General features: G+C 59.4%; 41 protein-coding genes and 1 pseudogene (1 of these 42 running past the window's edge). 34 read left to right on the forward strand and 8 right to left on the reverse strand.

Features of this window, described 5'->3' with window-relative positions; translation table 11 throughout:
- Positions 1-2,475: type IV pilus twitching motility protein PilT (locus CQR48_RS09300; RefSeq protein WP_244898918.1), on the reverse strand; the 2,475-nt coding region annotated here is incomplete at its 3' end.
- Positions 2,476-2,564: 89 nt separating this feature from the next.
- Complete coding sequence (locus CQR48_RS02800; protein WP_240932176.1) at positions 2,565-4,232, reverse strand: GspE/PulE family protein; 1,668 nt, start codon at positions 4,230-4,232, stop codon at positions 2,565-2,567.
- A 495-nt stretch (positions 4,233-4,727) separates the two neighbouring features.
- On the opposite strand from CQR48_RS02800, the gene CQR48_RS02805 reads away from it, so the two are divergent.
- From CQR48_RS02805 to glnA, 25 genes and pseudogenes are all read left to right on the forward strand, one after another.
- Positions 4,728-5,198 (forward strand): type II secretion system protein, encoded by a 471-nt coding sequence (locus CQR48_RS02805; RefSeq protein ID WP_101451947.1) that lies wholly within the window; start codon positions 4,728-4,730, stop codon positions 5,196-5,198.
- A gap of 150 nt (positions 5,199-5,348) precedes the next feature.
- A complete protein-coding gene (locus tag CQR48_RS02810) occupies positions 5,349-6,110 on the forward strand; it encodes a prepilin-type N-terminal cleavage/methylation domain-containing protein (RefSeq protein WP_101451948.1) in 762 nt (253 codons plus the stop codon).
- Positions 6,111-6,135: 25 nt separating this feature from the next.
- Positions 6,136-6,921, forward strand: a complete 786-nt coding sequence (locus CQR48_RS02815; RefSeq protein WP_180334522.1) for a PilW family protein — start codon at positions 6,136-6,138, stop codon at positions 6,919-6,921.
- Positions 6,922-7,579: 658 nt separating this feature from the next.
- On the forward strand, positions 7,580-8,830 hold the full coding sequence (locus CQR48_RS02820; protein WP_101451950.1) for a type II secretion system F family protein: 1,251 nt from the start codon (positions 7,580-7,582) through the stop codon (positions 8,828-8,830).
- 63 nt (positions 8,831-8,893) lie between these two features.
- Entirely contained in the window at positions 8,894-11,422 is a 2,529-nt protein-coding gene (locus tag CQR48_RS02825; protein ID WP_101451951.1) for a hypothetical protein, read from the forward strand.
- A gap of 6 nt (positions 11,423-11,428) precedes the next feature.
- The gene (locus CQR48_RS02830; RefSeq protein WP_101451952.1) at positions 11,429-12,319 is read left to right on the forward strand and encodes a prepilin peptidase; all 891 of its coding nucleotides are present in this window, start codon (positions 11,429-11,431) and stop codon (positions 12,317-12,319) included.
- A gap of 33 nt (positions 12,320-12,352) precedes the next feature.
- The gene (gene pilM / locus CQR48_RS02835; protein WP_101451953.1) at positions 12,353-13,396 is read left to right on the forward strand and encodes a type IV pilus assembly protein PilM; all 1,044 of its coding nucleotides are present in this window, start codon (positions 12,353-12,355) and stop codon (positions 13,394-13,396) included.
- Positions 13,393-14,325 (forward strand): hypothetical protein, encoded by a 933-nt coding sequence (locus tag CQR48_RS02840; protein WP_101451954.1) that lies wholly within the window; start codon positions 13,393-13,395, stop codon positions 14,323-14,325. Before pilM ends, CQR48_RS02840 begins: the two co-directional genes overlap by 4 nt.
- A gap of 21 nt (positions 14,326-14,346) precedes the next feature.
- Positions 14,347-14,982 (forward strand): type 4a pilus biogenesis protein PilO, encoded by a 636-nt coding sequence (gene pilO / locus CQR48_RS02845; RefSeq protein WP_101451955.1) that lies wholly within the window; start codon positions 14,347-14,349, stop codon positions 14,980-14,982.
- Positions 14,983-16,691: 1,709 nt separating this feature from the next.
- Positions 16,692-18,212, forward strand: a complete 1,521-nt coding sequence (locus CQR48_RS02850) for a glycine--tRNA ligase (RefSeq protein WP_015450103.1) — start codon at positions 16,692-16,694, stop codon at positions 18,210-18,212.
- 163 nt (positions 18,213-18,375) lie between these two features.
- Positions 18,376-19,611 (forward strand): tRNA dihydrouridine synthase DusB, encoded by a 1,236-nt coding sequence (dusB, locus tag CQR48_RS02855; RefSeq protein WP_101451956.1) that lies wholly within the window; start codon positions 18,376-18,378, stop codon positions 19,609-19,611.
- Positions 19,612-19,729: 118 nt separating this feature from the next.
- Positions 19,730-21,019, forward strand: coding sequence for a cell division protein FtsZ (gene ftsZ, locus CQR48_RS02860; protein ID WP_101452182.1), 1,290 nt, complete (start codon positions 19,730-19,732; stop codon positions 21,017-21,019).
- 35 nt (positions 21,020-21,054) lie between these two features.
- Entirely contained in the window at positions 21,055-21,537 is a 483-nt protein-coding gene (locus tag CQR48_RS02865; RefSeq protein ID WP_015450107.1) for a cell division protein SepF, read from the forward strand.
- A gap of 168 nt (positions 21,538-21,705) precedes the next feature.
- Positions 21,706-21,987: a YggT family protein gene (locus CQR48_RS02870; protein WP_015450108.1), complete on the forward strand. Its 282-nt coding sequence runs from the start codon at positions 21,706-21,708 to the stop codon at positions 21,985-21,987.
- A gap of 213 nt (positions 21,988-22,200) precedes the next feature.
- The gene (locus CQR48_RS02875; RefSeq protein ID WP_033492152.1) at positions 22,201-23,631 is read left to right on the forward strand and encodes a DivIVA domain-containing protein; all 1,431 of its coding nucleotides are present in this window, start codon (positions 22,201-22,203) and stop codon (positions 23,629-23,631) included.
- Between the two features lie 40 nt (positions 23,632-23,671).
- A pseudogene (locus tag CQR48_RS02880) lies at positions 23,672-24,160 on the forward strand (signal peptidase II); the annotation flags it as partial.
- Between the two features lie 206 nt (positions 24,161-24,366).
- Positions 24,367-25,308, forward strand: a complete 942-nt coding sequence (locus CQR48_RS02885) for an RluA family pseudouridine synthase (protein ID WP_015450111.1) — start codon at positions 24,367-24,369, stop codon at positions 25,306-25,308.
- 10 nt (positions 25,309-25,318) lie between these two features.
- The gene (gene dnaE, locus CQR48_RS02890; protein ID WP_033492249.1) at positions 25,319-28,891 is read left to right on the forward strand and encodes a DNA polymerase III subunit alpha; all 3,573 of its coding nucleotides are present in this window, start codon (positions 25,319-25,321) and stop codon (positions 28,889-28,891) included.
- Between the two features lie 217 nt (positions 28,892-29,108).
- Positions 29,109-30,506: a histidinol dehydrogenase gene (gene hisD, locus CQR48_RS02895; protein WP_044092311.1), complete on the forward strand. Its 1,398-nt coding sequence runs from the start codon at positions 29,109-29,111 to the stop codon at positions 30,504-30,506.
- Positions 30,503-31,669, forward strand: a complete 1,167-nt coding sequence (locus CQR48_RS02900) for a histidinol-phosphate transaminase (protein ID WP_101451958.1) — start codon at positions 30,503-30,505, stop codon at positions 31,667-31,669. Before hisD ends, CQR48_RS02900 begins: the two co-directional genes overlap by 4 nt.
- A 156-nt stretch (positions 31,670-31,825) precedes the next feature.
- Positions 31,826-32,425, forward strand: coding sequence for an imidazoleglycerol-phosphate dehydratase HisB (gene hisB, locus CQR48_RS02905; protein WP_015450115.1), 600 nt, complete (start codon positions 31,826-31,828; stop codon positions 32,423-32,425).
- A complete protein-coding gene (locus tag CQR48_RS02910; protein ID WP_015450116.1) occupies positions 32,425-33,225 on the forward strand; it encodes a hypothetical protein in 801 nt (266 codons plus the stop codon). The genes hisB and CQR48_RS02910 overlap by 1 nt, the downstream gene beginning before the upstream one ends.
- A gap of 125 nt (positions 33,226-33,350) precedes the next feature.
- Positions 33,351-33,998 (forward strand): imidazole glycerol phosphate synthase subunit HisH, encoded by a 648-nt coding sequence (gene hisH / locus CQR48_RS02915; protein ID WP_015450117.1) that lies wholly within the window; start codon positions 33,351-33,353, stop codon positions 33,996-33,998.
- Between the two features lie 228 nt (positions 33,999-34,226).
- Entirely contained in the window at positions 34,227-34,952 is a 726-nt protein-coding gene (gene priA, locus CQR48_RS02920; protein ID WP_015450118.1) for a bifunctional 1-(5-phosphoribosyl)-5-((5-phosphoribosylamino)methylideneamino)imidazole-4-carboxamide isomerase/phosphoribosylanthranilate isomerase PriA, read from the forward strand.
- 209 nt (positions 34,953-35,161) lie between these two features.
- Complete coding sequence (gene glnA, locus CQR48_RS02925; RefSeq protein ID WP_015450119.1) at positions 35,162-36,499, forward strand: type I glutamate--ammonia ligase; 1,338 nt, start codon at positions 35,162-35,164, stop codon at positions 36,497-36,499.
- Between the two features lie 595 nt (positions 36,500-37,094).
- Here the strand turns inward: glnA and CQR48_RS09105 are convergent.
- On the reverse strand, positions 37,095-37,268 hold the full coding sequence (locus CQR48_RS09105; RefSeq protein ID WP_180335105.1) for a hypothetical protein: 174 nt from the start codon (positions 37,266-37,268) through the stop codon (positions 37,095-37,097).
- 241 nt (positions 37,269-37,509) lie between these two features.
- Between CQR48_RS09105 and CQR48_RS02935 the strand changes: the two genes are divergently transcribed.
- The gene (locus tag CQR48_RS02935) at positions 37,510-38,376 is read left to right on the forward strand and encodes a hemagglutinin (protein WP_240932225.1); all 867 of its coding nucleotides are present in this window, start codon (positions 37,510-37,512) and stop codon (positions 38,374-38,376) included.
- Positions 38,377-39,428: 1,052 nt separating this feature from the next.
- On the opposite strand, the gene CQR48_RS02940 is transcribed toward CQR48_RS02935, so the two are convergent.
- Both CQR48_RS02940 and CQR48_RS02945 read right to left on the reverse strand, forming a co-directional pair.
- On the reverse strand, positions 39,429-43,577 hold the full coding sequence (locus CQR48_RS02940) for a DUF3418 domain-containing protein (RefSeq protein WP_101451961.1): 4,149 nt from the start codon (positions 43,575-43,577) through the stop codon (positions 39,429-39,431).
- Positions 43,574-44,269, reverse strand: coding sequence for a class I SAM-dependent methyltransferase (locus CQR48_RS02945; RefSeq protein WP_101452184.1), 696 nt, complete (start codon positions 44,267-44,269; stop codon positions 43,574-43,576). The genes CQR48_RS02940 and CQR48_RS02945 overlap by 4 nt, the downstream gene beginning before the upstream one ends.
- A gap of 267 nt (positions 44,270-44,536) precedes the next feature.
- On the opposite strand from CQR48_RS02945, the gene hflX reads away from it, so the two are divergent.
- The 3 genes from hflX to CQR48_RS02960 all read left to right on the forward strand — a co-directional run bounded on the left by hflX (position 44,537) and on the right by CQR48_RS02960 (position 48,476).
- Positions 44,537-46,084: a GTPase HflX gene (hflX, locus tag CQR48_RS02950; RefSeq protein WP_015450124.1), complete on the forward strand. Its 1,548-nt coding sequence runs from the start codon at positions 44,537-44,539 to the stop codon at positions 46,082-46,084.
- A 177-nt stretch (positions 46,085-46,261) separates the two neighbouring features.
- Complete coding sequence (locus CQR48_RS02955; protein WP_015450125.1) at positions 46,262-47,224, forward strand: L-lactate dehydrogenase; 963 nt, start codon at positions 46,262-46,264, stop codon at positions 47,222-47,224.
- Positions 47,225-47,483: 259 nt separating this feature from the next.
- Positions 47,484-48,476 carry a cation diffusion facilitator family transporter gene (locus CQR48_RS02960; RefSeq protein ID WP_101451962.1) on the forward strand — a complete coding sequence of 331 codons (993 nt, stop codon included), beginning with the start codon at positions 47,484-47,486 and terminating at the stop codon, positions 48,474-48,476.
- A gap of 241 nt (positions 48,477-48,717) precedes the next feature.
- Here the strand turns inward: CQR48_RS02960 and lexA are convergent, their stop codons facing one another.
- Positions 48,718-49,467 (reverse strand): transcriptional repressor LexA, encoded by a 750-nt coding sequence (gene lexA, locus CQR48_RS02965; RefSeq protein WP_101451963.1) that lies wholly within the window; start codon positions 49,465-49,467, stop codon positions 48,718-48,720.
- Between the two features lie 460 nt (positions 49,468-49,927).
- On the opposite strand from lexA, the gene CQR48_RS09305 reads away from it, so the two are divergent.
- Together CQR48_RS09305 and nrdR are read left to right on the forward strand one after the other, a co-directional pair.
- Positions 49,928-50,137: a LysM peptidoglycan-binding domain-containing protein gene (locus CQR48_RS09305; RefSeq protein ID WP_239646854.1), complete on the forward strand. Its 210-nt coding sequence runs from the start codon at positions 49,928-49,930 to the stop codon at positions 50,135-50,137.
- An 85-nt stretch (positions 50,138-50,222) separates the two neighbouring features.
- Entirely contained in the window at positions 50,223-50,693 is a 471-nt protein-coding gene (gene nrdR, locus CQR48_RS02980) for a transcriptional regulator NrdR (protein ID WP_015450129.1), read from the forward strand.
- A 212-nt stretch (positions 50,694-50,905) separates the two neighbouring features.
- On the opposite strand, the gene serA is transcribed toward nrdR, so the two are convergent.
- Both serA and CQR48_RS02990 read right to left on the reverse strand, forming a co-directional pair.
- Complete coding sequence (gene serA / locus CQR48_RS02985; protein WP_101451965.1) at positions 50,906-52,135, reverse strand: phosphoglycerate dehydrogenase; 1,230 nt, start codon at positions 52,133-52,135, stop codon at positions 50,906-50,908.
- 9 nt (positions 52,136-52,144) lie between these two features.
- Positions 52,145-54,424 (reverse strand): HelD family protein, encoded by a 2,280-nt coding sequence (locus tag CQR48_RS02990; RefSeq protein ID WP_101451966.1) that lies wholly within the window; start codon positions 54,422-54,424, stop codon positions 52,145-52,147.
- Positions 54,425-56,037: 1,613 nt separating this feature from the next.
- Here CQR48_RS02990 and mraZ point away from each other — a divergent pair.
- The 3 genes in view from mraZ to ftsL are tightly spaced (at most 7 nt apart) and all read left to right on the forward strand, a layout consistent with a single transcriptional unit that may run on beyond the window.
- Positions 56,038-56,496 (forward strand): division/cell wall cluster transcriptional repressor MraZ, encoded by a 459-nt coding sequence (gene mraZ / locus CQR48_RS02995; RefSeq protein ID WP_044085896.1) that lies wholly within the window; start codon positions 56,038-56,040, stop codon positions 56,494-56,496.
- 7 nt (positions 56,497-56,503) lie between these two features.
- Positions 56,504-57,643, forward strand: a complete 1,140-nt coding sequence (gene rsmH, locus CQR48_RS03000) for a 16S rRNA (cytosine(1402)-N(4))-methyltransferase RsmH (RefSeq protein ID WP_101451967.1) — start codon at positions 56,504-56,506, stop codon at positions 57,641-57,643.
- Positions 57,643-57,671, forward strand: the 5' end (the start) of a protein-coding gene (ftsL, locus tag CQR48_RS03005) for a cell division protein FtsL (protein WP_015450134.1). It continues 433 nt past the right edge of the window; only the first 29 of its 462 coding nucleotides appear in the window; its start codon is at positions 57,643-57,645; its stop codon lies off the right edge, out of view. The genes rsmH and ftsL overlap by 1 nt, the downstream gene beginning before the upstream one ends.

Below are 57,671 nucleotides of genomic sequence, written 5' to 3' on the forward strand. Positions count from 1 at the left end.
CGGGTACACGTCGATCAGACGGTCCACCGTCGAGCCCGCGTCCTGCGTGTGCAGGGTCGCGAACACCAAGTGGCCGGTCTCCACGGCCGTCAACGCCGTGCTGATCGTCTCCAGATCACGCAACTCGCCCACCATGATGATGTCCGGGTCCTCACGCAACGCGTGCTTGAGCGCCTCCGCGAAACTCAACGTGTCCGTGCCGACCTCACGCTGGCTGACCACGCAGTTCTTGTGCCGGTGCACGAACTCGATCGGGTCCTCGATCGTGATGATATGGTCGTGCCGCTCCGCGTTCGCCTTGTCCACGATCGCGGCCAGCGTGGTCGACTTGCCCGAACCCGTCGGGCCGCACACCAGCACCAGGCCGCGCGGCAGGAGCGCCAGGTCCGCGATCCTCTGGTCCAGGCCCAACTGGGTGACCGTCTTGATCTCCAACGGGATCGTACGCAACGCCGCGCACACGCCGTTACGATCCTGGTACACGTTCACACGGAACCTGACCAGATCCCCGATCGCGAACGACACATCCAACTCGAGCTCCTGCTCGAACCGCTGCAACTCCTCATCCGTCGTCATCACCTGCACCGCAGCCAACGTCCGCTCCTTATCCCAGACTTGGCTTTCCGGCACTGGCATGAGTCGCCCATCGACTCGCAGCATGGGGTTGTCACCGACCACCAGATGAAGATCGGACGCGTTGAGTTCTACGAGACGGTACACTGCGTTGATGAATTCGGTGTCGGCATCAGGATGCTCGCGGAACATGGTTTGCACGACCAGCTGTGCCTTTTCACGGCGCTTCTTGAGAACCGCGTTGTCTTTTCCGCTGTCACCGCTCGGCGGCACGACGAAGGTCGGCGCCTGCAGATTGACCTGCTGGTAAGAGACATTACCCTGTACAGCCTGCTGGGCTCCCGTTTGCGCGGCTTGTGCTGATTGTGCCTGACGCATCTGCTGCGCTTGGATCGCTTGCGCTTGCATGCGCTGCTGGTAGGCCTGCATTTGTGCGGAGCTGATGGTGGTTGTCGCTGCGGCTTGCTGGTTTTGCGCTTGCGCTTGTGAAGCCTGTTGCTGTGCTTGCATCTGCTGGAGCATGGCTTGCTGGTACGCGGCGTACTGCTGCTGACGGGCTTGTGCTGCTTGCTGTTGGGCGAGGTATTGCGCTTGCAGGGCTTGCATCTGTTCGGCTGCCGGCGTTTGAGTAGGTGTTTGGGTTTGAGTTGCTGATTGCTGTTCGTTCATGGTGTGCGATTCGTTGGAAGTGGTGGTGGTTGGTGTGTTGACTTGTTGTTGTGCGGCTTGCGTTGATGGTGCGGTTGACTGAGCTTGTGCAGCATGCTCGCGCGTGCTCGTTTGCCCAGATTCGGCGGCGGGCTGATTGGCTTGTTGCCCGACTTGCGCGGCTGGCTCGGGTGCCTTGCCCGCGGCAGCCGCAGCCTTGTCGGCATCGCTGGCATCATCTGCTGCGACGCCGGTGTCAGCGGCAACGGGTTCAGACGTACCCTCAGCTGCACTGGCCGCAGTAGCCGTACCAGCCGCACCAGCTGCGTCGGTAGTACCGGTAGCAGTTGCATTATCGGCAGGATTGCCAACGTTTGCATTACTGTCCGCTTTTGCATTACCGTCCGCGTTGACATTGCCGGTTTCGCCTGCATCACTGCTGTTCTCGCCGGCTTCCGCGACTATCGCGTCCTGCCCTTCGCTGAGGATCGGAGCGCTGATGGGCGCAAGCGTACCGGTGAGTGTCGCATACGTTTTCTTGCGTTCGTCGTCGAAGTCGTCGAAGTCGTCGAAGTTTTCCAGATCACCTGGTTTCAGGCCGAGCGATGCTTCGATTTGCACGTCGTCCCGGCTATTGATTCGAGCTGATTGCTGCGCCAGTTCTGCCAGTGAACTGTCGGAGGGCAGGGTTTCCTCCGGCTTCGCTTCGTAGGATGATTCGGGGAACAGTTTGGGCTTCTGGGCGTCCTGCTTTTCGTAGTATGCTGAAGCGTTTTCGTCAAGCATGGCGAAAATCTTCTTCATACCGTCATCGAGGTTGGGATCATCTGCACGAATGGCGGTCTTGTCGGAGAAGTGACGCCCGCGCTGCACTTTGTCCGAGTAGAACGGCGTGGTGTTGGGGATGGTGACACCTTTGAGCCCGCTGAGGTAGGAGTTGCTGCGTGATGCGCCTTCCTCCAGGATTTCTTCAGCGGCGTCATCGACGGAATCCGAATCCGTGGGTTCAGATTCCGTGTTCGCTTTCGATTCGTCAGCTTCAGCCTCTGCTGATCCGCCGTGCGTATTGGCGCTATCCGTAGTATTCCCTGATTCGCTAGCCGACTCGTCTGACATTGCCGTCTGCGTCTGTTCTTGCAAGGCCAGAGCGGCGGATCCGTCCGCGCCGGTGCTGGCAGGGGAGTCGACGGCACCGCCTGTCTGACCGGTGGATCCGCCTGATCCGACCTCCTGCTGCTGTATATCGTCTGTCATACTGTGTCCTCGTGTCTCTTCTCTTCTGGTGTGCTTGTAGCCCGTGCGCACCGGACGGTGTTGTGCGAAAGCTTAGGGGTATTCGTCAATCAGACGGTGACTCGCAGGACCTCTTCGACTGAGGTGACTCCGGCAAGTGCTTTCTGCCATCCGTCTTCACGCAGGCTGGTCATGCCGGCTTCGGTCGCGGCTTTTTCGATTTCGAGGCTGGTCGCGCCTTTGGCGATCAGGCTTTCCATCTTTTCGTCCACGCCCATGACTTGCTGGATGGCGACTCGGCCCTTGTACCCGGTATTGGAGCATTCCTGGCAGCCGACAGGGCGCCACACATCGGGCAGCTCGTCGCCCTCCTGATACGGTACGCCAAGCATTTTGAGCTCGGCGACGGTGGCCTTGTCTTTCCGTGCGCAACGTTTGCACAGTCGGCGTGCCAGTCGCTGTGCCATCACGGCTGCGAGCGAGGAGCTGATGAGGAAGGGCTCGACGCCCATCTCGGTGAGTCGGGTGACCGCGCTCGGTGCGTCGTTGGTGTGCAGGGTGGAAAGCACCAAGTGGCCGGTCAGCGACGCTTCGATGGCGATGGTCGCTGTCTCTTGGTCTCGAATCTCGCCGATGAGCACGACGTCAGGGTCGGCTCGCAGGATGGAACGCAGCGCCGCCGCGAAGGTCAGGCCGGCTTTGACGTTGACTTGTACCTGATTGATGCCTTTCATACGGAATTCGACCGGGTCTTCAACGGTGATGATGTTGATTTCCGGCCGTGCCACGTCACCCAGCGTCGCGTACAGGGTGGTGGACTTACCAGATCCAGTAGGTCCGGTGACAAGCACCATACCGTATGGGCGTTGGTAGGCCTTCTGAAAGACCTTGAGGTTGCGTTCTGAGAAGTTGAGGTCTTCGACTTTGAGGTTGCCTGCCGGAGTTGACAGAATACGCATGACAACGGTTTCACCCCACACGGTCGGCAGGGTGGCGACACGAAGATCAACGCTCTTGCCGCCGTGCCGGACGGTAATACGGCCGTCTTGCGGGCGACGGCGTTCGCCGATGTCGAGGTCGGCCATAACCTTGATACGGCTGATGACGCCTTGGATCATGGCTTTTGGTGCGCGTTGGAATACGTGCAGCACGCCGTCGATACGGTACCGTACTTCGAGCCCGTCTTCCTGTGGTTCGATGTGGATATCGGAGACGTTATCGTCGATGGCCTGGTTGATCAGCAGGTTGACGAATCGGGCGACGGGGGAGGAGTCTTCTTCATCGTCGGATTCGAGGTTGATTTCTTTCTTCGCGGTCGCGGCGATTTCGTGGGAGATTTCGTTGAGCTCGTCGTTGGCGCGCAGGTAACGGTTGAGCGCGGTTTCCATTTGCGAAGGCATGGCGACCATGGGCAGCACGGTCATGCCGGTGGTCGCGGATACGCCGTCGACTGCGGACAGGTCGCGCGGGTTGGCCATGGCGAGGGCGAGGCGGCCGTTGATGATGGAGATCGGCAGCAGCTTTTCGGCGCGGCACATCTCGGCGGGCACTTTGTCAATGACGCTGCGGTCGACTTGGTATTCGTTGAGGTCGACGAACGGCAGGCTCATGCTTTGCGCGAGTTCCATGGCGAAAGCGCGTTCTGCCTTTTCGTCCGCCATGAAGTCGCCTGTCATGGATGGCGCTGTGGTCGGATCGAAGCCGCTGTTGGTAGCCGCATGCTTGGGGGCATTCGGCTTGAATACCATCGAGGTGTCATACGTTGTGGTCGGATCCATGTGGGGAGTCTGCGGTGCGCTCTGTTGCTCATCTTCCTTTGGCCTCTTGCGGAAGAATAGCCCTCTCGAGTTGGTATCCTCGCCCATAATGTAAACCCTCCGTCCTTGGTCCGTGGCGCTCGGCGCGTTTTTCCGGCTTCGGTTGTGCGCGCCCATATAACGCTAACTATACCTTGAAATGAGAACGTTTGCTTACCGTGTTGTATATCTGCCGTATTGTCACGCCAAGTCAGGCTGTCGCCGTATGTGGAATGCGGTCCAATCGTGCTAGCATGCCGTGAGCGACATGCTATGAAACGTTTAATCCATTCTCATTGCACATATTTTCATGGCTACATGATATATGTCACACAAAGTGATAAAATGTCGATATCCGACAGGCACGTATATGTCAAGTCCCATTGTTGGAACATGACTTACGCCCGGCATTCATGGTGGCAGGTGTACGCGCGCCCTCGGTGAGTAAGCGACTGTGGTGTTGCGGAGGTAGTAACCATGAGAGAGGCAATGCGTAAGGCCCGCAGTGAGCAGGGGTTCAGCTTGGTTGAGCTCTTGGTTGTTGTCATCATTATCGGCATTCTTGCTGGTGTGGCGGTTCCTATTTATCTGAATCAGCGTAAGTCGGCGTGGCGTTCATCGGTGCAGAGCGATGTGCATAACGCTCAGGTGACCATCGCTACCGCTATGACCAAGACCAAAGACAGTGAAAAAATCACAATGAAAAGCAACGATTCCTCGCAAAAGTGCGATGAATCGGAATGCACGTTCACCCAAGCTGGTGGCACCATCGGAGGCAATGCCATCACGGTGTCCAAAGGCAACACCATCAAAGTAGACATTACGTATTCCTCATCCAACGGCGGTACCTCATACACCATCAACGGTGGTAACGAGAACCTGGGTGGGTTCGAATACACCTACCAGAGCACTACCGGATCGCTGGACTGGCATCCGCATAAGCCGTGAACCTGTCGCCGCCCGCAGTCGTTGAGATTGCGGGCGACATCTGGTGGAGTGCCTGTTGTGAGCGCCGCCAAAGGTCATATTCAAAAAGCAAACGGCCACGTCAGCCAAGGCTCATATCTGGCGTAAGAGAGGAGAGACACCGTGGGTCATATGAAGGGTGGGAGGCAGTCGCTGCGTAAACGTATGCAGCGGGGCTTCACCATGGTCGAAGTCATTGTGGCAATCGGCATGCTGACGCTCGTCGGACTTGCGGCGGCACAATTCGCCATTACCGCCGTCCATTCCTCGTATGCGCATCAGCAGCGTTCCATCGCAGTCGGGCTGGCTGAATCCGGCATGGAGCAAGTGCAGGAAAGCGTGAAGGGAAAGGATGGCAATACGATTTTCTCCACGCTGACTTCGGGCATGGCAAAATCTCAGGCTCAAGAGGCGCTCAAAACGGCTTCCGATTTGAATGTCATTGAAAACGCTGCCGACACGATTGATTTGGGATGGTCTGATACTCCTAGCGCTACTGCCATTCAAGCCAAGGTCGAGACGACCGATCAGCAGGGCAAAGGCACCAAGTATACGGTGTATACGGTTGTCGGCAAGTGCTACCGCCTGTCTACGCAGGCTTCCTGCTTGTCTGCGTCAAAGCAAGGCTTGGTAACGACAGCTGGCGCAGTTGGATCGTTCAAGTATGTTGGCAAAGGCAATACCGCCGTTGAAGCCGCTTCGATCACCGATCCCACGAAGTTTCCGACCGGCCCGTTCAACACCGGCACGGCTGCAAGCCAGACATACTCGCCGATGGTTCGTGTGGTGGTGTTGGTCACTTGGCCTGACAGCCAGCATCAAGGCAAGACCTGCTGGTACAGCACGGCTACCATTTTCGACGGCAGCAACGACGACACCTTGAAGACCAAGTGAGGCGGTGAACCAGATGGATAACGGTATGAACGGCATTGAACAGTCGGGTCAGGTATCATACGCACGCCGCAATCGTCAGAGTCAAGGTGCGGTGTCCGGGGGATTTGCCGGAGCGATTTCCTCTTGGTGGCACAAACGGAGGAGTGCAGAAGGCCAGCGCGGCGTTTCTTTGACTGAACTGATGGTGGCGCTTGGCATCTTCCTGCTGTTCTCCTCGGTATTCACTGCCAGTGTGATGCAGTATCTGAGGTCCACCAGTTCGACTGCGGTGCGTGCACAATCTGCGTCCAATGTCATGATGGCCACTCAGCGAATGGAACGGTTTATCTCGTATTCCAATTCGATTGGGTACGCGACAACCGGTGGCTCGAGCGGAACCACCGATAAGAACACGGTGCTGATTTATTCGGCGCCGTCTTCGGGCAATGACTCCGGCGTGGCCAGTGCCAGTGTCGGCCAGTGCATCATGCTGTATTACAAGCCGGCGACTTGGTCGAGCGGCAATTTGCAAGATACGGGCACGTTGTACTATCAGACGGCTGATGTGGACAGTACTGGTGCGCACGGTACGTATTCGGCGAAACATGCGTTGTTGAATTCGATTACCAATGCGCCGACTGCAAGCGGACTGAGCAAAGCTGATTTGCTGACGGTCAAGTCTACGGATACCTTGCAGTTCTCGCCGGTGGTCGGCCAGTACTCAGGTAGCAAACTGGTCACCTCGAACACTCAGGTGACATTCAGCTCGAGGAACTCTTCTGCTGCTGATCCTTCAGGTGGCGCTGCGATTACGTACGAAGCATGCCGGTGATGCATATTCAATACTGAGTATGAGTCTCAACGCATCAGGATTTTCTGACAGCGTTTGCAAGGATTGTCTGAATGTCTCATTGAATTGGTGATGATGCCTCAATCGTTTAACGTGGAATGATGAGGGCAGCGCCGCATGATGGGGCGACATGTTGGAACGAACATGCCGCCCCATCACGTAAGTAATGACGGACATCACGTGTCGTCGGCATGAATGTATAGCGTGGTGATTGCGATTTGTGAAGATTTCCCGTTCCGCAGACGGTTAACGGGCGCTTGTTGTCGTCATTGTCATTGCAATCGTTTACAATAGGGGGTATTCGATCCCCCGAAGACGGGGGCGCGGAAAACCGAAGGACCTGAGTTCGAAGGAGAGATTATGAAGAGTGTTCAGAACGCGCTGAACCGTTGTAAGAATCGGCGCATTACCGGTTGAATGAATCACTCAACCCGGCAGTGCATTCCGCGCATGAGGGGGTGCACTGCTTGTCCGTGGTGTCTACGGGCGCCACGGAAACAACCGTAACCAAGCATCGTGCTCCTCTGTGGTGCTTCGGCTACTTTCATGCATAATCCGGGTGCAATCCGGCGGGTAGAGAGAGTACGGAGGAGACGCCCATCAGGGCGTGAACACGAGAAACACAACAGACAGGGTAAACATGCCACAGGGTCAAGCAAGTAAGACCGCAGTCTGGCGGTACAAGGGCGTAACGACGGATGGCACGCGCAGGCAACAGGGCACGGTCGAGGCGGCGACGCAAGATCAAGCGATAGCCCGCATCACGAAGCTCGGCATCATCCCCACAGAAGTGGTGAACACTGCGGAGGCCAAGGGTCTGAACATGGAAATCGGCCTTGGCTTTACCAAGTACCCGTCCAAGAAAGATTTCGCGGTCATGTCGCGTCAGCTGGCGACGATGGTCACCGCTGGTGTGTCGTTGACTCGTGCATTGGGCATCGTGGTCGACCAGACACCGAACCAGAAGCTTCGTGATTCGCTCCGCCATTGCCTGACGGATATCGAAGGCGGAAAGTCGTTCTCTGATTCCATGCAGGAACAGAGTGACGTGTTCCCGGCTATCATGATTTACATGGTTCGTGCTGGTGAAACGGGCGGCTTCCTTGATGGCGCATTGAACACCATCGCCTCGAGCTTCGAAGCGGATGTGCGTCTGCAGCAGCAGATCAAGTCTGCTATGGCATACCCGATTGTGGTGTTGTGCATCGCCTTGCTGCTTGTGGGCGTCATGCTCCTGACCATTGTGCCGACCTTCAAGAACATGTACGATTCCATGGGAGCTGAACTGCCTGCCGTCACTAAGGTGCTGGTGGCTATGGGCCAGGCGGCGCCTATCGCGATTCCGGTTCTGGTCATCGCAATCGTCGTGTTCGCGGTCTGGTGGCGTCGCAACCGCAAGGAAGTGTTCATCCGCCGTTGGTGGGAGCCGTTCCAGCTGAAGGCACCGGTGTTCGGCAAGTTGAACACGAACGTGGCGTTGGCGCGGTTCTGCCGCAACTTCTCGTCCATGCTGCATGCAGGCGTTCCGATTACGGATGCACTGGACATTGTCGGTTCGACATCAGGCAATTACACGATTGAGAACGCAACCCGTACTGTGAGCACGGAGATTCAGAAAGGTCGCCGTCTGGCTGATTCGATGGCGATGGAACCGGTGTTCCCGAACATGATGGTGCAAATGGTTGCCATTGGTGAGGATTCCGGTGCTGTCGACCAGATGCTTGACAATGCGGGTCGCGCGTACGACGAGGAAGCTCAGTCAATCGCCAAGCAGCTGACTTCGCTGCTCGAACCAATCATGATTCTTGTTCTCGGTATCATCGTAGGCTTCATGGTCATCGCACTGTACATGCCAATGTTCGACATGTTCAACGCGATTGACAAGATGTGATCACGGTCGCGAAAGCGCTCCTTAGGTGGAAATCACGGCATAGGAAACAGCGAAGAGGTTGTCATGAAAGAGTCAGTGTTGTGGCGTCGTCTTGATCGCGCGGTGGGTACGCGGCTGCGTGCACGCTACAAGAACAGGGAATCGGGCGTCGCTATGGTCATGGCGCTCATGTTCATACTCGTCGTATTGCTCACGTCGACATTGCTGCTCGGCATTTTGCTGTCACAAGCGTTGCCGTATCGCAACAATGCGCGCAACGCCCAGGGCAAGGTCGCCGCCGAAGCAGGTTTGCAAGCAGGTCTGAGCTTCCTGCGCACGGCTGAAAGCTACTATGAGACCGGCAACTACAGCAAACTGATGCCTGCTACGGCTGCCGATCCGAGCAAGCCGAGTCTTGATGAAACCTATGCCATGGAGACAGCCACGACCAGTGGTTCAACCACTGGAACGGTGAATGTAGTGGCACTGAACTACGTCCCTGTTGATGACACCTCGTCTGGCACCACTGCGGTGTCAACGTCATCTGCCACTCATAACCAGAAGCTGTCGTACCGTATCCAGATTGGCTATTATGCCGATGATCCTGATGCCGGCGGCAAGATGGTTATTGATGCGACCAAGCTTTCGAGCGTAAAGTATGCCGTGGTGGTGTCGTACGGCTATGTCAACCGTTACCCGGATGGCCGTACTTCCGGTACCGAGACTGACCCGGTGCGGACCGCCGCCGCGAAGTACCAGTTCGGGCAGTCTCAGGAGGCTGGCGGCGGTGGCGGCGGTGGCGACGGCTCGCCTATGCGCAATATGCCTATGGAGGACGGCAGCGCACCTTGGATTTTGGTTGAGAGTACAACGACCGATTCCAATGGAGATTTGGATACTCTTACAGCCATTGACAGTATTGACGAGAGCCATGGAAACACAAATTGGTGGAAGGGATATGAAAAATTGGTCCCTGATCCTCGTAACTCGCTTTGTTTCGTAGCCACGACTGATTCTGAGGGTAATATCGATCCAACTAAAAGCGCTGTAGTCAACTCGGCGGTACGGCTCTTCCGAAAGGCGGTGCAAACCGGGGATAAAACACTTCAGTATTCAGACTATTGCAAGAAACATGGTAAATATAGCCATTTGAACCAGTGGATATATGGTAAGGACGATAGTATTGGTCTTAAGGGTACGAATCTCTGCATGACTGGTCTTGATGTTTCGCATCGGACGTTGCATGGAGGCAAGGCCCAAGATGGAGCAATTCGGCTTACAACTTGCGGTAATTCCTATTCGCCCGCAGTATCCGATGGCAAGGTGGATCCTGGCACGGGAGCCACTTGGCAACCAGGTGGGCAAGGCTATGATACTGAGGCAGAACTTAATGATCCTAATAGTTTGTTGAATAAATATCAAAAATGGGGATTCTTCCTTGGGTTTGTGAACGCCGGGTATGTGAATTTTGGCAAAAAGGGCACAGCTGATGAAAACACCCTCTATTACTCGAGGGGTGACATGCATAGCAACGGCGGTGAATATGACCATACCATGTTCCAAACCATGTATGCCCAGCGTATTGCGAATGCAAATAGTAGCGCAAGTGCAAAATGGGGACAATGTGATGCGAATGTGAGCAGTAAGCAATACGGGTCTGATGCAACAGGCGGGGATTCGTGTTTCCTGATTTCCACACAATGGACTGATCAGTTCGCAGATAATGGGCATACCAGTGCTGCCAATATCAAAACATATGCTGAAAGTCTGGGTGCAGGTGGCGAAGCCGGTTGGAACACAAACCAGATTGTCTCTGATTCAGGTGCATGCATGTTTGCCGGCAATAACGGTGGTGATACGGCTGTTACGAAACAGTGCTTTGTCAATGCTGCCCCAAGCTATTCGTACTGCTATTCTACGTTGATGTATGGGCAAGATATGAGCACAGGTGCTTCTTGGCAGTATCCCTGCCCAGTCACGAGTAACGGTGTGCAATCGAAAATCGATAACATCATCTACGATAGAGGAACTAATGGAATCAACGGGAAGAAACTTACCACGCTTCGCATGACATGGGGACAGTCGGGAGATCGAAATTACGGTGCAGCAACAGCTACTATCAGTTATCGTTGCTTCTACGCTGCTGGTAATACAGCTGGTAGCTTGCTGCAAAAAAAGAATGGAGATTGTCCGACTGCGAGTGCCAGTAACAACAGTTCGTTCTATCGGTTTGAGTATGTGGGGCCGAATTCAGTGTACAATTACAAATTCGTTCTCGCATCAAGCTACGATGGCAAGGACAATGATACGACAAATTCGCTGTGCCTGACAGAGATGACGAACGGCTTGACTGGTGCTGATTATGCCAGCAATGCGAATTTTTATTTCTATAATGCTCAGTTGTATTCGCCGAAAGTCGTATTGCAGAAATGTACCAATCACACTACCAATGTGCTTGGTGAAGTCTCGTATCCACAACAGTGGAATGGTGTGAGGCCAGACGGTGGTGGCGGTACAGGCGGTAGTGGTGCAGCCACATACAAGAAATTGATTAAATCCTCCATCAGCTACGCATCAAGCAAGTACGTGGACGCTGCGAACTGGAAGTGGTGATAGGCTGTGTTGACTTCCTCCATCCTTGCCGCTAGTGATGTTCTGGTCGGCTATGGTGTCCCGCATCTGGATACGAGCGCGTACGGCGACGGTATCACAACCGTGGTGCTTGCCGCCGTCGCGTTCGTCATCGGGTGCTTTATCGGTTCGTTCCTCAACGTGGTCATCTGGCGTGTGCCGAACGGCATCAGTTTGGTCAACCCGAAACGGAGTTTCTGCCCAAACTGCAAGTCCCCAATACGCTGGCATGACAACATTCCCGTCATCTCGTACCTGGTGTTGCGAGGCAAATGCCGCGACTGTCATCAGCCGATCTCCGGACGGTACCCGCTCGTCGAACTCCTCGGCGGGCTTATGACCATGCTTGCAGTGATTGGTCCGGCATTGCACCTGTACCCAGTATGGCTGCTGCCGGTCACCATATACTTCGCATGGCTGAGCATCGTCATCGCCTTCATAGATATCGACGAACAACTGATCCTCGATATCATGACCTACCCGTCCATGCTGCTGATCCTTGCCCTGCTTGCACTCGCGTCGTGGGGGACCGGCTCATGGACGCCGCTCCTGCGTGCCGTCATCTGCGGGGTAGCTCTTGCAACATTCTATGTGCTGCTCGGCTTCATCTGGCCGAACGGCATGGGACTTGGCGATGCCAAACTCGCCGTCATCATCGGGCTCATCCTCGGATGGCTCGGCTTACGGCAGCTCATCGTCGGAGCGTTCGCTGCGTTCATAGTCGGAGGGGTCTGTGCCCTCATCCAAGTGGCGCTCAAACGCATCAAGATGAAAGGCGGAGTTCCATTCGGGCCATACATGCTCATCGGAGCATGGCTCGGCATCTACTTCGGAGCACCCATCGCCAACTGGTACCTAACGATTTGCGGGCTTAACTAGTCCACAGAAAAGAGAAAGGAAAAGGAGGAAGCTATGAAGCCAATCACGACACTGTCGCTGTCGAACGACGCGATTCGCGCGGCCGTCATTGCCAATCCCTACACGGAACGGCCGCAGATACTGCAATACCGCACAATCGGGCTGCCAACCGGCGCGGTCGTCGACGGTGAAGTCGTCGACCCCCAGACCGTCACCGGCCTGCTCAGGGGACTGATCAAAACCGCCAAATTCCCCAAAGACCTCGCGCTCGTGTACACCAGCCGACGCGTCGTCTACAGGGAAATGACCTTCCCGGAAATGCCGCTCGCCGAACTACGCGACACGCTTCCTTTCCAGGTGAAGAACTACATCGCGTTGCCCGTGGACGACTCCATCATCGACTTCGTGCCGCTCACCCGTGAAGAACAGGCGCAAGGCGCAGTACTCCACGGCATGGTTGTAGCAACCCTGCGAACCGGCGTAGAGAAGACCACGACAGCCATTCAGAACGCCGGTTTTGCAGTACGATCCGTAGACGTCAGCGCGTTCTCACTGGCGCGAGTCTTCCGCGATCAGTCACGAGAGAAAGCCATCGCCGTCGTCAACGTCGGTTCCAACAGCACCGACGTGATCGTGCTCTCGCAAGGCCACCCGGTCGCACTGCGAGCCGTACCGTCAGGCGCAGACGACATCACCCAAGCGGTCGCCAAAGCGCTGGACATCCCGTTCGAAGGCGCGCTCGAAATCAAGAACCGCATCGGCCTGCAGAACGTCGTCGGTGATGAGCGACTTGAAAAAGCCGAGGAAATCATCCGCGACACCACGGCGCAGCTGATTGTCGGTATCCGAAACACACTCAACGTGTACAACACCGACCACCCCGCGCAAGTCGCGGACGATATCGTCCTCGTCGGCGCAGGATCCATGCTTGCGGGCTTCCCGCCCGTGCTCGCCAGCTCCACGAACAAAACCGTCACCATCGGCGACCCGTTTGTTCACTTCATTGTTGGAGAGGACGCCAAGCGGCAGAACATTAACGTCCACGGACCCGAATATGCGGCGGTCCTCGGGCTCGCACTAGGAAAGAGGCCACGATGAGCGCATTCAACAAAGGCAGCCACAGCGGCAAAGGCGACAAGTCAGCGTCTCGCCGCCAAGGCAAGAACACCGATCACAAAGACGAAAACAAGGCAAAGGGAAGCATCCTCAACGCAGACCTCTCCAGCCTCGGCAAGTCCAAGAAGACCGGCAAACTCACCCCACCTGACCAGTGGAGCCTAAGCGTTGACCTCCTGCCGAAGTCCGTCGCCGCAATCAACAAAGACCGTGCAATCGCCAAAATCATGGGTTTCGTCACCGTTGGTGTGCTCCTGCTGTGCATCATCGCCGGACTCGTCGCCAACATGTTCGTCGTTGCCGCGCGTGGCGAAACTGATGACGCAAGACTTCAGCAAACATCACTGACCGCACGAAAAGCCCAATTCAAGGACATTCAGGATGTCCTTGTCACCTCCTACGACATCAACGTCGCGCGAGTGGCGGCACTGTACGGTGAAGTCAACTGGCTGACCGTCAGCGATCAGCTCAACGCGTCGCTGCCGGAAGGCGCGAAGTACACGAGCCTCCAGCTGAGCGAATACCAGCTCGGTGGTGGCTCCACAAGCGCCGCTTCGGACTCCAACGTGTGGGGTGGCAACGGTGTGATTCAAGTCAGCTTCACCGTCTCCTCGCCGAACTTCATCTCCGCACAGCAGTTCATCAACAACTTCTCCGGAGTAAACGGCTTCGTCGCCGGAGACCTGAGCTCCGTCTCAGGCGGCCAGGACAGCGGATACACGTACACCGGAACGCTGGCGCTGAAGCTCGACGGCAACACCACCGAGCGAAGCGACAACTCCGGCGGTACGTCCAAGACCCTGCGTGCCATGGTCACCACGCTGCGAGACCAACTCTCCGCAGCCGCAGAAGGCACCGGAACAGCGGACAGTTCGAGCACAAGCTCTGGCTCGTCCAGCTCAAGCAACTAAGGCACCACCAAGGAGATAACGATGAATTTCAACAAGCACAAGGCGATATGGATCGGCCTGATCGTCCTCATCGTAATCATGCTCGGTGTCACTTGGTCGTCCGTGATCATGCCGGCTACGGATAAAGTCCATCAGGCACAAGCTGAAACCGCGCAAATTGACAAGCAGAACGATGCCCTGCAGAAGGATATCGACCTGCTCAACACGGCAAGCGCTACGCCGCAGATATATAAGAACCGTCTGGCGCAGCTGCAGCGAGAAATCCCGACCAGCTATAACCAGTCTGAGTTCATCGCATCATTGGATGGTGCTGCGTCGGCATCAGCCACCACCATCCAGAGCGTGAGCTTCGGTACCCCTGCATCAGTGACGCTTCCGGGAGATACGGCCTCGCAGATCAGTGCCAAGACGATTGTCGGCGTACCGGTGACCATCACCGCACAGGGCGGCTACGATGCGCTGCGCAACTTCGTCGATCAGGTTCAGCGAATCAGCCGTATCGCGGTGCCGACAAGCGTGAGCTACTCCGTCGCCGATGATGACGCGCAAAGCACCGTGACCATCAACAGCTCGGTTCTCGCCATCCTCGACTCGGGTTCAAACAGCAGCGCATCCTCCGACGCCATCCAGAACGCGGCTTCGTCTATCTCCAAGTGACGGAGCGGGCGTAGCGCGCTACACGCTGGTGTGGTGTTGCCGTGCTAGTGCGTGCTGCGGGTGTGATGTTGCTCGCGGCACGCACCGGACTGCGAGCTGCGGACGTGGCACCACGAGCTGCGCATTGCGGATGTGGTGCTGTGCACGTGAGCATCTGCGACGCGCCGGGTTTGGGTGTGATGCTGCGAGTGTGACACTTCGAGCGTGAGCATCCACGACGCGCCGGGTCTGGGTGCGACGTTGCGGGTGTGGTGCTGTGAGTGTAGTGCCACAGATGCAGGTGATCAACCAAGACCGCTGGATAACATGGCTGTCTGGTTGATTTGAACGGTTGATCTGCTCAGTGAACAATGCGGGCGGGAACCTATTGAGTGGGTTCCCGCCCGCCTCGCTGTATTTCTGGTGGTGACTGAAATCCCGCCCCCAATGGCTTGCGGCAACGCGCTGACTGCACGCGATGCCGCACTTGTGAGCGGATCATCACACGGTGGCGGTCCTATCCGTCCTGATGGTTGTTTCTTGCAGTTCCGGTTGCCAGTGTGCGAGCCAATCCTCACACAGTGCCGGTTCTGACGACTCGATTAGGCGTTTCCATGTTGGCACGGGGCGAGTGTGTGAGCCAATCCTCACATGGTGGCGGTGTCGTAAGCTGTGATGGTCGTTTTCTAGTCGGTTAGAGGTCGGTGTGTGAGTCAATCCTCACACAGTCACCCATAGGTGATGCCGACACCGCAATCCCAACCACCCGAACCGCCACCGTGCGAGCCAATCCTCACACAATGACCACCGAGCACTTCCAAATCAGCCAATCCCATCAACCCAGCCGGCACTGTGTGAGCCAATCCTCACACAACCACGGCAGAGTCGCGCCGAACCGGCAAAACCCACCCTCCAGACCGTCACCGTGTGAGCAAATCCTCACACGATGACGGTCCCGTCGATGATTCTGGTCGTCGATGTGCCGGTGAGGGGTGAGTGTGTGAGCGGATTCTCACACGCTGGCGGCCTTGTCAGACCTCATGGTCGTCAGCGTGCTGGTGAGGGTAGGCGTGTGGTGCCTGAGCCATTGTTCCGGTCTCCTCACAAATCTCGTATGCCGTGACAAACGCTGTTAATCAAATCTCGCCGGAACGTAGCCGCGCCCGGCAGTATTCCGTGGTTTGCGCATGCCCGGACATATACAAACCGGCATTACGGTCTCCGGGTGGATCGGAACGTCTGGTGTCTGTCGTGTGCCGTATGTCAAGGCATGCGCAACCCGGCATTACGGCCTCCGGATTGTGCGGTCTGTTTCCTCTCAGGCGAGCTGCGTATGCCAGGGCATGCGTGTGCCGGCATTACGATTTCGGGTAGGGCAGGGTGTCTTCCGGCTTGTGTATGACGCGTGTCGGTGCATACGCAAACCGGCATTACTACTCCCGGGTAGATTGGAACGTCTGGTGTCTGTCGTGTGCCGTATGCCAAGACATGCGCAACCCGGCATTACGGCCTCCGGATTGTGCGGTCTGTTTCCTCTCTGGTGAGTTGCGTATGTCGGGGCATGCGCGTGCCGGCATTCTGTTTCCTGAGTAGGGCGGGACGTTCCCTGCCCGATGGGCGGTATGTGAGCCAATCCTCACACGGCACCCGGCACCGGCTTCGTGTCAGAACGTATCGGTAAGCTTGGGTTCCGTCATACGTCCCAAAACCGTCAAACCAGAAGGTGCATTGTGGCTAGTTCTAAACTCGATGAAGTCGTCTCCCTCGCCAAGCGTCGCGGGTTCGTGTTCCCCGCGGGCGAGATTTACGGCGGCACCCGTTCCGCATGGGATTACGGCCCCCTTGGCGTCGCGCTGAAAGATAATATCAAGCGCGAATGGTGGCGCTCCATGGTCGTCACCCGTGGCGATGTCGTCGGCGTGGATACCTCGATCATCCTGCCGCCGGAGGTGTGGGTCGCTTCCGGCCACGTGTCCGTGTTCAATGATCCGCTTATCGAGTGCCTCAATTGCCATAAGCGCCAGCGTGCCGACAAGCTGCAGGAATCCTATGCAGAAAAGCATGGCGACAAGATGCCGGAGAACGGCCTTGCCGATATCGTCTGCCCGGATTGCGGCGTGCGCGGCAAGTGGACTGAACCGCGTGATTTCAACATGATGCTGCGCACTCATCTCGGCCCAGTCGAGGACGAGAATTCGCTGCACTATCTGCGCCCGGAAACCGCGCAGGGTATTTTCGTGGACTTCAAGAACGTCATGATGGCGAGCCGTTCCAAGCCTCCGTTCGGCATTGCGAATATGGGCAAGTCGTTCCGCAACGAGATTACGCCCGGCAACTTCATCTTCCGCACCCGTGAGTTCGAGCAGATGGAGATGGAGTTCTTCGTCGAGCCCGGCACTGATGAGGATTGGCATCAGTACTGGATTGATACCCGCACCCGCTGGTACCTTGATTTGGGCATCAACCCGGCGAACCTGCGCCATTACGAGCATCCGAAGGAGAAGCTCGCGCACTATTCGAAGCGCACGGTCGATATTGAATACAAGTTCGGCTTCCAGGGTTCCGATTGGGGCGAGCTGGAAGGCATCGCGAACCGTACGGACTTCGATCTGTCCGCCCATGCGAAGCATTCCGGCGAGGACCTGAGCTACTTCAACCAGGCCACCGGTGAGAAGTACGTGCCGTACGTGATTGAACCGGCCGCCGGCCTGACCCGTTCCCTGATGGCCTTCCTCGTGGACGCGTACGACGTGGACGAGGCTCCGAACACCAAGGGTGGCGTGGACAAGCGCACGGTGCTACGTCTTGACCCGCGTCTGGCCCCGGTCAAGGCCGCGGTGCTGCCGCTGAGCAAGAAGCCGCAGTTGCAGACCATTGCTCACAACCTCGCCGCCGACCTGCGTCAGCACGAGTGGATGATTGACTACGACGAGGCGGGCGCCATCGGCCGTCGTTACCGTCGTGAGGACGAAATCGGCACCCCGCTGTGCGTCACCGTCGATTTTGACACGCTTGACGACAACGCGGTCACGATTCGTGAGCGCGACACCATGCAGCAGGAGCGTGTCAGCCTTGACAAGGTCGCCGATTATGTGGCCGACCGCGTCAGCGAGAAGCGCGTGCGCTATCCAGAAGGCCCGGCCAGTGTGACTGGCGTGAAGGCTGCTGACGGCGGCGTGGACGTTTCTAAGGAAAGCGGCATCGACGAGACCCAACCGGTGAAGATCGCCGAAGCTGGCGGCCTGTACTGATATCGCTAACGCGCGCGTCATCTTTCTACAAACTGGTTACGCTGGGAAGCCTCTCAGCGTAACCAGTTTGTGAGTGTGTGCGGTGGAGGAGTACACCCGCACAATCGGTTGGCGGGTGCGCCGGGATGGGAAGTAAGCGCTTACGGGAAAGGAATCCAAGGGTATGAGTAAGCACGACGAGGACATTATCGACGAGCGTGGCGATTCCAGACTCGGCGAAGATCCCCGTTCCACGGCGACCGCCGGTCCGGTGCAGATTCATCCCGTGGATCTGGGGCACATCCATGTGCCGACGCCGGTCATGCTGTCCCCGATGGCAGGCGTGACCAATTGGCCGTTCCGCGTGATCTGCGAAGAATACGGGCCAGACGGCTTGTATGTCGCCGAAATGATTACCGCCCGCGCACTCGTGGCCCGCAATCCCAAGGCTTTGCGCCTGTGCCGTTTCGCACCGAGCGAGAAAATCCGCTCCCTGCAATTGTATGGGGTCGATCCATCCATCGTCGAACAGGCGGCGCGCATCGTCGTCGACAACAATATGGCCGACCATGTCGACCTCAACTTCGGATGTCCGGTGCCCAAGGTCACCCGGCGCGGTGGCGGTTCTGCGCTTCCATGGAAAACCGACCTGTTCACTGAGGTCATCCACCGCGTGGTGTCCGTGTGCGGGCCGGCGGGCATTCCCGTGACCGCGAAAATCCGCGTGGGTATCGACCACGAGCACGAGACCTTCCTCGAAGCTGGGCATATCGCCCAGGAGGAGGGTTGTGCCGCCGTGACCCTCCACGCCCGTACCACCGCCGAATATTATGGCGGCCATTCCGACTGGAGCCGTATCGGCGAATTGGTGGAGCGTCTGGACATTCCCGTGTTTGGCAACGGGGACATCTGGGGCGCGGATGACGCATTGGCGATGGTGCGTGAAACGGGTTGCGCCGGTGTAGCGATCGGGCGGGGATGCCAGGGCAGGCCGTGGCTGTTCGCCGATATCAAACACGCCTTCGAAGGCAGCGATGAGAGAACGAACCCGAATCTGGGCCAAGTATGCGCGGTGATTCTTCGTCACGCCGGGTTGCTCACCGAGTTCTACGACGGTGACGAACGCATGGCGGTGCATGATCTGCGGAAGCATATCGCTTGGTATCTCAAAGGATTCCCGGTCGGAGGCACGACGCGTAAAGCCTTCATGGAATGTGAAAATATTGCGGATGTCAAGCGTGTCATGGATACGCTCGATCCACAAGCCCCGTACCCGCAGCGAATCATCGACAAACCGCGCGGGCGTGTGCGATACGCGAAAAAGGTACACCTGCCGTATGGATGGCTTGAGTCCAGGACCACTACACACGAACAACGAGAAACGCTGTTCGGCGACGATCCGATGGACGTAAGCTATTGACAGAACCCTTGGCTGCTCCGCGACACGTGAAAAAATCGCGGTACATACCAAGAAATAACGTATGTGTTACTGGTTTTGCGCTACAGTTGAGCATAACCGTAAGTGACAGGAGACAATGGTGAGCGAGATTGCCCAGACAGACAATTTCAACGACAAGACCAACATCAAGGTCGTGGGGGTCGGCGGAGCCGGTGGCAATGCTGTCAACCGCATGATCGTCGAAGGTCTGCAAAACGTTGAATTCGTGGCCATCAACACTGATGCGAAAGATCTGATGCGCTCGGACGCCGACATCAAGATCGCGCTCAACGATGCCACCAGCCGTGGGCTTGGCGCTGGTGCGGACCCGGAGAAGGGTGCAAAGGCCGCACAGGACCATCAATCTGATATCGAGGAGGCCTTGAAAGGCTCTGATATGGTCTTCGTGACCTGTGGCGAGGGCGGCGGCACCGGTACCGGCGCCAGCCCGATTGTCGCGCGCGCCGCAAAACAGCAGGGCGCACTGACCATCGCCGTAGTCACCAAGCCGTTCAGCTTCGAAGGGCCGCGTCGTGAAGCCTCTGCCGAACTGGGCATCGAGAACCTGCGCAAGGAAGTCGACGCGATTATCGTCATTCCGAACGACCGTCTGCTCGAGCTGTCTGACAAGTCCATCGGCATTGTCGACGCGTTCCGAACCGCAGATACCGCGTTGCTCGCCGGCGTGCAGGGCATCACCGATCTGATGACCAACAACCCGTACATTCATGTGGACTTCTCCGATGTCACCACCATCCTTCGCGGTGCCGGAACCGCGCTGTTTGGCATCGGCTCCGCGCGGGGCGAGGACCGGGCCACCCAGGCCGCGGAAATCGCCATCAGCTCGCCGCTGCTTGAAGAAAGCATCGAGGGCGCTCAAGGCGCGCTGGTCAACATCGCCGGCCCGACCGACCTCAAGCTGCTCGAAGCATCCAACGCCGTCGAACTGGTCAAGAAGGCCATCCACCCCGAAGCCCAGATTATCTGGGGTCTTTCCCTCGACGACGCCTATGGCGATGAGGTGCGTGTCACCGTCATTGCGGCAGGATTTGACAAAGCGGGCAAGGAAGCCGCGGACGCTGGTGCCTCGGCAGCAGCCCAGCCGCTTGCCGCAAACGCGCAGCCGGCAGCAACCCCCGCAGCCCAGCCGCAGCAAGCGCAGCCGGCCAGCGGGAACCTCATCGACGCCGGTGCCCAGAACCCAGCGTCGCCGGCGCCTGAACGCCCGGCCGCTGCTCCCTACGTCGCCCCGCAGCAGAATCCCGCTGCTGGCAACTACGGGTACGGCAACTACGGCCAGTACGGCGATGACGGAGATGCGACCACCGAACACCGCGTTGTCCCGTCGAACGATCCAGGCGATTTGGACATTCCGGATTTCCTGCGGTGAACGGCGCAAGGCACGAGTAAGTAAAAGGAGCTGAGATGGCTGGGTTCATGAAGAACGCGATGTCCTATCTGGGCATGTCCGATGTCGTCGACGACGATGACGACCTGCTCGACCAGGAGGAAGACGACAAGGAATCAACCTTTGATTCCGACCATACGGTGGCGCCGATGTCAACGTCACAGCCCGCAAGCTCGTCGGCATCGTCGTCGAGCCGTGGAGCCAGCCAGTTCCCGGCACGTGTCAGCCGGATCACTACGATTCACCCGAAGACCTATGACGATGCCCAGCTCGTGGGCCGTGCGATTCGCGACGGCGTGCCAGTTGTGCTGAATCTCACCGGGGTTCCTGAAGCGATCGCCTATCGTATCGTCGATTTCTCGGCGGGCGTGGTGTTCGGCGTGCGTGGATCCATCGAGCGCGTGACCCCGCGGGTCTTTCTGTTGAGCCCCGCGCAGATCAACATCAAGGTCGAGGAACCTGAATCCAAGGCTGCCGGACACGACCTCTTCGCCGATTGACGCGGTCTGACGCAGTCTGATGTCAGTATGGCTTGGCACCTGCCGACACCGGTCTTACCGGCACTGGTCCTGCTGGCGTTGACTAGTAGCACAGAACCCAATACCTGTCACCATATGAGGGCTTCGATGAGCGCGTAATCATCGAAGCCCTCCTGCTATGCTGGGCCTGTGCTTGTATATTTGGCTATCTTCGTGATTAACCTGCTGCTCGACGCATACATCACCGTGCTGTTCATTCGTATGATTCTCGACTGGGTGTTCATGCTCGCCCCACAATGGCGTCCGGGGCGTATCGCCGGTGATATTATCGATTTGGTCTACGATCTGACCGAGCCGCCGCTACGGTGGCTGCGGCGCTATATCCCGCCACTACCGTTGGGGCCGATCGCCATCGACCTGAGCTTCATCGTCCTGTATTTCGCGCTCGGTTTGCTGCGGGCGCTCATCTGACGTGAATACTTGTAACCTTCATGAACACGCGTGAGCGCTTGCGTATCCTCGTAAATGCTGAAGACAGAGTGACGATTCGCTAGGAGAATCGCAGATATCATGACCGCGACACGAAAAAAGAGCGCGAAATCGGTCAGGAATTCATATGGGTCGTGCTAGCATCGGTATAGATACCGTCACAGCGAGGCATTACTCAAAGCGAGGTGGAGATTTATGGCTCTTTTGACGCCAAAGGATATTAGGGAGCATACCTTCCAAACGGTACGCTTCAAGGAAGGCTATGACGTCGACGAAGTCGATGACTTCCTTGACCAGGTAACCGAGACGGTCGAAGCTCTCGGCAAGCAGGCGATGCAGAACGGCCCGGCCACGCAGCCTCTCGGCCAGGATGTGGCGAATCTCAACGCCAAGATTTCCGAGCTGAATAACCAGATTGAATCCCTGAAGAAGGAAAACACCGATCTCAAGGCTGTTGCGGCTACGGCGGGCAATGCCTCTGCTGCGGATCAGGCCGCGAAGACCGCGACCGAACAGCTGCACAAGGCTGAAGAGAACAACCGCGCACTCGCTGTGCAGAATGATCAATTCAAGCGTCAGAGCGAGCAAGCCACCGTTCTTGCCCAGAAGCTCAAGCATGAGAACGACCAGCTCACCGAGCAGGCCAACGGGCTCAACCAGCAGATTGAGCAGGCCAAGGCCCAGAGCGAACAGCTCAAGAACCAGAATGACCAGCTCAAGAGCCAAGTCGATCGTCTCAGCGCGCAGATCGATCAGCTCACCGCGCAGGCGGCAAAGGAAGCCGGCAACAAGGACGTCGCCGAGCAGCTGAATGCCGTCACCCGCGAACGCGACCAGTTCCGTGCCAACACGGAGAACCTCAGCCGCGAACTTGCCACTGCACGTCAGCAGCTTGCCGTCCAGCAGCAGACCGGCACGCAGGTCAAGGAACTCCAGCGTCAGCTCGAGGAATCCCGTGAGCGTGAGAACAAGCTTCGTGCGCAAATCGAGAAGGTCGAGCCGAGCACCGAAACCGGCAGCCTCCAGAAGATCGCAGGCGCTGCGCAGAACGCTTCCAGCGAGCCGGAGCGTGCCACCGCAATGCTCACCCTGGCTATGCAGCTGCATGACCAGTACGTTGACAAGGGCAAGGCCAAGGCCAAGGAAATCACCGAGGCAAGCCAAGCCAAGTACGAAGAGCTGGTCACTAAGGCCAACGATTACTCGAGCCGCACCCGCAGCGAGGCAGACGACTACAACAAGTCCACCCGTGCCGATGCTGACGCGTACAACAAGCAGGTTCATGCCGATGCCGACGGTTACTCCGTCAAGACCCGTCAGGATGCCGACCTGTACGCGAAGAACAAGCGCGAGGAAGCCGACAACTACGAGGCTGAAGTCCAGCGTCGTGCTGCCGACTACGACAACAAGACCCGTTCCGGCGCGGACAACTACGCCAAGCAGGTTCGCAGCGAGCTCGAGAACCAGGTCAAGGTCATCGAAGGCAACATCCAAGGGCTCAAGCAGTTCGAGACCGAGTATCGCACTCGCCTTACTGATTTCCTTGGCCAGCTGATGAATCAGGTGTCCGATTCCAACAACTACAGCAAAGTGGACCAGTCCCAGTCCAGCCCGCGTCGTCACTGATCGCGGTCTGACCAGGTAACGGTTTTCAGGTTTGGAATCCATGAATCCACCTCAGATAACAAGACGGTCGCGTAGCAAGTACGTGGCCGTCTTTGCTGTTGCGGCAGTGATTGTGCTCGTCCTCGACCAAGGGACAAAGGCGTGGGCGAAACAGGCACTGTCTGGCGGCAATATCATCGAGGTCATCCCTCATCTGCTGTCTTTTGTTCTCGTGCGCAATCCCGGGGCCTCGCTCGGATTCGCTTCAGGACACACATGGGTCATTTCCATTCTCGCCTTCGTGGCGTGCGTGTTGCTGGCGTATGCTTCAGCACAAACCGATTCACACGAGTGGGCGGTCCTGCTGGGCACCGCGTTCGGCGGGGCTGCAGGCAATCTTATCGACCGTATCGTGTACGCCGAGCATGTGCTTGACGGTCGCGTCGTTGACTTCATTGATTACGGATGGTCGGTCGGCAATGTTGCGGACATCTTCCTGACCATCGCCGGAATCGGTGTGTGTGCGCTCGTGTTGCGCGGCGTCGCATTCCGCAGCGGTCTAGACGGCCGCAAGCCGATTCCTGCGGAAGCTTATTTGTCGGCAACCAGTGACGAACCGGCCGAGATGCCAGCGGAGCCGTCCGAGGAACGGCCTGGATGTGTTATCGCGAGTACCAGCGGCAGCGACACGGATGCCGGCAAGGCCGATCGGCCCGAAGAGGATAGCGAGGTGAACGGCCGGGGGAGTGGGGCCAAATGAGCCGTCTTGCACCAGCGCCCGACGCCCTGATCGGCAAACGCTTTGATGTCGCCGTGTCCAAGATGCTCGGCATATCGCGCGCCAAATCCGCCGAACTCATCGAGACCAACCAAGTGCGCGGTTTGAACCGTGAGATGGCCAAATCAAGCACCCTCATGGAAGGCGATATCGTCGAATTCGATATAGTCGAGGAGCGTAAAGAGCCTGAACCTCTCGCCGAGGACATGGCGGTCGTCTACGAAGATGACGACGTGATCGTGGTGGACAAGCCGGTCGGTGTCGCCGCCCATGCCTCCGTCGGCTGGACCGGCCCCACCGTCCTCGGCAGTCTGTTGCAGCGTGGCGTGCATATCACCTCGCTTGGGGCGGCAGGCCGGCAAGGCATTGTCAGCAGACTCGATGTCGGCACTAGCGGGCTCATGCTCGTATGCAAATCAGATCTCGCCTACAAAGAGATGCGCCGGCAATTCGCCGAACATGAAGTCGTGAAAACCTATCATGCGCTCGTCCAAGGCAATCTCAAGGAAGACAAGGCGACCATCGAAGCGCCAATCGGGCGGGCGAAAGTCTCCGATTTCCGCTTCACGGTCACGCCGACCGGCAAAGAGGCGATCACCCACTGGGACGTGCTGGAGCGCTTCGGGGAAGCCACGCTGGTCAAAGTCAATCTCGAGACCGGTCGAACCCACCAGATCCGCGTCCACTTCTCGTCCATAGGTCACCCTTTGGTGGGCGATCCGATGTACGGAGCGAACCCGGTGATGGCGAAGGAACTGGGGCTTGAACGCCAGTGGCTGCACGCCATGCAATTGGAATTCCGCCACCCGCGCACCCATGTGTGGACGACCGTCAAGTCGCGGTACCCCGCGGATTTGCAACACGCGTTGGATTCGCTGGAAGCCAAGCACGCCACGCCGCCGGTCAACTCGCTTGGTTAGAGTGGACGGCATGACAGATTCCGGAAACTTCGTCCAGCTGCACAACCATACGCATTACTCGCTGCTTGATGGTGCCTCGAAAATCCCGGATCTGGTCAAGCGCGTCAAGGAACTCGGCATGCCGGCCGTCGGCATCACCGACCACGGCAATATGCACGGTGCCTACGAGCTCTGGCGTAACGCCGTAGACCAAGGCATCAAGCCGATCATCGGCATCGAAGCGTATGTGACGCCGGAAACCGCGCGCCAAGACAAAACCCGCGTCTCTTGGGACACCAACTGGGTGCCGCAGCCGCATCACGAACGCAATCCTGACGACGTCTCCGGCGGCGGTCTGATCACCCACCTCACCCTGTGGGCGGAGAACGACGAAGGCCTCGTGAACCTCATCAAAGCCTCGTCCGTCGCCAATCTCGAGGGTCGCGTCATGCGCTACCCGCGTATGGACAAGGAGGTACTCCAGCGTTACCACAAGGGCGTCATCTGCTCGTCCGGATGCCCGTCAGGCATCATCCAGACGCGCCTGCGACTCGGCCAATTCGACGAGGCCTTGCGTGCCGCCGGCGAAATGCAGGACATCTTCGGCAAAGACAACTTCTACATCGAACTCATGGACCACGGGCTGGAAATCGAGCGGCGCGTCACCAAAGACCTGCTGACCATCGCCAAGAAGCTGAACGCCCCGCTGCTCGCCACCAACGACTCCCACTACGTGCATGAGGAGGACCGCGATGCGCAGGACGCGATGCTGTGCATCAACTCGGGTTCCCGGCTCGACGACCCCGACCGGTTCAAATTCGACGGTTCCGGCTACTACATCAAATCCGCGCAGGAGATGCGCGACCTGTTCAAAGAACTGCCTGAAGCTTGCGACAACACGCTCGCCATCGCCGACCGGTGCAACGTGATTTTCGACGACCACGAGGACGGCGCGTTCATGCCGCGCTTCGACTGCCCCGAAGGCTGGGACGAGACCTCACTGTTCCTCAAGCATGTCGACGAGGGCCTCAAACGCCGGTACAACGGCAATCCGCCAATCGAAGTGCTCAAACAGGCCGATTACGAATGTGGCGTCATCTGCCAGATGCAGTTCTGCGGCTACTTCCTCGTCGTTGCAGACTACATCAACTGGGCGAAATCGCACGGCGTGATGGTCGGCCCCGGACGTGGCTCCGCAGCAGGCTCCATGGTCGCCTACGCGATGGGCATCACCGAACTCGACCCGCTCAAGCACGGCCTGATTTTCGAACGCTTCCTCAACCCTGAACGCGTCTCCCTGCCGGATATCGACGTGGACTTCGACCCGGACGGGCGTATGAAAGTCCTCGACTACGTGGCCAACAAGTACGGGCACGACAAAGTCGCCCAATGCGTGATCTACGGCACCATCAAAACCAAGCAGGCGCTCAAGGATTCCGCACGCATCATGGGCTATGAGTTCTCCGTGGGCGAGCGCATAACCAAAGCCCTGCCGCCGAGCAAGAACGGCAAGGACGCGAGCCTGCACGACATCTTCGACCCCACGTCGAAGCGATATGCCGAGGCTCGCGAATTCCGCGAACTGTATGACGCCGATCCGGACGCCAAGCGCATCACCGAGGAAGCCAAGGGCATTGAAGGATTGATCCGCCAGACCGGTGTGCACGCCTGCGCGACAATCATGGGTTCCGAGGCAATCACCAATACCTCGCCGTTGTTGGAACGCACCGACGGCACCATCACCACGACCTTCGAATACCATACGTGCGAAACACTCGGCCTGGTGAAGATGGATTTCCTCGGGCTGTCCAACTTGACGGTTATTCGCGATACGCTGACGAACATCCGCAACAACGGCAAAGAGCCGATTGACTACACGAAGATTCCGCTTGACGACAAGCCAACCTACGAGCTGCTCGCGCGGGGCGACACCCTGGGCGTGTTCCAGCTTGATTCCGACGGCATGCGATCGCTGCTCAAGACTCTGAAGCCCGATAACTTCAACGATATTTCCGCATTGATTGCGTTGTACCGGCCGGGCCCGATGGATATGGATTCGCATAACAACTATGCGAAACGTAAGAACGGCTTGCAGAAGATTACACCGATCCATCCGGAGGTGGCCGAGCCGCTCAAAGAAGTGCTCGGCGAGACTTACGGCCTGATCGTGTACCAGGAGCAGGTGCAGTCGGCCGCACGAATCCTCGCAGGCTATTCGCTGGGCAAGGCAGACGTGCTGCGTCGAGCGATGGGCAAGAAGAAGCCCGAAGTGTTGGCCAAAGAGAAAGTCCCGTTCTTCCAGGGCATGAAAGAACACGGGTATTCGATGGAAGCCGCGCAGGCGGTGTGGGATATCCTGGTCCCGTTCTCCGGGTACGCGTTCAACAAGGCGCATTCCGCGGCATACGGCTTGATTTCGTACTGGACGGCGTATCTCAAGACGCATTATCCGGTCGAATTCATGGCGGCGCTGCTGCAGAACGAACGCACGAATAAGGACAAGACCGCGCTGTACCTCGGCGAGGCCCGGCGCATGGGCATCAAGGTGTTGCCGCCGGATGTCAACGAGTCGCGGCTCGAGTATTCGGCAGTCGGCGATGTCGTGCGTTTCGGCCTGGGCGCCATCCGCAACGTGGGCGACAAGGCGGTTGAGGATATCATCGCCGAACGTGAAACCGCTCGCGGCAAGTACGTGAATTTCATGGACTTCATCCGCCGCGTGCCAGTCACCGCGTTGAACCGGCGCCTGGTGGAATCGCTGATCAAGGCGGGCGCGTTCGATTCAATCGACCCGAATCGCCGGGCATTGTATGAGATCCATGAAACGGCCATCGACTCGGTGATCGGGCTCAAACGCAAGCAGGCGGAAGGGCAATTCGACCTGTTCGCCGATGACGATGACGGCGGCGCGGACATGATGGGCGACGCTTCGGTCGTGGTGCCGGACATCGAGGAGTGGGACAAGAAGACCAAACTCAATTTTGAACGCGAGATGCTCGGCCTATACGTGTCCGACCATCCGTTGAGCGGCATGACCGCGATTCTGGCGAACCTTAGGGAGATGTCGATTGCGCATCTGATTGACCGGGCGAAGACCATGGGCGACAGCCAGCAGGTCACCATTGCCGGGCTGGTCACGAATGTGGACCGGCGCGTGTCCAAGAAGGGCAATCCGTGGGCCATCGTGACGGTGGAGGACATGGAAAGCTCCATCCAGTGCATGTTCTTCGGCAAGGTGTATGAAGCCGCCGCCGCGCAACTGGCGATCGACGAGGTTGTGCAGGTACGCGGACAGGTAGAGGTGCGCGACGAGACTGTGAGCCTGCGCGCCACTGAAATGCAGGTGCCGTCGCTGGAAGCCGACGATTCGCGGCCTGTGGTGATAACGCTGCCGCCGGTCGCGCTTGATCGGGACCATGTGATGCAGCTGGGACATGTGCTCATGAACCACCCGGGGTATTGCCCGGTGAAGCTGGCGATTATGGGGGAGAAGGGCGACGCGCAAGTGCTGACCTTTGGTGACCGGTTCCGGGTCAAGCGCGACACATCGCTGTTCGCGGAGATCAAGATTCTCTTCGGACCGAGCTGTCTGCCAGCCGCCTGAGGGGCGGCGACCGGTTTGATGGCCGGGTGGTTGCTGGCGTATTGGCGCGCGGTGCGACTTAGGTGTTGCACGGCTGCGGGATGGGGTTGGCGGCGGGGGAGGGTTGGCCGTAGACGCGTCCCGTCACGCCCTGTCGCACAGGCCGTCATCTCAGCATGTGACAGCACCCCGGGATTTTTCTGTGCAAGGTTTTCGCCCGTTGCTACCATGTGAGGGTATGAGCGACAATACCATGCGAATCATTGACCTGCGCGGAAAGCGCCTCACCCGTGCCGAGATGCTGGCGGCGATGCCACGTGCCGAGATGGGCACGAAGGAAGCCACCGATCTGGTGCGCCCGATCCTCGATGATGTCCGTGACCGCGGCGCTGCGGCCCTTCGTGATTTCGAGGAGAAGTTCGACCACGTGCGTCCCGAGCATCTGCGTGTGCCGGCCGAGGCTATGAAGCAGGCGCTTGACGAGCTTGATCCCGAAGTGCGTGCCGCCATCGAAGAGTCTGTTCGTCGCAGCCGTGCGGTGTCCGCATCCCAAGTGCCGCAAGACTTCCACACTGATCTGGCACCCGGCGCCCGTGTTGCGGAGCGTTGGATCCCCATCCAGCGTGTCGGCCTGTACGTGCCCGGCGGCAAGGCCGTGTACCCGAGCTCGGTCATCATGAACGTGGTGCCCGCCCAGACGGCCGGTGTCGAATCACTTGCCATCGCCACCCCGCCGAGCAAGGCGACCGCCGACGGTCTGCCTGACAAGACGATTCTCGCCACCTGCGCCATCCTCGGTGTCGACGAGGTCTACGCGGTCGGCGGTGCTCAGGCAATCGCCATGTTCGCCTACGGTGCCAAGGGCTCCGAGCCGCAGGACGGCGAGATTCTGTGTGAACCGGTCGACAAGATCACCGGCCCGGGCAACATCTTCGTCGCCACCGCCAAGAGCATGGTCTCCGGCATCGTCGGTATCGACGCAGTGGCTGGACCTACGGAAATCGCCATCATCGCAGACAAAGACGCGAACCCCAGCTGGGTCGCCGCCGATTTGATCGGTCAGGCCGAGCATGACGAGCTCGCCGGTTCCGTCCTGATCACCGATTCCGAGGACTTCGCCAAGCAGGTGCAGGCCAGCCTGGACCAGCGCGTTCCGCGTACCGAGCACGCCGAGCGAGTCGCCACCTCCCTGACCGGCCGCCAGTCCGGCATCATCCTGACCGACAATCTCGACCAGTCCATCGACGCCGCCAATGCGTATGCCGCAGAACACCTGGAAATCCAGACTGCCGACCCGAATGCGGTCGTACCGCGCATCAAGAATGCGGGCGCGATTTTCCGCGGCCCGTATTCTCCGGTCCCGCTGGGCGACTACATGTCCGGCTCGAACCACGTGCTGCCGACTTCCGGCACTGCGCGCTTCGCCTCGGGCCTTGGCGTGCACACCTTCATGAAGCCGGTCGAAGTCATCGAATACGACGAGGAAGGCCTGAAGGCGCTCGCCGCCCGCATCAACACATTCGCCGTTTCTGAGGACCTGCCTGCACACGGTGAGAGCGTGCTGAGCCGCTTCATCGCCGACCCGTACGACAAGGCGACCATCAAGCAGCAGGAAGAGCAGGCAGGACTGCGATGAGCGAGAACACCATCCCCTCCAGCCTCCCGCTGCGCAACGACCTGATCGGCGAGGAGCCGTACGGCGCCCCGCAACTCGACGTGCCGGTGTGCCTCAACGTCAATGAGAATCCGTACCCGCCGAATCCGGACGTCATCGACACCATCGTCGAACGTGTCCGCGAAATCGCCCCCACGCTCAACCGCTACCCGGATCGCGAGCATATCAAGCTGCGTCAGGCCTTCAGCGACTACCTCGCCAAGGAATCCGGCGCGCGTCTCGATATCAGCCAGCTGTGGGGCGCGAACGGCTCGAACGAAATCATGCTCCAGCTGTTCCAGGCCTTCGGTGGCCCCGGCCGCACCGCGCTGAGCTGCGACCCCACGTATTCGATGTACCCCGAGTACGCGCGCGACACGTTCACCGGGTGGAAGGTCGTCCACCGCAACGCCGACTTCACGCTGGACGTGGACCGCACCATCGAGGCGATCAACGACATCAAGCCGTCCATGGTGTTGCTCACCAGCCCGAACAACCCGACCGGCACGCCGCTGCCGCTCGAAGACACCGAACGCCTACTTGCGGCCTGCGAACAGGCGGATGTCGCCGGCGCGGCGCCTGGAGTCCACCCGATTCTCGTGATTGACGAGGCTTACGTGGAGTTCCGCAACTCGGGCACACCGAGCGCGGTCACGCTCATCAACAAGCATGAGAACCTCGCGGTCAGCCGCACTATGAGCAAGGCTTTCGCCTATGCGGGCGCGCGCGTCGGTTACCTTGCCGCTTCGAAGGGCATTATCGACAGCGTGCGCATCGTGCGTATGCCCTACCACCTGTCCGCCGTGACTCAGGCCGTGGCCCTCGCCGCGTTCGAACACACCGACGAGCAGCTCAGCCGTGTAGCCCACTTGCGTGAAGTACGCGACCAGACCGCGGCATGGCTCAAACGCCAGACCTATAAGGGTGTCCCGCTTGAAGTCGCAGATTCCGAATCGAACTTCCTGCTGTTCGGCGGGCATTTCGACAACCGCGAGCGGATCTTCCAGGAGCTGCTTGACCGCGGTATCCTCATCCGCGTGGTTGGCCCGGACGGCTGGTTGCGCGTGTGCATGGGCACCGATGACGAGATGGCCCGCTTCCGTGAAGCGCTCGCCGAAGTGCTGCGCATCGTGGAAGCCCAATAGCGCGAACATCGCGAAGACAACAAGCCCATCGGTGCGGTTTTCGTAATCAAGCACGCGAGCCAGCGAGCCCGCGAGTCAACAAGTCAACAAGCCAACGAGCATGACGGAAAGCCGCACATCCGGTCTGTCGCCGCAGGCCGGAACTGAGGAGGAAACATGGCACGTACAGCCCACATCGTGCGCAAGACCAGCGAGTCGACCATCGATCTGTCGCTGAACCTTGACGGCACGGGCAAAACCCAGATTGACACGTCGGTGCCCTTCTACAACCATATGATGACCGCGCTCGGCAAACATTCGCTTATCGACCTGAACATCAAGGCGAGCGGCGACACCGACATCGACGTGCATCACACGGTCGAAGACACTGCGATCGTCTTCGGCGAGGCCCTGCGTCAGGCGCTCGGTGACAAGCGCGGCATCCGCAGGTTCGCCGATGCCACTGTTCCGCTGGACGAGGCGCTCGCCAAGGCAGTCATCGACATCTCCGGTCGCCCGTACGTGGTGTGCTCCGGAGAGCCGGAAGGCTTCGAATACTGCATGATCGGCGGGCATTTCACCGGCTCGCTCGTTCGCCACGTCATGGAATCCATCGCATTGCACGCCGGCATCTGCTTGCACCTGCAACTGCTCGCCGGCCGCGACCCGCATCATATCGCGGAAGCCGAATTCAAGGCGGTTGCCCGCGCGCTGCGGTTCGCCATCGAGCCCGATCCGCGCGTAGACGGCATCCCCAGCACCAAGGGAGCCCTGTGATGGCCGACGATACGACGACCCCCGGCGATCGCGACGATTCCGGTCTGTCCGGCGGTGCCGGCGAATCCGGGAATTTCGGTGATTCCGGGAACTCCGACAACTCTGGCAACGAGGACGGTCTGCATTTCAACGATGCAGATCTTGACGCCGCGATGGCGGATTTCGAGCGAGAATTTGACCAGTCGCAGGCTTCCCCGAACCAGGGTTCTCAAGGTCCGGATTCCGGCTTCGGCCAGGACGACACGTTGTTTGCCGGCGACAGCACCGGAGAATCCACGGATCAGCCGGAAACCCAGCAATCCATCGAAGCGAGCTTCGACGACGAGTTGCAGGGGTTGCTCGGCAACAAGGCCAAGGCGGCGGCTATCATTACCCGTCTGACCTCGGCCGAACTGCTTGCCGCATTCTGCCAGCTCAGCGATATCAGCGCTGTCTGCATCGACGACCCGCAAGGCGCCGTCGCCGTCCTGCGCAACCTTGACGGTGACAGTCCGGAAGCAGCAGCCAAGGATTTGACAACCGTGGTGTCCGGCATGCCTGCAATTCTCACGGTCAACCGCGCGGACAAGCTCGAAGCCACGCTGTTCCTGCAAGGTCAGGCGGGGGAGCAGTTCGCGCCGCCGATTCTATTCGCCTCCGCGGCTCCGTTCGTTGAGGATCTGATGCTCGGCATAACCCCGCTTGAGGATATCCTCTCCGACCGCAAAAGCTTCGATTCCGCCGATCTCGACCATGATGGGGCTTTGGCGGTGCTCGCGAAGCATACCAGATTCGGGCGCGGAAATTCCTCCATCTCGTAACGCCGCATCCAAGGCGTACCGCGAGACGAGAACACGGTAACAATCCCGGAGTACCGTGAGAACGTCCACGAACACCGGACGGGAGCCCGCACACATGCAGGCCCCCGACGAAAGGAAGGACAACGATGACATCGGTAGTGGTCTTTGACTACGGTTTCGGCAATGTGCGCTCCATGGTGCGCGCGCTCGCCAATCTCGGCCTTGATGTGACCCTCACGTCGGACCATCGTCAGGCTATTGAGGCCGACGGTCTTGTCGTGCCCGGCGTCGGGGCGTTCGGTGCCTGCGTGGATAGTCTGCGCAAGGTCGGCGGTGACCGCGTCGTCTACGATCGTTTGCGCGCTGGACGTCCGGTGCTCGGCGTGTGCGTCGGCGAACAGATCATGTTCGACCATGGCAACGAGCTGGGCAAGCCGGCGGACGGCTTGGGGTTGATTCACGGGGATGTGGACCTGTTGGACGCCGATGTGGTCCCCCACATGGGATGGGACACCGTCGAGGCACCGCAAGGCTCCGTGCTGTTGCGCGGACTGACTGGGGAGCGGTTCTACTTCGTGCATTCCTACGCGGCGATGGACGCTCAGCCGGTGGAAAACGGCACCGAAGACATCGATTTCGGCGGCGAAGAGCAGAAGGTGACGTGGTGCACGTATGGACGCAGCCGGTTCGTGGCGGCCTATGAGCGCGGACCGCTGTTCGCCACCCAGTTCCACCCGGAGAAATCCGCCGAAGCAGGCGCACAACTGTTGCGCAACTGGGTTTCGACCTTCTAAGAGATTCGAGCAGTGGCAGTCCGGCAGTGGCAGTCTAAGCAGTGGCGATTCACACTGTGACAGACCATCGCAAGCTATCGCAGGCCATTGCCGCGACACAGGCCGCCGCATTGGCGACTGCCAGAGGAACACACCCGGATGCAGCATTCAGCAAAGCATACGAAACATCATCCGAAACAGCCGGTATTCCGGCACTGACAGCGGGACACCCGCAGAATCGAGGGCAATATGGCACTCACTCTTCTCCCGGCAGTAGACGTGCGCGACGGCAAGGCGGTCCGTCTGCGCCAAGGTGAATCCGGCTCGGAAACCGATTACGGCAGTCCGCTCGAAGCCGCCCGTACCTGGGTGGAATCCGGAGCGCAGTGGATTCACCTCGTTGACCTTGATGCCGCATTCGGCACCGGGAACAACCGTGACCAGCTCAGCGCGATCGTCAAGGAGCTGGGCGAGAAAGTCAATATCGAGATGAGCGGCGGTGTACGTGACGACGACAGCTTGAAAGCAGCGCTTGACGCCGGTGCCGCGCGCGTGAACATCGGCACCGCAGCGCTCGAGAACCCCGATTGGACCGCTTCGGTCATCAAGAAGTACGGCGATCGGGTTGCCGTCGGCCTCGACGTGCGAGGGCATACGCTTGCCGCACGCGGCTGGGTCAAAGAGGGCGGTGACCTGTTCGAAACCATGAAGTTCCTCGACTCCGTCGGCTGCTCGCGTTACGTCGTCACCGACGTGGCACGCGACGGCATGATGAGCGGGCCAAACCTGACCCTGCTTCGTGAGGTCGCCGAGCGCACCGACGCGCATGTCACCGCATCCGGCGGCATCAGCAGCCTTGACGACCTGCGCGCCATCAAGGAGCTCGCACCGCTCGGCGTGGATGCGGCGATTCTCGGCAAATCGCTATACGCGCGTGCGTTCACCCTCGAGGAAGCGCTCGAAGTGGCGCGTTGAGGGTAGTCGGCGGTCGGGGCAGCCGAATAATCAGCCTCGACCGCCGGCCGACACGGCAGCGCACCTAGCAACAGGAATCCGCCAAGGTCAATGATGATCTGCGAAATCAGCTGGTCAACACACGAAACGCAACGCAAAACGCGGCATAGTCACGGGAATATCGCAACCGTGTAGCATGTCCGTAATATTTCGATGGGACGATGAGAACTATGGATAAACAGCAAGAGTTCGCCCTGCGCACGGTTGAAGAACGAGACGTGCGCTTCATCCGACTTTGGTTCACGGATGTATTGGGAACACTGAAATCAGTGGCCATCGCCCCCGCCGAACTCGAAGCGGCGTTCGAGGAAGGGCTTGGTTTCGACGGTTCGTCGATCGAAGGCATGACGCGTGTTTCCGAGGACGACATGATCGTCAAGCCTGACCCGTCCACCTTCCAGATTCTGCCGTGGCGTGGTGGTCCGCAAGGCACCGCACGCATGTTCTGCGACATCCTCACCCCGGACGGCGAACCGTCGCTCGGCGATCCGCGGCACGTGCTCAAGCAGGCGCTCGCCAAAGCCAAAGAGAAGGGCTTCACCTTCTACGTGCACCCGGAAATCGAGTTCTACCTGTTCGAAAACCAGGAGGATTGGTCCAAGGCCCCCACACCCATCGACGAAGGCGGGTACTTCGACCACGTGCCGCGCAGCCCGGGGATGGATTTCCGCCGCGCGACCGTCAACATGCTCGAGCAGATGGGCATTTCTGTTGAATACTCGCATCATGAGGCCGGTCCAGGCCAGAATGAGATCGACTTGCGGTATGCCGACGCGTTGACCACCGCGGACAACATCATGACCTTCCGCACCGTGGTCAAAGAGATTTCCCTCGAACGTGGCATTCACGCGAGCTTTATGCCCAAACCGCTCGCCGACCAACCGGGCTCCGGTATGCACACGCATCTGAGCCTGTTCGAAGGCGATTCCAACGCCTTCTACGAGGCAGGCCAAGAGTTCAACATGTCGCTTATCGCGCGCCAGTTCGCCGCTGGCATCCTGTACCATGCGGCGGAGATTTGCGCGGTCACCGACCAGTACGTCAACTCGTACAAGCGTCTGTGGGGTGGGGCGGAAGCGCCGAGCTACATCTGCTGGGGTCACAACAACAGGTCCGCGCTGCTGCGCATCCCACAGTACAAGCCAGGCAAGGGCAATTCCGCGCGTATGGAGTTCCGCGCGCTCGACCCGGCGGTCAACCCGTATCTCGCGTTCTCCGTGTTGCTCGCGGCCGGTCTTGACGGCATCGAACAGCAGATGACCTTGGGCGAGCCGACCAGCGACGACGTGTGGGAGCTTACCGATGCCGAGCGCAAGGCGATGGGCATCCAGCCGTTGCCGGAATCGCTCGACGAGGCGCTGAAGATTATGGAGAAGTCCGATTTTGTGGCCGGTGTCTTGGGTGAGCACGCCTTCGAATACTTCCTGCGCAACAAGCATCAGGAATGGGAGGAGTACCGCCGTCAGGTGACGCCGTACGAGCTTGGCAAGTATTTGCAGCGCCTGTAACCCCGGCTGTCTGCGCTGCCTAATCGGTGTTTCGGGCAGCGTATGCAGTACCACCAGCCCCGCTTGCGTCAATCGCAGCGGGGCTTTGGCGTATCTATATGGCGTTCGTAATGTGTGTTGTGGTGCGCCGTGCGTCCCGTACAATTCCCCGTACAAACTGGTTACGCTGGTGGGCGGTTTTGCGTAGACGGTTTGTGGGAGAGAGGCGTAAGAAAGCGGTGGACGGGTGACGTCGAATAGTTGACGGGCCAGAGGGTCGGTGTTCGGGCACACCCGGTGGTTCACTGGGATGGGCGGCCGGACGGGTCGTACAGGAGGAACGCGGCGCATGGCCGAAACACACACGCAAAGCACGACGACAGGAATTCCACAAGACACGCAGGCACCACAGGGCACGCTGACACCACAAGACACGCAGAACGCGCCGAGCGATCAAAGGCATCAGGTCGGTCACGCCTTACAATGACAGTGATGACAGCGATGACCTTGAACGGGCTGGCATGATAAGGGCGCAACGACCCTGGTACCGGGGATGGCGACGTTCGCAATCATGCGGAAGAGCCGATTTTGAGCAACATGCGGCGAGGGCTGGAAGTTAGGCATCGCGCCCCGCGTCATCGGAGGACATGGATATGATGGCAGAACCTGCGGATACGACGGATGCGATGGAATCAACAGCAGCAGAAACGATAAAGCCGGGAGCATCGACGACATTGGGTAGCACGACGAACACGGAGACGAAGACGGAAGCCTCGACATCTTCGAGCAAGCCGAAATCGGGACATGCGGTGAAATCATCCGCAGGACGCGACTGTGGACGGAGTACCGGTGGTTCCGGACGGCGTGCCGGCTCCAGCGCACAATCCGCGGGGCGTGCCAAGTCTGCGCGGGGGGCGTCGTCACGCGCTTCGTCCTCGCGTGGGTCATCGTCAACGGGGTCGTCGTCGCGTGCCTCGTCCCCGCGCGGCGGTGGTCGGAAAGCCTCATCGTTCTCGAAAACAATACGGCAATTGCAAACCCGGTATCGCAAGGCGTGGAAGAAAGCGAATCCCGGCAAACGGTGTCTGATTGTGCTGGAAACCATGGTAGCGATTATCTGCGCGATGGCACTGGTCATGGGGCTGATTCGCGTCGTGCAATGGCGGACGGAAATCGCCATCGTCCAATACCGGCAGAATCAAACCGCGGAAAAGTACGGATTCAACCCCGGCAACATCATCTCCGATGGACAGTTCTTCAACGGCAATGCCATGAGCCAAGCGGAAATCCAAGCGTTTCTCGATAAGGAAGGCGCATCATGCACGGGAAGCCAATGTCTGCGCGTCATGACATTTGATAGCGAGAACGAGCCCGCCGGCAGCGAATGCGAGGCGTACCGAGGGGCGCAAGGCGAAACCGCCGCCGCGATCATCAGCAAATCGGCGAAAGCCTGCGGAGTCAGTCCGAAAGTGCTGCTCACCGTGCTGCAGAAGGAGCAGCATCTGGTTACCGCGACCAGTACGACCGCCTTCCAGTTCAAAGCCGCGATGGGCTTGAGCTGCCCGGACGACGCGAGCTGCGACCCGCAGTACGCTGGGTTCTTCCGGCAAGTGTATGGGGCGGCGAAACGCTACAAGTACTATCTGCAGCATGAGGATACGTACGGATACCATGCCGGCAGCATGAACTACATCCAATACAATCCGAACGCCAGTTGTGGGGGCAGCCAGGTGTACATCGAGAACAAGGCGACTGCGTTGCTGTACATCTACACGCCTTATCAGCCGAACACGGCGGCGCTTGCAGCCGGAGCGGGGGAGGGCGACTCCTGCTCGGCGTACGGCAACCGCAACTTCTCGATCATCTACACCGGCTGGTTTGGCAATCCGCGCTCGTAGCAGGGTGGCTTCGGCGGCAAGGTCGCCGGGCTGGTCATATGGCGTTGTGTGAGGATTGGCTCGCACAACAGCTCCCGGGAGTCGAGAGCAGCCGGTTTGTGACTCTCTACCCGGCATCATGTGAGGATGTGCTCGCAGAGTGACGGTTGGAGTGGGTTGCGTCGGTGGTCTGTGGGTGTCTGGCCGGTTCTGTGTGAGGATTGACTCGCACGGTGGCGGTTTGGACGGTTGGAATTGGCTGGCTGATTGGGTCTGTCAGGTGTTGTGTGAGGATTGGCTCACACAACGCCGGCTGGGGCGGCTAGAATCGGCGATTCAGCTTCTCGAGTTGTGATTGTTGCGGGGATGATGAACTGATCAGCAGTTAACAGCGCGTAACCGATTCGGGTCATCGTGCTGCCCATCCGCGATGCCCCGCAGCTGCCGCTTGATTGTGCGGTATACGTATACCGAGACATGCGCAATCCATCGGTACGGACAGCACATTCTGCTCAACGTCGGCGATTGTTCAGATGATGCATGTGACGAAATACAGAACTTGCCGGACGCAGCGATGCCTGGACCCGTGAGTTGGCGAACCGACAAACCGTGTGTGTCGTGGCATGCGTATGTTGACGGATGCCGCGATGCCCAGGTGTGGGAGGCGGCGGGTTGTCGTCGTGCGTATGTCATCGCATGCGGAATGTGCAGGTTGGCGGTGGATGGTAGTCGCTTGGGGGATGATGTTGCGCGTCGTGTATGTCGTGGCATACGTACGTTGCCGGATGAAGTGATGTCCGGCGTGGGACGCGTCGCGCTGACAAACCGCGTATGTCGTGCCATACGTAACATGTCGAATCGGAGAGATTGACGGCTGAACGATGCCAATCGTTGACCCGCATATACAACCTATGTATGCGGCGGCATACGGGATATGCCGGATGCCGCCGCATACGAAGACAACGATTGGCGATGGCGCGTGTTGCGTATGTCCGGGCACACAGCGCGCGACAACTTGCAGAACACTCCTGCAGCGTACTGGTAAGTGCCACAACTAAGCACCCGCAACCTGCCTACGCGAGCACCTTGCGGATTCGCTGGATGCTCACCGGTTTCGCCGTGCCCAGCTCCTGCGCCCACAGGGACACGTAGAACTCCTCGAGCATCCACCGGGCTTGGGTCGCCTTGCCCAGCAGTTGCTCGTGACGTGGTCCGGCCGGCTCGGCTTTTGCGCGTTCCATCGCCTTGTCCACGAGTCCGCGCGCTTCATCGGCTTGCCACGCCCAGCGCACGTCCCGGTTCTTATCAGTCCTCGCCTTGGCCAACCGCATCAGATCAGCGTGCAGATACCGTTCGATGTTCGGCAACGCATCCGGGGGAGCTGCCCCGATGAACCCGGGGAACACGAGCGTGGCGATATGCTCACGCACCGATTGCAGCACCGAGAGCATCGGCAGGTCGGCCTTGCCGGACACCGCCTTGTCCACTTCGGCGTACCGCTTGAGAATCGCAATCACATCATGTGCGACCGCATACACGGTATCCTCGAACACTTCCGACACCCCGCTGACCGCTTGGGCGAGCGCCTCATCGTCCGGCAGCTTGTCCACACGCGGCAGCAGGCGCTTGACAGCGGCGAGCTGCAAATCCTCGACCAGATCGGCGGTGGAACGGTATGGCGCGCTCGCCAGCATGAGCGCTTCGGCGCCCAGCCACCGTGAGGAAATACGTTCCGACGGCAGGCGTAGGGAGTCCAGTGCGCCTGCCCACAGAATGTCGGCGCGCGGTTTGGTGGTTGCCCCCGCCTTGTGCAGCAGATTCGCCTGTTGGACGATTTTTCCTTGTGCTTCGGCGGCTTTCGCCTGTCGCTGCACGACTTTGCGCGCGGATGCGGCGGCGAGCTGCGCGAATTGCCGTTGCAGCCCGACCAGGGATTTGCCGGTACCGAGTACTTTGACGGCCTGCAGTCCGCCATGCCTATGCCCATTGCCGTGCCGATGTTGGGATTTGGCTTGCGGTAGTGGCTGTTCGATGCTGAAGGTCATCCTCAGGTAGGGGGCGAGTTTGCTGATTTGCTCGTCGGTATAGACCTCCGGGTGAATCTGCGCGCCGACTGTCGAAATCGCGGCCGCGGTGAACGCGTGGATGATATCCGGCCACGTGCCGGCACCGGCCGCCTGCGAGCCGACTGGCGAACCTTCCCGCGCGCTTTCTTGCGTATCGTCATCAGGCAGGTTCGGATGCCCCATCTCCCCGGATCCGGGCAAATCCGGGTATCGTTCGTCAATCGCCTCGCGGATTGCCCGCGCGGTGTCGGGGGCGGGCACGAATTGGACGCGCAGCGCCTTCGGCAGGGATTTGATCATGCCGAGCAGCAGTTCGTCAAGCAGACCGGGCACGTTCCATGTGAACTGCTCAGGCGTCAACCGTGACAGTTCCTTGATGGGGATGTGCACGGTCACACCGTCGTCCGGGGCGCCCGGCTCGTACTTGTAGCTCAGCCGCAGGTCGATCGGCGTGCCATCAGTGCCGAGCGTATGCCAGTATTCCGGGTAGTCGTCCATACTCACGCTGCCGGATTGCTGAAGCCGCTCGACGTTCTCCGGGTCGAAATCCAGCAGGTGCGGCTGCTTGTCGCGCTCGCCCTTCCACCATTTCGCCAGATCAGCGACACTCGTGATATCCGCTGGGACGACGGCATTGTAGAAGTCGAACAGATCCTCATCGCTGACCGTGTCGGCGACCTGCCGGGTGCGGTCGGCATCCTGTGCTGCATCCTCAAGGATGTCCCGGTTGCGTTCGATGAAGCCGTCATATGGGAAGCGCTGTTGGATATCCCCTTCGACCAAGCCTTGCCTCAGCAGGAAATCACGTGCTTCGGGCGGGTTGATGCGCCCCCATTGCACCGGACGATCCTGCACAATCGGCAGCCCATATAGCAGGACTTTCGATTGTGCTACCGCCGACCCGCGCGAGCCGGACCAATGCGGCTCGGCGTAGGTGACGCGGATGAGTGAGCCGGCCAGAGGTTCCGCCCATGCCGGGTCGATTGCGGCGGAATACCGCGCCCACAAGCGGGAGGTTTCCACCAGTTCCGTGCTCATCACCCACGGGGGAGTGGTTTTTGCGACCGCGGACGCGGGGAACAGCGCGAAACGTGTGCCGCGAGCGCCCTGATAGTCGTTTTTCGCGGTTTTCTGCGCGCGTTTCATCGCTCGAGCTTTGGCCGCCCCCTTGAGACCGGTGAAATCCGAGGCTTTCGGCTCGCGCACCACCTGCATGCCCATCATGGACAGCAACCCGGCGAGCATTGATTGGTGAATGCCTTGCGCGTCCCACGTGCAGCACATGGAGTGCGCGGCCTGCTGATTCATCGGCAGATTGCGGATGTCAAGCCCCGGCCGGGAGATCGGCTGTGGCTCGCCCACGCGGAATTTCAGTTCGCGGCACATCTGGGACAGTTGCGCGACCAGGTCTTTCCACTGCCGCATGCGCAGGAAGCTGAAATACTCGGCTTTGCAGATGCGACGCAACGCATTGTTGCCTGGCTCGCCGTCCACTTGGAACACGCGGTCCCAAATATTGAGCGCGGTGAGGAAATCACTGGTCGGGTCAGCATACCGATTGTGGATCCGGTCAGCTTCCTCGCGTTTATCTTCGGGGCGCTCCCTTGGGTCTTGCAAGCTGAGGAACGCGACGACGACCAGCACAGCGGCAAGCGTGTTCGGCGTGGTGCGGGTGGCCGCTTCGATGACCATGCGCCCGAGCCTGATGTCGATTGGGATATGAGACAATTGTCGGCCGATGCGGGTCAGTTTGACTTCGCCGTGTTTATGGCTGACGGCCTTGAGCTCGGTCAGCTCGTTGAACCCGTCGGACACGGAACGCACATCCGGTGGGTCGATGAAGCCGAAATGCGTGATGTCATCGACCGTGTGCGCCACGCCGACCGACAGCATGTGCAGCACCACCGCGCCCAGCGACGTGCGCAGGATTTCAGGCTCCGTGAAGCGTGGCCGCGTCTGGTAATCCTCGTTCGAATACAGGCGAATCGCGATGCCGTCGGCTACACGCCCGCATCGGCCGGAACGCTGGTCGGCGCTCGCCTGCGAAATCGGTTCAATCGGCAGACGCTGCACTTTCGCCGTTTTCGAATACCGTGAGATACGCGCGGTACCTGGGTCAACGACATAGCGGATTCCCGGCACGGTCAGCGATGTTTCCGCCACATTCGTAGCGATGACAATGCGTTGGTGGGTGTGCGGTTCGAACACCTTGTGCTGTTCCTTGGCGGACAACCTGGCGAACAGCGGCATGATCTCGATCGCGTCGGGGCGGCGCATATCCGCGGTGCGCGGACCGAAATGATGATGCAGGGCGTTTTCGAAATCATGGATATCGCGCTCGCCGGACGCGAAGACGAGGATGTCCCGAGGCCCGTGCTCATGGCTGGAACGGATGACCAGTTCGGCGCAGGCGCGCGCCACGGCGGTCGGCACATCGGTCTGGTCGTCGTCACTGTTGCCATTGTTGTCGCCGCGCCCGTCGTCCCCGCCGATTGCGGGATTGCGCGGATTGGGGAAGCCGGGCACGTGATTCATGAGAGCCGGCAGTGATCCCAAGGGCTCGTAGACGATCTGCACAGGATAGGTGCGCCCGGAAACTTCGATGACCGGCACCTTGGTGTGCAACGCGTGCTCGAAATGGTCGCGGAACTTCTCCGAATCGATGGTCGCCGAAGTGATCACGAGCTTCAAATCACGGCGTTTGGGCAGAAGCGCGGTCAGATAGCCGAGCAGGAAGTCGATGTTGAGGCTGCGTTCGTGCGCCTCGTCAATCACGATGGTGTCGTAGCGGCTCAGCTGCGGGTCGCGCTGAATCTGCGCGAGCAAGATGCCGTCGGTGACCACGCGCAGTCTGGTATTAGGGGAGCTTTCGTCGGTGAACCGCACCTGGTAGCCGATTTCATCGCCGAGTTTCGTTCCCATTTCCAAGGCGATGCGTTCGGCGACCGTTCGCGCGGCAAGCCGGCGCGGCTGCGTGTGCACAATCTGGTGGCCATGCGTGCCACGGCCCATTTCCAGCAGCATTTTCGGGATCTGCGTGGTTTTGCCCGATCCGGTTTGGCCGGAGACGATGACGACCTGCGAGCGTTTCACCGCGTCGATGATTTCGTCATGCGCCGCGGAAATCGGCAGTTCCTTTGGATACGTGAACTTCATGCCTGACGCAGCACCTCGATGACGCGATACCCTTTGGAACTGGCGTATTTGCTGACCGAATAGCCGTCGCCGAGCGCTTGGGCGAGCCAGGGGATGAGTGAATCGGAGCCGAGGTTCTTCTGCACCACCAGATACGCGGCGCCGCCTGGGTTGAGCCGCGGCAGCCACGCCATGAGCAGCTCGTGCAACGCGTCTTTGCCGATGCGGATCGGCGGGTTGGACCAGATCACGTCGAAGGTCAGGTCGGCGGGCACAGCATCGGACGTGACGGCGTGCACATGCTCCAAACCGTTGGATTTCGCGTTTTCCGCGGTCAGATCGACTGCGCGTTCGTTGATGTCGATCGCCCAGATGTCAAGGTCGGGGGATTCGAAGCCCAAAGCGAGTGCGATTGGCCCCCAGCCGCACCCCAGATCGAGCCCGGTGCCTTGCTGCGGCGGCATGGGCGCATGGCGCAGCAGCACGGACGTACCCAGATCGACACGATTGCCTGAGAACACGCCGTTGGATGTCTGGACCGTGGCATCGTAGCCGCGCAAGGTCACCTTGCGTTCGCGCCTGACGTCGGCCGATTGGGGGTTCGCCGTGAAATACTGCTCGTCGCCTGTGCGCTGTTTCTGCGCGGAGCGTGTGCCGTTCTTCTGTTTAGCGTCACGCTCTTCGGCGCCATGATGTGCTTTCGATACTGCCATATCCTTGTGTTCTTCCTGCAAACGTCCGTTGGTCGCGCCGGCGTGCTCGCCTGTCGCTGACGGCGGAACCGGCTTGGTGTTGTCGTCCAACATGTTGATAATAAAGACAATAGTTGATACTAGGAAGATACCGTCGGTCGTGCCGCCGATTCGGCGGTGCGAGAAGAAGGAACCGCCATCACCACGACAGCTTTCGCACGTACGGACGACGCTGAAGACAACCGGGAAACCCAGACCAGTCAGGAACGGCAGGGGAGTGCGACGGGTATGACACCGCAACAGGCAGGGCACCAAGGTGCGGCGGAGCATGCTTCGGACGGCACCCTGAACCAATCCGAGCAATCGGGCCAATCCGCCCCGGCTCAAGACGAGGACGTGCTGTCCGAACATTCCGAGGTCCTGCTTGACGATGCCGCGGCCCACCCCTACGCCCATGAAGACCAGGAGTGGCGCGAACGCGAGGCGCGCAACGAACTCAAACGAGTTGCCGGTCTCGGCGAATTGCAGGATGTCACCGAAGTCGAATACCGCAAGGTACGTCTCGAACGCGTGGTGCTCGTCGGCGTGTGGTCGAGCGCGAAAACCACCCAGGCACAGGCCGAGGAATCGTTGCGCGAGCTCGCAGCACTCGCCGAAACCGCCGGCGCCCAGGTGTGCGACGGCCTCTTGCAACACCGTCTGCGCCCGGATTCCGCGACTTATGTGGGTTCCGGCAAGGCCAAGGAAATCGCGGGTGTTGTCGCGCGTGACGAAGCCGATACCATCATCGTCGACGACGACTTGCCCCCGAGCCAGCGGCGAGCCTTGGAGGATGCGACAAAAGTCAAGGTCGTCGATCGCACGGCCGTGATTTTGGACATTTTCGCCCAGCATGCGACCAGCCGCGAAGGTAAGGCGCAAGTCGAGCTCGCCCAATTGCAATACATGCTGCCGCGATTGCGCGGTTGGGGCGGGTCGCTGTCCCGTCAGGCGGGTGGTCGTGCGGCGGGCGCCGACGCGGGTATCGGCTCGCGTGGACCCGGCGAGACGAAAATCGAAATGGACCGCCGTGTCATCCGCAACCGGATCGCCAAATTACGTAAACAGATCGCCCACATGGCCCCCGCGCGCGATGTCAAGCGCGGGTCTAGACGTCGCTTCGGTCTGCCCACGGTCGCCGTGGTCGGGTATACCAACGCGGGCAAATCATCATTGACCAACCGGCTGACCGGCTCGCGTGAGCTGGTGGAGAACGCGCTGTTCGCCACGCTTGACACCGCGGTGCGACGCGCGAGCGCGAAGGACGGCCGCCAATACGCTTACGTGGACACTGTCGGATTCGTCCGTCGTCTGCCTACGCAGCTGGTCGAGGCGTTCAAATCCACGCTCGAGGAAGTCGCCGACGCCGATGTCATCGTGCATGTAGTCGACGCCTCACACCCGGACCCGTTCGCCCAGATCGACGCGGTCAATGCCATCCTCGCCGATATCAACGGCACCGAAAGTATCCCGCGCATTCTGGTATTCAACAAAATCGACCGGGCGGATCAGGCGACCCGTGAGCGTCTTGCGGCGCTCGCTCCCGAGGCGCACCTCGTATCCGCGTTCACCGGGGAAGGCATCGACGCGTTGCGTGAGGCGGTCGAGGCGCTCCTGCCGGTGCCTGACGTGCATGTCAGCGCGTTGCTGCCGTACACAGCCGGGTCGCTCGTCTCGAAAATCCGCGAATACGGTCAGATGGACTCGATTGAGTACCGCGGGGATGGCATGATGATCGAAGCGCAGGTTGACAGCCAGCTTGCCGCCCAGGTGGTCGATGCCGCCGTCGATGAATAACCGCTGAACGACTGCAATGCTTAATACGACTTCATTGTGAACGCTCTCATATTTTTCCTTCCCTTGGCCCCGCGTCAAGGCGTTTTCCCTGCGTAAACGTCACGGAGAGCCACTAGAGTGGAGATGTTACTGAATGAAGCCCGTCACAATCGGGTCATTGCCAAGGAGAAGTAGCAAATGGTGAATTCAGCTGTAAAGCCCACGAAGCTCGCTATCATCGGTGCCGGCGCTGTCGGCTCAACGCTTGCCTTCGCGGCCGCCCAGCGTGGCGTTGCGCGCGAAATCGTTCTCGAGGACATCGCCAAGGAGCGTGTCGAGGCCGAGGTGCTCGACATGCAGCACGGCTCCAGCTTCTATCCGACCGTCTCCATCGACGGTTCCGACGATGTGGAGATCTGCCGTGACGCCGACATGGTCGTCATCACCGCGGGCGCTCGCCAGAAGCCGGGTCAGTCCCGCCTCGATCTTGCAGGCGCGACCATCAACATCATGAAGTCCATCATCCCGAACGTGGTGAAGGTCGCCCCGAACGCGATTTATATGCTCATCACGAACCCGGTGGATGTCGTCACCCACGTGTCCATGAAGCTGTCCGGCCTGCCGGCGAACCAGATGTTCGGCTCTGGAACGAACCTTGATTCCGCTCGTCTGCGCTTCCTGATCGCGCAGCAGACCGGCGTGAACGTGAAGAACGTGCACGCATACATCGCCGGTGAGCACGGCGATTCCGAAGTCCCGCTGTGGGCTTCCGCCACCATCGGTGGTGTCCCGATGTGCGATTGGCAGCCGCTGCCGGGCCATGAGCCGCTCGATGCCGCCAAGCGCGAGGAGATTCATCAGGAAGTCAAGAACGCCGCCTACAAGATCATCCAGGGCAAGGGCGCGACCAATTACGCGATCGCTATGTCCGGTGTGGATATCATCGAGGCTGTGCTGCGCGACACCAACCGCATCCTGCCGGTGTCCTCCATGCTCACCGACTTCCACGGCATCTCCGACGTGTGCATGTCCGTGCCGACGCTGCTGAACCGTCACGGCGTGAACTCCCGCATCAACACCCCGCTGTCCGACCATGAGCTCCAGGAGCTCAAGAAGTCCGCGGAGACGCTGCGCGAGACCGCTGCGAAGTTCGGCTTCTGATACGTTCGCGAGCCGTATGGTGCCGTGACTGACTTGATGTCGTGACGCCATACCCCGGTACACTCGGAACGACAAGGAAACCCCGGCCGTTACGCCGGGGTTTCGTCGTATCTGCACGGATGAGAATGGTAATGAGAAGCGGTTTCGACAGTGCGCAGGTGGCAGTGCGCAGTGCATATACGCAGGCGGCAGGGCGCTGGCGGCAAGGCGTACGGGCTATGTGTAAGTATGGCTACGGAATACCCAAGGAGAGTACGCGATGACGCATGGTGAAGGAGCCTCCCGGAAAGCGGGAAGCAGCAAGGAACATCAGCGCAGGCTGACCATGTCGCTGGCGCTGACATCGACTGTGTTCATCGCCGAGGTTATCAGCGCCGCGCTGACCGGATCGCTGGCATTGCTGGTGGATGCCGGGCATATGCTCACTGATCTTTCAGTACTGGTTGCCTCGGCGGTGACGGCGATGCTGATGCGACGCAAGCCCAGCAACACCCGGACATGGGGGTGGGCTCGGCTGGAGGTCATCACTGCGGCGCTCGGTGCGTTGGTGTTGTTGTTTGTCGGGGTCTATGCGCTTGTCGAGGCGGGGATGCGCCTGTTCGGCGGAGCAGATGACGGTGTGCGCAGCGTCGGGCTGCTGCTGTTCATGGGCGTGTTGGGTTTGGCGGCAAATATCGGTTCGATTGTCATTCTTCACGGGAACAGCGATGACAACATGAATATGCGTGCGGCCTTTCTCGAGGTGGTCAATGATGCCCTGGGGTCGGTTGCGGTTATTGTCTCGGCGATTGTGCTGCAATGCACGGGTTGGGGCGGTTTCGATGCGATTGCGGGCGGCATCATCGCGTTGATGATGATTCCGCGCGCGGTGTTGCTGTTGCGCAAGGCGGTGCGTGTGCTGTTGGAGGAGACTCCGGAGGGGTTGGATCTCGATGAGGTTCGAGCACATATGGAACGCGTGCCGCATGTGGTGGCTGTGCATGACCTGCATGCGAGCACGGTGTCGACTGGAATGCCGGTGCTGATGGCGCATGTAGTGGTCGATCCGGGGCTGTCAATGGCGCAGGGGGCGCAGATTCTGGCTCAGTTGCAAAGCTGCCTGCGTGAGCATTTCCCGGTGTCGATTCCGCATACGACCTTCCAGCTTGAGCCGGCCGGGTGCGAGGCGACCCGCGCGGAACATTTGCACGACGCGCCGGAAGGTGAGGGTGACAGCGGTGATGGTGTTGGGGTTAGTGACGCGTCTGATTGAGCTGAAGGTGACGCGTCTACTTGAGGGGATATGTGAGGATTGAGTCGTGCGCCGGGCCGCTCGGTCATTCCGAGCCGGTGTGCTCGGCGGTTATCTGCCTGTCGTGTGACTGTTGTGTTGCACGCCGAGTCGGTTGGGTGTTCGAATGCGCTTGGTCAGCAGGGCATCTCCCCGTTGTGTGACTGTTGCGTCGCATGACGCCGCGACAGATGATTGCGACGTGCGACACCACCGGCAAGACTTAGATCTTGCGCAGAACGGTGACTACTTTGCCCATGATTTGTGCATGGGTACCATCGATGGGGGAGTATGCGGGGTTGTGAGGGATGAGCCACACGTGGCCGTGCTCCTTGCGGAAGGTTTTTACGGTGGCTTCGTCATCGAGCAGCGCCGCGACGATGTCCCCGTTTTCGGCGTTTTGCTGTTCGCGCACCACCACAAAATCACCGTCGCAGATGGCCGCGTCTACCATGGAATCCCCGTGGACTTCGAGCATGAAGAGATTACCCGTGCCGGTGAGCCGTTCCGGGAGCCTCATGACATCTTCGATGTGCTGCTGGGCAGTAATCGGAGTGCCTGCTGCAATCCTGCCCACAAGGGGCACGTCGCGCGACTCAAGAATGGATTCCTGATCGTCCGTGGATGCTGCCGCCATGGGGAAGGGAAAAATCTGCGCGGCCTGTTGATGCATGGATTTGGACGGAACAGATGGTGTTGCAGTGGACTGATCCTCGACAAGCTCGATGGCACGGCCTTTTTTGGCGCCGATGCGGATATAACCGCGGTCGGCGAGAACCTGCAGCTGATGCTTGACCGACGACGGGCTTTTCAGACCCACCAAATCACCGATTTCCCGGAATGATGGGGCATAGCCGTGTTTGGCGACATGGGAGCGAATGGCATCCAGCACTTGGCGCTGGCGGTTGCTCAACGCCAATGATTGCTGGCTGTGCTCGTCATCATGCCTAGACGGGAAAGCGATGGTGCCCACATCAAATCCTTTCGTTCTCCACTAGCATAACCGAGCCCGCGGGAAAAATCAAACAAATGTTCGACACGCCACTTGTCAACTTCGAACGTCCGTGTCATAATTAGAACACCTGTTCGATAGAACATATGTTCGAACGTATTGCGAGTGATCGCAGCGTTGCCGTATGGCGTCGCGGGTTGCAAGGCAGTTGGCACATGCGCATGGCTGGTATTGCAGATTAGACATGCGCATGAGGCATAACGCACGGGAAAGGTGGAGAGGTATGCGAGCTCAGGAGTATATGGGGATGCGTTCTGTTGGCTATCGCTCTGTCCAGACGCGCCCAGGCGAGGGGGTTGGTGTGCTGCATCGGCGTGGAACTGCGCGAGTGTCCGCGATCGCTGCAGCGAGCAGCCGGTCTGTGCTGTCGAAAGGTTTGATTGTCGCCTTGCTGGCGATCGCGGTGGTGTTCGGGTGGAGCATGCTAGAACCGCGGACTGCGGAATCGGCAACCCCGGTGCAAACCGTAACCTATCAAGTGCAGGCGGGGGATACCTTGTGGCAGTATGCGCAGGAGGTGACTCCTGCTGGCGGTGACGTGAACCAGAAGGTTGATGAAATCGTCAGACTCAACAACTTGCAATCCACTGGTCTCAAACCGGGGGAATCAATTGTGGTGCCCATTGACTGACGATGGTCGGTTGGTTCGCCTTGATACTGGCCACTGGTTGACAAGCGGGAACGGCAAGTTGGGGCTGTCGACTATGGTTGAAGGTATGCATTGCCCGTTTTGCCAGAATCCTGAAACCAAGGTGGTCGACACCCGTATCAACGAGGACGGTCATTCCATTCGTCGTCGTCGTGAGTGCCTCAAATGCGGCAGGCGTTTTACTACGGTGGAAACCACAATGCTTCTGGTACAGAAACGCTCGGGCAATGTGGAGCCGTTCGACCGCAACAAGGTGGTCAACGGTGTGCGTAAAGCTTGCCAGGGTAGGCCGATTGACGAGGATCAGCTCAAGATGCTCGGTCAGCGGGTGGAGGAAGATCTGCGATCCCGCGGTCTGGCGACTGTCAAATCCGACGAGGTAGGCAAAGCGATTCTCAAACCGTTGCGCGATTTGGATGAAGTCGCGTACATGAGATTCGCCAGCGTGTATCAGAACTTTGAAAACCTGCAAGACTTCCAGCATGCTATCGATGAGCTGAACGCCAGCAAAGCTAAGGAACTCAACGGCGTTCACTGACCATGTGCTGGTGATTGGCATGGTTGCTTTTGTAGACGGCTCGCATCTCGCTGTTCTCAGTCAGATGTGACATGTTGACATGTGATGACACAGACTCACATAAGAAACCGGTCAGGCCGCCTAGTAACCTGACCGGTTGTGATATCAGCTGAATACAGCTATCTGAAACGCGTCTACGAACGCACTCGCATCAATAAAACGCGTCACGAGTGTCAGCGTTCAGTATCCTCTGCAGTGTTGTCGTCGGTGAGCACACGCATGCGAATCGTGCCTTCGATATGGCTCAGCGCGTCAATAGTCGCTTGGTCGGGGACGTCGGCGACATCGGTGACCACATATCCCAACTCACCTTCGGTGCCGAGGGACTGTGCAGAGATGTTGATGTTCTCCTCGCCGAGGATGTGGTTCATCTTGCCCAGCACGCCAGGCAGATTGGCGTGAAGATGCGCGATACGTGCGACGCCGCGGTTGTTGCCGAGGTTGAGCTGCGGGAAGTTCACGGACAGCGCTGCGGAACCCTTGAACCAGTAGTCTTCCAGACGCTGCGACACGAAATGGCCGATGGATTCCTGAGCTTCAAGCGTGGAGCCGCCGATATGCGGTGTCAGAATCATATTGTCCTCGTCAGCCAGCGGCGTGGTGAACGCATCGCCGCTCTTCTTAGGCTCGACCGGGAACACGTCAACGGCCGCACCGGAGATATGCCCGGAATCCAGATGGCGCTTGAGTGCGTCCAAATCCGCGACAAAACCGCGAGACAGGTTGATGAAAATAGCGCCCTGCTTCATGTGGGAGAACTGTTCCTCGCCGAAGAAGCCGGTGTTCGACTTGCGCCCGTCCACATGCAGCGTCACGGCATCGGACTGCTCAAGGAGCTCATTGAGGCTCGACATGCGCTTGGCGTTGCCCATCGCGAGCTTCTCCTCAAGATCATAGAACAGGACGCGCATGCCCATGGCCTCGGCGAGAACCGAAAGCTGGGAGCCGATATTGCCGTAGCCGATGATGCCGAGCGTCTTGCCGCGCACTTCGTGGGAACCACTGGCGGACTTATCCCACACACCGTGCTTCATATGGTGCGTGTGCGCAGGAATGCGGCGCATCAGGCAGATGATGTCGCAAATGACCAGTTCCACCACGGAACGGGTATTCGAATACGGCGCGTTGAACACGGCGATGCCGCGCTTGCCCGCGTAGTCGAGATCGACCTGGTTGGTGCCGATGCAGAAGCAGCCGATCGCGGTCAGGTTGGGACGGGCGTCAATCACCTTGCGAGTGACATTCGTCTTGGAGCGAATGCCCAGCAGATCAACACCTTCGAGCGCGTCGATGAGCTCATCCTCGCTCAGAGCGCCCGTGAGCGTTTCCACTTCAAAACCGTGGTCTCGCAGCGATTGCGCCGCGAACGGATGAATATTCTCTAATAACAATGCTTTGGGCATACTACTACCTTAAATCATCAATTGATGTTCGTCATCCTCTGTCCGCACTATAAGCAGACGTTGTGTCGGACGGGTCATCGCCACGTACAAATCCGCGGCGGCAACAAGTCGTGAAGGCGCGGTCTGTTCGATCTCTCCGGGCTCGACGACAATGACCGCGTCGAATTCCAAGCCTTTGACTTCCTCGGTGGTGCACACCATGACCTGTCGATCCCAACTGCTCTGCTCCGCGAGTCGCCTGTAGCGATCTTCAGGCAGTCCATCGCGCAACGTGTCGTCGACCGTCGATTGCATGGCGGGAAGCCGCTCGGGGGAGCAGATGACCGCGATGCGTCCGGTGCCGTCATCGCTGATGAACTCCTTGACCAGGCCGAGTGTGCGCGAGGCGACATCTGCGTTGAGCTCAGCATCGGTGTGCACAAGAACGCGCCGGACGGAATCATCCACATGCCGAACGGCCTTGACCGTCGAGACATACAGGCCCTCTCGCTGAGCGAACTCAGAGGCCAAGTCGGAGACTTCCTGCGGATTGCGGTAATCGATGGTCAATTCGTTGAGATCCCAATGATCAGGCCCGAACAGCCGATCCATGGTTTTCGCCCACGAGCGTGTGCCGCCGAGTGCAGAGGTTTGCGCGACATCTCCGACGATTGTGAACGAACGCGACGGACAGCGTCTGATGAGCATCCGCCAATCCATGGCGGTCAGTTCCTGCGCCTCATCGACGACGATATGCCCGTAAGTCCATTCTCGGTCGGCTGCCGCATGCTGGGCTATGAGTTCGTCGTCGCCGCCGTTGATATTGTCAAGCAGCATTTGCGAAGTGACGATACCTGTGCCGATGCCGGCCTGTGCGAGCGTATCGCGGGCGAACTGTTCCTCTTCGGCTCGCTTGGCGTCCTGCGTCGCCTGCCGTGCGGCTTGGCGGGGGTCGGGCCCGAGCAGCTCCAACGCCTCGTCGAGCAGAGGGATGTCGGAACGGGTCAGCGGCGAGCCTTTCGGCCTGGTAAGAATGCGGATATCGTTGTCCGTCAGCCATGGGGCATATGCGCGCAGCTGGTGCGGCTTGGCGAACATCTGATCGATCAGCCATTCGCCGGTCATCGGCAACCATGCTTTGTTCAGGGTAATTCGGATCTGGTCGTTCATACGCAACTGCGAGACGATGTCGGACAGTTCTGCCTGATTCGGCTGATAATCGAGTTGCTCGACGTACCGGTTGCGTAGCGCGCTGAGCATGCTGCGCACGAAGGTTTCACGCGCCTTGTTGTGTGGCTGGCGTGTACGTTTTGCGTCGGCGATCGCCTGTTCAATATCCGTACGGAGCATGGGCACTTTGAAACCGTTGAGCGTAACGACAGGCAATCGTTGTGGAACGCGTTCACGCGCAGCAACTGCATGCTCGATCGCGTGGCGCATGCGATAATCGCCTTTTAGCATGGCGGCTCTCGCGTCATCCTCGTGTGTCGCGACGACACCGGGGATGAGGTCGGCGATGGTGCGGCTGACCACGCCGGTCTCGCCGAGCGAGGGGAGCACCTGATCGATGTAATGCAGGAAGCTGGTGCTCGGGCCGATGACCAGGACGCCGGAATTGGCGAGTCTGCGACGGTGCGTATACAGCAGATATGCGGCGCGATGCAGCGCGACAGCGGTTTTGCCGGTTCCCGGTCCGCCCTGAACGATGACCACACGGTCGAGCGGCGCGCGGATGATGCGATCCTGTTCCGCCTGAATGGTGGCGACGATATCGGTCATCTTGCCGGTACGCTTCGAGTTGAGCGACGCGAGTAGCGCGCCCTCGCCGGTCAGTGTGCCGGCGTCGGAGGCTTTACCGACCTGATCGGCGTGTACGTCGAGCACCTCGTCCTCAACCCCGACGACCTCGCGGAAATGAAGTGTGATATGGCGTCGCATGACGATATCGCCATGATGCGACGGGGTCGCCTCATAGAACGGTCGGGCGGCTTCGGCACGCCAATCGGTGAGAATAGGTTCATGGTCGGCGCTGGACAGGCCGATCCTGCCGATGTACCGGCGTTTGCCGTGCACGTCGTCAAGACGACCGAACACCAGACGATCCTCGACTGCGCGCAGCTGCATCAGCCGATCCTCGTACATGGTGGCGAAGGAATCACGTTCGGTGCGCTGGGTCGGCGAGCCGTGCGACCCCGCGGCACGTACTTTCGCCAGACGCTGCCGGGCTTGGTCACGCAGTGCGTCAAGCCGATTGTAGGCGCGGGTGACCGCCTGCTGTTCCTCGTGAAGCTGGGAGGAGTATGTCGTCATGCTGTTCCGTTTCTGCATTTCGGGTGCTGCAATTCAGGCATTCCAGTGTAGCGCGAGGCTTCTACGTTGTTCCTGCGTTGTCCCCTGTTGTCGCTGATTTTCAGCTGGGCTTGATGTTGCTGGTGGGGCGGCGAACAGTCGGATGTCGTCGGATTGCTGATGTGCTGGTTTCGACATGGGGGTGTGCCGCCGCCGGTGCTGTGTTTCGTGGCTCCGCCTGCTGGCGCGTGGGGCGCATCGAGCTGCGTTGTGTGAGTGAATCCTCACATGATGACGAGTCGGGACGCTCTGCCGGACAGATTGTGGGTGTATCTGCCCGGCGTGCGACTCTGCGATCGCACTGTGGGGAGGTGGAGCGCCTAGCTGGTTTCAATTAGTGGGTTATCTGCCTGCCGTGCGACTTGGCGGTCGCACGGTGGGCAGATCGGCGCGGTTGAGGCGATCAGCTGGCGCGCTCTGCGTTATCAGCTTGCTGTGCGACCCCGCGTTATTTCCTCTCGCATGGCTGGTGACTTGCATTTAGAGATGGGCGATACAGCCGATTTTTAGGGATGGTTCACCACAAAAGCATCAATCCCTAGCGCAATCCGTAATGTATGTAGGAAAAATGGTGATTGCATCACCATAGATATGGGATTGGTGTGGGAAACGCTTGTCGAACGGTAATCTGAGCGCGATGGGGTCGAGCGGGGAATTGGCAGGATTTTCGAGCGAAACGCCTGTGTCGAACCGGTTTTCGAATGATGGCAACGGTTTGAGCGCGATATCGTGAGTTTTTTGTGTCGTGATGGGGAAAATTGGTGAATTGTGGGGTAAAGTGGTGAGTCAGCTGTGGCGACGCGAAACAACATGGGCAAAAGGAGGTGGGTCCAATGGCAGAACAGCGCGATGATGACAAGCCGGTGACCCCCTCCGAATCCCAGACTTCCGGCCAAATTCCACCACTCGACCAAACCTCGGCGACCCCGCAACCTTCATCGGACTGGCCTCAACCCACCACCCCAGCCAGCGCTATCAACGGTGTCGCTAATGGTGCCGCAGACGCGGCTGCAGCAAATGTTTCCAATGGTTATCCCGTGTCGCAAGTCCCGCCCGCCTTCCTTCAGCAACCCCAGCCGCAGACTGCTGCGCCGCAATCGCCAGCCGTGCAAATGCCACCTGCCCAGCAGTCGTCTGCGTCGGCATATCAAGTTCAGGGCTATCAATCGATGACCCCTTATGCTGCAATGCCGCAGCAGTCCCAGACGGCTCAGCCATCCCAAGCCGTCCCACAGCCGCAGCAGGCCGCACCGCAGCAGTATGCCGCGACCCAGCAGTCCATGCCGCACGTCCAATTCCCGGCCTCCTATGCCCAGCAGCAGTCCCAGCAATACGTCGCCAGGCCTCAAACCATGGACGGCCAGCCGTTGACCCAGCAGCCGTTTGCCCCGCAGTCGCATATATCCGCGCCCGCCCAGCTTGCCGCAGCCCAGCAAGCGCAAGCTGTGTACCCGCAGCAGTCGTTAGGCACCATGCAAACGCAGCCGCAGGCGGCTCTGCCGCAGTCCGCCACCAGCCCCGTCTTCGTCTCCGCCCCCGCACCCGCCCTCAACTCGGCTTCAGCTGCCGCACCCATGCCCACAGACAGTGGCGAAGTCATGCTTTTGGGCACGTACACCCCGAAAATCGACGCGAAAGGCCGTATGGCGCTCCCCGCGAAGTTCCGCACCCAGCTCGGCCCGGGCCTGATTATGGCCCGTGGTCAGGAACGCTGCGTGTACCTGTTCCCGCAGGCAGAATTCCGCCGTGTCGCCATGCAGATCCAACACACGTCATTGGGTAACAAGGCCGCGCGCGAATATCTGCGTGTTCTGCTTTCCGGCGCCGTCGATCAGACCCCCGACAAGCAGGGCAGGGTGCTGGTGCCGCAAATGTTGCGCGATTACGCCAAGCTTGGCAGCGATATCGTCGTAATCGGCGTGGGCACGCGTGCAGAAATCTGGGATAAGAAGGCTTGGGAGCAGTATCTTGCCGACAACGAGCAGGGGTACTCCGATATCGCCGACGATGTGCTGCCGAGTGTGGAATGGTGATGACGCGATGACTGATTTCTCTCAAATCCACCAGCCGGTCCTGCTTGAGGAATGCGTAGGACTTGTCGCTCCGGCGCTTGAACGTCCCGGCAGCATTGTCGTCGATTGCACCTTGGGCCTGGCCGGGCACGCGTGTGCGTTCCTCAAAGCAGCCCCCGAGGCCCGCCTGATTGGCATCGACCGTGACAGCGAGGCGTTGTCCCTTGCCACACAGCGGATGCATGAAGAAGGTTTGGATGACCGGTTCACCCCGGTGCATGCGGCATTCGACGAATTTGACCGGGTTCTTGACAATCTCGGCGTGCACAGCGTGCAGGCTGTGTTCATGGATCTGGGTCTTTCCAGCTTGCAGATTGACGAGACGGACCGTGGTTTTTCCTACTCCCATGACGCCCCGCTCGACATGCGCATGGACGTGACGCAGGAACTCACGGCAGCCCAGGTGCTTGCGCAATACGATGAGCGTGACCTGGTCCACATTTTCAAGACCTATGGCGAGGAGCGGTTCGCCCGGCAGATTGCCCACGCAATCGTGCAGGAACGTGGGGAGGAGCCGTTGACGACGTCTGGCCAGCTCAACCGCCTTGTAGACCGCGTAGTTCCCAAGGCGCACCGCCCGGCTGGCAATCCGGCGAAGCGCGTGTTCCAGGCGTTGCGCATCGAAGTCAACGGTGAACTGGACAAACTCGCCCATACCCTGCCACAGGCCGCGAATCATCTGGCGGTCGGCGGCAGACTGGTTGTCGAGTCCTATCATTCGCTTGAGGACAAGACTGTCAAATCCTTCATGCGTCACGGTCTTGAAGCGGACGTGCCTGCGGGTCTGCCTGTAATTCCCGATGACGCGAAGCCGTTCTTCACCGCGCTGACCCGGGGCGCTGTCATGGCCGACGATCAGCAGATCGCCGAAAATCCCCGATCTGCATCGGTACGGCTGCGTGCAGTCGAGTTGAATCGTGAACTGCCTCAACGATGGCGTGAACGCTTCGAACAGATGGCTGTCGAAGGCGGTGGCCGTGACCGGCGTGCCTCGCGCGGCCGCACTGACGCCCATGGTCGCAATGACACCCATGGCGATTTCACCCATTCGACCCGTGCAATCCACGTGAAAGGTACCCGGCATGACCATGGATCGAGGAGGGGATGATGGCAGCTTCCGCCCGTAGAATCCGCTC

The sequence above is a fragment of the Bifidobacterium thermophilum genome, from assembly GCF_002846655.1.
Lineage (GTDB): Bacteria > Actinomycetota > Actinomycetes > Actinomycetales > Bifidobacteriaceae > Bifidobacterium > Bifidobacterium thermophilum.

Excerpts from the sequence above, each read along its gene's own strand:
- CQR48_RS02800 (WP_240932176.1), bottom strand. The coding sequence starts at position 4,232 with ATGGATCCGACCACAACGTATGACACCTCGATGGTATTCAAGCCGAAT.
- CQR48_RS02805 (WP_101451947.1), top strand. The coding sequence starts at position 4,728 with ATGAGAGAGGCAATGCGTAAGGCCCGCAGTGAGCAGGGGTTCAGCTTG.
- CQR48_RS02810 (WP_101451948.1), top strand. The coding sequence starts at position 5,349 with ATGAAGGGTGGGAGGCAGTCGCTGCGTAAACGTATGCAGCGGGGCTTC.
- CQR48_RS02815 (WP_180334522.1), top strand. The coding sequence starts at position 6,136 with ATGAACGGCATTGAACAGTCGGGTCAGGTATCATACGCACGCCGCAAT.
- CQR48_RS02820 (WP_101451950.1), top strand. The coding sequence starts at position 7,580 with ATGCCACAGGGTCAAGCAAGTAAGACCGCAGTCTGGCGGTACAAGGGC.
- CQR48_RS02825 (WP_101451951.1), top strand. The coding sequence starts at position 8,894 with ATGAAAGAGTCAGTGTTGTGGCGTCGTCTTGATCGCGCGGTGGGTACG.
- pilM (WP_101451953.1), top strand. The coding sequence starts at position 12,353 with ATGAAGCCAATCACGACACTGTCGCTGTCGAACGACGCGATTCGCGCG.
- CQR48_RS02840 (WP_101451954.1), top strand. The coding sequence starts at position 13,393 with ATGAGCGCATTCAACAAAGGCAGCCACAGCGGCAAAGGCGACAAGTCA.
- pilO (WP_101451955.1), top strand. The coding sequence starts at position 14,347 with ATGAATTTCAACAAGCACAAGGCGATATGGATCGGCCTGATCGTCCTC.
- dusB (WP_101451956.1), top strand. The coding sequence starts at position 18,376 with ATGAGTAAGCACGACGAGGACATTATCGACGAGCGTGGCGATTCCAGA.
- CQR48_RS02865 (WP_015450107.1), top strand. The coding sequence starts at position 21,055 with ATGGCTGGGTTCATGAAGAACGCGATGTCCTATCTGGGCATGTCCGAT.
- CQR48_RS02875 (WP_033492152.1), top strand. The coding sequence starts at position 22,201 with ATGGCTCTTTTGACGCCAAAGGATATTAGGGAGCATACCTTCCAAACG.
- CQR48_RS02885 (WP_015450111.1), top strand. The coding sequence starts at position 24,367 with ATGAGCCGTCTTGCACCAGCGCCCGACGCCCTGATCGGCAAACGCTTT.
- dnaE (WP_033492249.1), top strand. The coding sequence starts at position 25,319 with ATGACAGATTCCGGAAACTTCGTCCAGCTGCACAACCATACGCATTAC.
- hisD (WP_044092311.1), top strand. The coding sequence starts at position 29,109 with ATGAGCGACAATACCATGCGAATCATTGACCTGCGCGGAAAGCGCCTC.
- CQR48_RS02900 (WP_101451958.1), top strand. The coding sequence starts at position 30,503 with ATGAGCGAGAACACCATCCCCTCCAGCCTCCCGCTGCGCAACGACCTG.
- hisB (WP_015450115.1), top strand. The coding sequence starts at position 31,826 with ATGGCACGTACAGCCCACATCGTGCGCAAGACCAGCGAGTCGACCATC.
- CQR48_RS02910 (WP_015450116.1), top strand. The coding sequence starts at position 32,425 with ATGGCCGACGATACGACGACCCCCGGCGATCGCGACGATTCCGGTCTG.
- hisH (WP_015450117.1), top strand. The coding sequence starts at position 33,351 with ATGACATCGGTAGTGGTCTTTGACTACGGTTTCGGCAATGTGCGCTCC.
- priA (WP_015450118.1), top strand. The coding sequence starts at position 34,227 with ATGGCACTCACTCTTCTCCCGGCAGTAGACGTGCGCGACGGCAAGGCG.
- glnA (WP_015450119.1), top strand. The coding sequence starts at position 35,162 with ATGGATAAACAGCAAGAGTTCGCCCTGCGCACGGTTGAAGAACGAGAC.
- CQR48_RS02940 (WP_101451961.1), bottom strand. The coding sequence starts at position 43,577 with ATGAAGTTCACGTATCCAAAGGAACTGCCGATTTCCGCGGCGCATGAC.
- CQR48_RS02945 (WP_101452184.1), bottom strand. The coding sequence starts at position 44,269 with ATGGCAGTATCGAAAGCACATCATGGCGCCGAAGAGCGTGACGCTAAA.
- hflX (WP_015450124.1), top strand. The coding sequence starts at position 44,537 with ATGACACCGCAACAGGCAGGGCACCAAGGTGCGGCGGAGCATGCTTCG.
- CQR48_RS02955 (WP_015450125.1), top strand. The coding sequence starts at position 46,262 with ATGGTGAATTCAGCTGTAAAGCCCACGAAGCTCGCTATCATCGGTGCC.
- CQR48_RS02960 (WP_101451962.1), top strand. The coding sequence starts at position 47,484 with ATGACGCATGGTGAAGGAGCCTCCCGGAAAGCGGGAAGCAGCAAGGAA.
- CQR48_RS09305 (WP_239646854.1), top strand. The coding sequence starts at position 49,928 with ATGCTAGAACCGCGGACTGCGGAATCGGCAACCCCGGTGCAAACCGTA.
- nrdR (WP_015450129.1), top strand. The coding sequence starts at position 50,223 with ATGCATTGCCCGTTTTGCCAGAATCCTGAAACCAAGGTGGTCGACACC.
- serA (WP_101451965.1), bottom strand. The coding sequence starts at position 52,135 with ATGCCCAAAGCATTGTTATTAGAGAATATTCATCCGTTCGCGGCGCAA.
- CQR48_RS02990 (WP_101451966.1), bottom strand. The coding sequence starts at position 54,424 with ATGACGACATACTCCTCCCAGCTTCACGAGGAACAGCAGGCGGTCACC.
- mraZ (WP_044085896.1), top strand. The coding sequence starts at position 56,038 with ATGCCCACAGACAGTGGCGAAGTCATGCTTTTGGGCACGTACACCCCG.
- rsmH (WP_101451967.1), top strand. The coding sequence starts at position 56,504 with ATGACTGATTTCTCTCAAATCCACCAGCCGGTCCTGCTTGAGGAATGC.